This is a genomic window from Amycolatopsis regifaucium (assembly GCF_001613935.1).
GTDB lineage: Bacteria > Actinomycetota > Actinomycetes > Mycobacteriales > Pseudonocardiaceae > Amycolatopsis > Amycolatopsis regifaucium.
This window is the reverse complement of record NZ_LQCI01000034.1, coordinates 912,246-967,895: the sequence shown is the minus strand read 5'-3', so window position 1 is coordinate 967,895 and position 55,650 is coordinate 912,246. Positions and strand designations below refer to the sequence as shown.

Annotated in this window: 55 protein-coding genes and 1 pseudogene (2 of these 56 running past the window's edge); 14 read left to right on the top strand and 42 right to left on the bottom strand. The window is 69.1% G+C overall.

Features of this window, described 5'->3' with window-relative positions; genetic code table 11:
- From AVL48_RS28535 to AVL48_RS28520, 4 genes and pseudogenes are all read right to left on the bottom strand, one after another.
- On the bottom strand, positions 1-712 hold the start of the coding sequence (locus tag AVL48_RS28535) for an FAD-binding oxidoreductase (RefSeq protein WP_061983394.1). Its footprint begins 734 nt before the window's first position; only the first 712 of its 1,446 coding nucleotides appear in the window; its start codon is at positions 710-712; its stop codon lies beyond the left edge, outside the window.
- 37 nt (positions 713-749) lie between these two features.
- Positions 750-920 (bottom strand): annotated as a pseudogene (locus AVL48_RS38640) (ABC transporter ATP-binding protein); the annotation flags it as partial.
- A gap of 261 nt (positions 921-1,181) precedes the next feature.
- Positions 1,182-1,904, bottom strand: a complete 723-nt coding sequence (locus AVL48_RS28525; protein ID WP_061983392.1) for a maleylpyruvate isomerase N-terminal domain-containing protein — start codon at positions 1,902-1,904, stop codon at positions 1,182-1,184.
- 9 nt (positions 1,905-1,913) lie between these two features.
- On the bottom strand, positions 1,914-3,620 hold the full coding sequence (locus AVL48_RS28520; protein ID WP_061983391.1) for an FAD-dependent oxidoreductase: 1,707 nt from the start codon (positions 3,618-3,620) through the stop codon (positions 1,914-1,916).
- Between the two features lie 120 nt (positions 3,621-3,740).
- On the opposite strand from AVL48_RS28520, the gene AVL48_RS28515 reads away from it, so the two are divergent.
- Positions 3,741-4,118, top strand: a complete 378-nt coding sequence (locus AVL48_RS28515) for a hypothetical protein (RefSeq protein ID WP_061983390.1) — start codon at positions 3,741-3,743, stop codon at positions 4,116-4,118.
- Positions 4,119-4,238: 120 nt separating this feature from the next.
- Here the strand turns inward: AVL48_RS28515 and AVL48_RS28510 are convergent, their stop codons facing one another.
- The 3 genes from AVL48_RS28510 to guaB form a co-directional block, all read right to left on the bottom strand.
- A complete protein-coding gene (locus tag AVL48_RS28510; protein WP_061983389.1) occupies positions 4,239-5,372 on the bottom strand; it encodes a GuaB3 family IMP dehydrogenase-related protein in 1,134 nt (377 codons plus the stop codon).
- Positions 5,373-5,534: 162 nt separating this feature from the next.
- Complete coding sequence (locus AVL48_RS28505) at positions 5,535-6,005, bottom strand: DUF3574 domain-containing protein (protein WP_061983388.1); 471 nt, start codon at positions 6,003-6,005, stop codon at positions 5,535-5,537.
- 81 nt (positions 6,006-6,086) lie between these two features.
- Positions 6,087-7,598, bottom strand: a complete 1,512-nt coding sequence (gene guaB / locus AVL48_RS28500; protein ID WP_061983387.1) for an IMP dehydrogenase — start codon at positions 7,596-7,598, stop codon at positions 6,087-6,089.
- Between the two features lie 123 nt (positions 7,599-7,721).
- Here guaB and AVL48_RS28495 point away from each other — a divergent pair, with 123 nt between their 5' ends.
- Complete coding sequence (locus tag AVL48_RS28495) at positions 7,722-8,108, top strand: DUF5319 domain-containing protein (RefSeq protein WP_061983386.1); 387 nt, start codon at positions 7,722-7,724, stop codon at positions 8,106-8,108.
- A gap of 91 nt (positions 8,109-8,199) precedes the next feature.
- Here the strand turns inward: AVL48_RS28495 and AVL48_RS28490 are convergent, their stop codons facing one another.
- The 5 genes from AVL48_RS28490 to AVL48_RS28470 form a co-directional block, all read right to left on the bottom strand.
- Complete coding sequence (locus AVL48_RS28490; RefSeq protein WP_061983385.1) at positions 8,200-9,144, bottom strand: anti-sigma-D factor RsdA; 945 nt, start codon at positions 9,142-9,144, stop codon at positions 8,200-8,202.
- Complete coding sequence (locus tag AVL48_RS28485; protein ID WP_037314832.1) at positions 9,145-9,717, bottom strand: sigma-70 family RNA polymerase sigma factor; 573 nt, start codon at positions 9,715-9,717, stop codon at positions 9,145-9,147. It abuts the gene before it with no gap.
- A gap of 381 nt (positions 9,718-10,098) precedes the next feature.
- A complete protein-coding gene (locus AVL48_RS28480; RefSeq protein WP_082857781.1) occupies positions 10,099-10,731 on the bottom strand; it encodes a response regulator transcription factor in 633 nt (210 codons plus the stop codon).
- Positions 10,732-10,837: 106 nt separating this feature from the next.
- Positions 10,838-11,677: a hypothetical protein gene (locus tag AVL48_RS28475; protein WP_061983383.1), complete on the bottom strand. Its 840-nt coding sequence runs from the start codon at positions 11,675-11,677 to the stop codon at positions 10,838-10,840.
- Between the two features lie 9 nt (positions 11,678-11,686).
- On the bottom strand, positions 11,687-12,601 hold the full coding sequence (locus AVL48_RS28470) for a MerR family transcriptional regulator (protein ID WP_177242264.1): 915 nt from the start codon (positions 12,599-12,601) through the stop codon (positions 11,687-11,689).
- A 248-nt stretch (positions 12,602-12,849) separates the two neighbouring features.
- Here AVL48_RS28470 and AVL48_RS28465 point away from each other — a divergent pair, with 248 nt between their 5' ends.
- Complete coding sequence (locus tag AVL48_RS28465; protein ID WP_061983564.1) at positions 12,850-13,152, top strand: WhiB family transcriptional regulator; 303 nt, start codon at positions 12,850-12,852, stop codon at positions 13,150-13,152.
- Between the two features lie 247 nt (positions 13,153-13,399).
- On the opposite strand, the gene groL is transcribed toward AVL48_RS28465, so the two are convergent.
- The gene (gene groL / locus AVL48_RS28460; RefSeq protein ID WP_061983381.1) at positions 13,400-15,013 is read right to left on the bottom strand and encodes a chaperonin GroEL; all 1,614 of its coding nucleotides are present in this window, start codon (positions 15,011-15,013) and stop codon (positions 13,400-13,402) included.
- Positions 15,014-15,112: 99 nt separating this feature from the next.
- Positions 15,113-15,406 carry a co-chaperone GroES gene (gene groES / locus AVL48_RS28455; RefSeq protein ID WP_009072407.1) on the bottom strand — a complete coding sequence of 98 codons (294 nt, stop codon included), beginning with the start codon at positions 15,404-15,406 and terminating at the stop codon, positions 15,113-15,115.
- Between the two features lie 362 nt (positions 15,407-15,768).
- On the opposite strand from groES, the gene AVL48_RS28450 reads away from it, so the two are divergent.
- Positions 15,769-17,664: an N-acetylmuramoyl-L-alanine amidase gene (locus AVL48_RS28450; protein WP_061983380.1), complete on the top strand. Its 1,896-nt coding sequence runs from the start codon at positions 15,769-15,771 to the stop codon at positions 17,662-17,664.
- A gap of 64 nt (positions 17,665-17,728) precedes the next feature.
- On the opposite strand, the gene AVL48_RS28445 is transcribed toward AVL48_RS28450, so the two are convergent.
- Entirely contained in the window at positions 17,729-19,117 is a 1,389-nt protein-coding gene (locus AVL48_RS28445; protein WP_061983379.1) for an XrtP-associated glycosyltransferase, read from the bottom strand.
- Positions 19,117-19,620, bottom strand: coding sequence for an exosortase P (gene xrtP, locus AVL48_RS28440; RefSeq protein ID WP_061983378.1), 504 nt, complete (start codon positions 19,618-19,620; stop codon positions 19,117-19,119). The genes AVL48_RS28445 and xrtP overlap by 1 nt, the downstream gene beginning before the upstream one ends.
- A gap of 425 nt (positions 19,621-20,045) precedes the next feature.
- Between xrtP and AVL48_RS28435 the strand changes: the two genes are divergently transcribed.
- The 3 genes from AVL48_RS28435 to wecB all read left to right on the top strand — a co-directional run bounded on the left by AVL48_RS28435 (position 20,046) and on the right by wecB (position 22,279).
- The gene (locus tag AVL48_RS28435; RefSeq protein ID WP_143104641.1) at positions 20,046-20,822 is read left to right on the top strand and encodes a choice-of-anchor protein CoaP; all 777 of its coding nucleotides are present in this window, start codon (positions 20,046-20,048) and stop codon (positions 20,820-20,822) included.
- Positions 20,823-20,843: 21 nt separating this feature from the next.
- On the top strand, positions 20,844-21,023 hold the full coding sequence (locus AVL48_RS28430; protein WP_061983376.1) for an LPXTG cell wall anchor domain-containing protein: 180 nt from the start codon (positions 20,844-20,846) through the stop codon (positions 21,021-21,023).
- A 104-nt stretch (positions 21,024-21,127) separates the two neighbouring features.
- Positions 21,128-22,279 (top strand): non-hydrolyzing UDP-N-acetylglucosamine 2-epimerase, encoded by a 1,152-nt coding sequence (gene wecB, locus AVL48_RS28425; protein ID WP_061983563.1) that lies wholly within the window; start codon positions 21,128-21,130, stop codon positions 22,277-22,279.
- On the opposite strand, the gene tsaD is transcribed toward wecB, so the two are convergent.
- From tsaD to tsaB, 3 genes are read right to left on the bottom strand one after another with little or no spacing between them, the layout of a single operon-like run.
- Positions 22,276-23,322, bottom strand: coding sequence for a tRNA (adenosine(37)-N6)-threonylcarbamoyltransferase complex transferase subunit TsaD (tsaD, locus tag AVL48_RS28420; protein WP_061983375.1), 1,047 nt, complete (start codon positions 23,320-23,322; stop codon positions 22,276-22,278). The two genes, wecB and tsaD, sit on opposite strands and share 4 nt — an antisense overlap.
- A complete protein-coding gene (gene rimI / locus AVL48_RS28415) occupies positions 23,322-23,801 on the bottom strand; it encodes a ribosomal protein S18-alanine N-acetyltransferase (RefSeq protein ID WP_061983374.1) in 480 nt (159 codons plus the stop codon). The genes tsaD and rimI overlap by 1 nt, the downstream gene beginning before the upstream one ends.
- Positions 23,798-24,457: a tRNA (adenosine(37)-N6)-threonylcarbamoyltransferase complex dimerization subunit type 1 TsaB gene (tsaB, locus tag AVL48_RS28410; RefSeq protein WP_061983373.1), complete on the bottom strand. Its 660-nt coding sequence runs from the start codon at positions 24,455-24,457 to the stop codon at positions 23,798-23,800. Before tsaB ends, rimI begins: the two co-directional genes overlap by 4 nt.
- Positions 24,458-24,739: 282 nt before the next feature.
- Here tsaB and AVL48_RS28405 point away from each other — a divergent pair, with 282 nt between their 5' ends.
- The 3 genes from AVL48_RS28405 to AVL48_RS28395 all read left to right on the top strand — a co-directional run bounded on the left by AVL48_RS28405 (position 24,740) and on the right by AVL48_RS28395 (position 28,526).
- On the top strand, positions 24,740-26,161 hold the full coding sequence (locus AVL48_RS28405; protein ID WP_061983372.1) for an acyl-CoA synthetase: 1,422 nt from the start codon (positions 24,740-24,742) through the stop codon (positions 26,159-26,161).
- On the top strand, positions 26,158-27,489 hold the full coding sequence (locus AVL48_RS28400; protein ID WP_061983371.1) for a carboxyl transferase domain-containing protein: 1,332 nt from the start codon (positions 26,158-26,160) through the stop codon (positions 27,487-27,489). The genes AVL48_RS28405 and AVL48_RS28400 overlap by 4 nt, the downstream gene beginning before the upstream one ends.
- Before the next feature lie 686 nt (positions 27,490-28,175).
- Entirely contained in the window at positions 28,176-28,526 is a 351-nt protein-coding gene (locus AVL48_RS28395) for a hypothetical protein (protein ID WP_156515780.1), read from the top strand.
- Between the two features lie 170 nt (positions 28,527-28,696).
- Here the strand turns inward: AVL48_RS28395 and tsaE are convergent, their stop codons facing one another.
- The 8 genes from tsaE to glmS form a co-directional block, all read right to left on the bottom strand.
- Entirely contained in the window at positions 28,697-29,161 is a 465-nt protein-coding gene (gene tsaE, locus AVL48_RS28390) for a tRNA (adenosine(37)-N6)-threonylcarbamoyltransferase complex ATPase subunit type 1 TsaE (protein WP_061983562.1), read from the bottom strand.
- Positions 29,161-30,258 (bottom strand): alpha/beta fold hydrolase, encoded by a 1,098-nt coding sequence (locus AVL48_RS28385; protein ID WP_061983369.1) that lies wholly within the window; start codon positions 30,256-30,258, stop codon positions 29,161-29,163. The genes tsaE and AVL48_RS28385 overlap by 1 nt, the downstream gene beginning before the upstream one ends.
- Positions 30,255-31,394: an alanine racemase gene (alr, locus tag AVL48_RS28380; protein WP_061983368.1), complete on the bottom strand. Its 1,140-nt coding sequence runs from the start codon at positions 31,392-31,394 to the stop codon at positions 30,255-30,257. Before alr ends, AVL48_RS28385 begins: the two co-directional genes overlap by 4 nt.
- A 28-nt stretch (positions 31,395-31,422) precedes the next feature.
- Positions 31,423-32,514 (bottom strand): ABC transporter ATP-binding protein, encoded by a 1,092-nt coding sequence (locus tag AVL48_RS28375; RefSeq protein ID WP_044855699.1) that lies wholly within the window; start codon positions 32,512-32,514, stop codon positions 31,423-31,425.
- 4 nt (positions 32,515-32,518) lie between these two features.
- Positions 32,519-33,946, bottom strand: a complete 1,428-nt coding sequence (xylB, locus tag AVL48_RS28370; protein WP_061983367.1) for a xylulokinase — start codon at positions 33,944-33,946, stop codon at positions 32,519-32,521.
- Complete coding sequence (locus tag AVL48_RS28365) at positions 33,936-34,751, bottom strand: DeoR/GlpR family DNA-binding transcription regulator (RefSeq protein WP_061983366.1); 816 nt, start codon at positions 34,749-34,751, stop codon at positions 33,936-33,938. Before AVL48_RS28365 ends, xylB begins: the two co-directional genes overlap by 11 nt.
- A 234-nt stretch (positions 34,752-34,985) precedes the next feature.
- The gene (locus tag AVL48_RS28360; RefSeq protein ID WP_061983365.1) at positions 34,986-36,431 is read right to left on the bottom strand and encodes a bifunctional ADP-dependent NAD(P)H-hydrate dehydratase/NAD(P)H-hydrate epimerase; all 1,446 of its coding nucleotides are present in this window, start codon (positions 36,429-36,431) and stop codon (positions 34,986-34,988) included.
- A gap of 14 nt (positions 36,432-36,445) precedes the next feature.
- Positions 36,446-38,308 carry a glutamine--fructose-6-phosphate transaminase (isomerizing) gene (glmS, locus tag AVL48_RS28355; protein WP_061983561.1) on the bottom strand — a complete coding sequence of 621 codons (1,863 nt, stop codon included), beginning with the start codon at positions 38,306-38,308 and terminating at the stop codon, positions 36,446-36,448.
- 151 nt (positions 38,309-38,459) lie between these two features.
- On the opposite strand from glmS, the gene AVL48_RS28350 reads away from it, so the two are divergent.
- Complete coding sequence (locus AVL48_RS28350; protein ID WP_061983364.1) at positions 38,460-39,287, top strand: dienelactone hydrolase family protein; 828 nt, start codon at positions 38,460-38,462, stop codon at positions 39,285-39,287.
- Positions 39,288-39,530: 243 nt separating this feature from the next.
- Here the strand turns inward: AVL48_RS28350 and AVL48_RS28345 are convergent, their stop codons facing one another.
- The 5 genes from AVL48_RS28345 to AVL48_RS28325 all read right to left on the bottom strand — a co-directional run bounded on the left by AVL48_RS28345 (position 39,531) and on the right by AVL48_RS28325 (position 44,974).
- Entirely contained in the window at positions 39,531-40,070 is a 540-nt protein-coding gene (locus tag AVL48_RS28345; protein ID WP_061983363.1) for a hypothetical protein, read from the bottom strand.
- A gap of 28 nt (positions 40,071-40,098) precedes the next feature.
- Complete coding sequence (locus AVL48_RS28340; RefSeq protein ID WP_061983362.1) at positions 40,099-42,510, bottom strand: collagen-like domain-containing protein; 2,412 nt, start codon at positions 42,508-42,510, stop codon at positions 40,099-40,101.
- Complete coding sequence (locus AVL48_RS28335; protein WP_061983361.1) at positions 42,507-42,821, bottom strand: hypothetical protein; 315 nt, start codon at positions 42,819-42,821, stop codon at positions 42,507-42,509. Before AVL48_RS28335 ends, AVL48_RS28340 begins: the two co-directional genes overlap by 4 nt.
- A gap of 139 nt (positions 42,822-42,960) precedes the next feature.
- Positions 42,961-43,266 carry an acyl carrier protein gene (locus tag AVL48_RS28330; protein WP_244162502.1) on the bottom strand — a complete coding sequence of 102 codons (306 nt, stop codon included), beginning with the start codon at positions 43,264-43,266 and terminating at the stop codon, positions 42,961-42,963.
- Positions 43,256-44,974: a fatty acyl-AMP ligase gene (locus AVL48_RS28325; protein ID WP_061983560.1), complete on the bottom strand. Its 1,719-nt coding sequence runs from the start codon at positions 44,972-44,974 to the stop codon at positions 43,256-43,258. The genes AVL48_RS28330 and AVL48_RS28325 overlap by 11 nt, the downstream gene beginning before the upstream one ends.
- 15 nt (positions 44,975-44,989) lie before the next feature.
- Between AVL48_RS28325 and AVL48_RS28320 the strand changes: the two genes are divergently transcribed.
- Positions 44,990-45,922 carry a cytochrome P450 family protein gene (locus AVL48_RS28320; protein WP_061983359.1) on the top strand — a complete coding sequence of 311 codons (933 nt, stop codon included), beginning with the start codon at positions 44,990-44,992 and terminating at the stop codon, positions 45,920-45,922.
- A gap of 4 nt (positions 45,923-45,926) precedes the next feature.
- Here the strand turns inward: AVL48_RS28320 and AVL48_RS28315 are convergent, their stop codons facing one another.
- The 6 genes from AVL48_RS28315 to rplM form a co-directional block, all read right to left on the bottom strand.
- A complete protein-coding gene (locus AVL48_RS28315) occupies positions 45,927-46,406 on the bottom strand; it encodes a hypothetical protein (RefSeq protein ID WP_061983358.1) in 480 nt (159 codons plus the stop codon).
- A 30-nt stretch (positions 46,407-46,436) separates the two neighbouring features.
- Entirely contained in the window at positions 46,437-48,926 is a 2,490-nt protein-coding gene (locus AVL48_RS28310; protein ID WP_061983357.1) for a hypothetical protein, read from the bottom strand.
- Positions 48,923-49,234 carry a hypothetical protein gene (locus AVL48_RS28305; protein WP_061983356.1) on the bottom strand — a complete coding sequence of 104 codons (312 nt, stop codon included), beginning with the start codon at positions 49,232-49,234 and terminating at the stop codon, positions 48,923-48,925. The genes AVL48_RS28310 and AVL48_RS28305 overlap by 4 nt, the downstream gene beginning before the upstream one ends.
- Before the next feature lie 136 nt (positions 49,235-49,370).
- Complete coding sequence (gene glmM / locus AVL48_RS28300) at positions 49,371-50,705, bottom strand: phosphoglucosamine mutase (RefSeq protein ID WP_061983355.1); 1,335 nt, start codon at positions 50,703-50,705, stop codon at positions 49,371-49,373.
- Between the two features lie 257 nt (positions 50,706-50,962).
- The gene (gene rpsI / locus AVL48_RS28295) at positions 50,963-51,475 is read right to left on the bottom strand and encodes a 30S ribosomal protein S9 (RefSeq protein ID WP_074038207.1); all 513 of its coding nucleotides are present in this window, start codon (positions 51,473-51,475) and stop codon (positions 50,963-50,965) included.
- 14 nt (positions 51,476-51,489) lie between these two features.
- Positions 51,490-51,942: a 50S ribosomal protein L13 gene (rplM, locus tag AVL48_RS28290; RefSeq protein WP_037314750.1), complete on the bottom strand. Its 453-nt coding sequence runs from the start codon at positions 51,940-51,942 to the stop codon at positions 51,490-51,492.
- A 275-nt stretch (positions 51,943-52,217) separates the two neighbouring features.
- Between rplM and AVL48_RS28285 the strand changes: the two genes are divergently transcribed.
- Together AVL48_RS28285 and AVL48_RS28280 are read left to right on the top strand one after the other, a co-directional pair.
- Positions 52,218-53,108, top strand: a complete 891-nt coding sequence (locus tag AVL48_RS28285) for a hypothetical protein (protein ID WP_061983353.1) — start codon at positions 52,218-52,220, stop codon at positions 53,106-53,108.
- A gap of 62 nt (positions 53,109-53,170) precedes the next feature.
- A complete protein-coding gene (locus AVL48_RS28280) occupies positions 53,171-53,929 on the top strand; it encodes a DUF4333 domain-containing protein (protein ID WP_063054145.1) in 759 nt (252 codons plus the stop codon).
- A 127-nt stretch (positions 53,930-54,056) separates the two neighbouring features.
- Here AVL48_RS28280 and AVL48_RS28275 read toward each other — a convergent pair whose 3' ends face one another.
- The 4 genes from AVL48_RS28275 to AVL48_RS28260 form a co-directional block, all read right to left on the bottom strand.
- Positions 54,057-54,341 carry a WXG100 family type VII secretion target gene (locus tag AVL48_RS28275; protein WP_037314741.1) on the bottom strand — a complete coding sequence of 95 codons (285 nt, stop codon included), beginning with the start codon at positions 54,339-54,341 and terminating at the stop codon, positions 54,057-54,059.
- Positions 54,342-54,391: 50 nt separating this feature from the next.
- A complete protein-coding gene (locus tag AVL48_RS28270) occupies positions 54,392-54,712 on the bottom strand; it encodes a WXG100 family type VII secretion target (protein WP_037314738.1) in 321 nt (106 codons plus the stop codon).
- A 231-nt stretch (positions 54,713-54,943) separates the two neighbouring features.
- Entirely contained in the window at positions 54,944-55,306 is a 363-nt protein-coding gene (locus AVL48_RS28265) for a hypothetical protein (RefSeq protein WP_061979936.1), read from the bottom strand.
- A 12-nt stretch (positions 55,307-55,318) separates the two neighbouring features.
- Positions 55,319-55,650 carry the 3' end of a type VII secretion-associated protein gene (locus tag AVL48_RS28260; RefSeq protein ID WP_061979937.1) on the bottom strand. It continues 1,612 nt past the right edge of the window, so only the last 332 of its 1,944 coding nucleotides appear in the window; the start codon falls outside the window, past its right edge; the stop codon is at positions 55,319-55,321.

Genomic DNA, 55,650 nt, shown 5'->3' with positions numbered 1-55,650 from the left:
CGCCTCCCCCGCCACGCAACGCCCAGAACAATTCAGGCTCGGAGTCCGCCGACGCGGTCCGGAGTTTTCCGTCCGCCGTCACGACTCGCGCGGACACCAGGTGATCGCAGGTGAGTCCGTACTTCCGGGCGAGCACCCCGATTCCACCGCCGAGGGTCAGCCCGGCGATGCCGACGCTGGGACAGGTACCCGCTGGCAGGCAACGGCCCGCGCCGCCGAGGGTGGCGTAGACATCCTTGAGTTTCGCGCCCGCGCCGATCACGACCTGCTCGCCCTGAACGTCCACTGAGGACATTCCGCCGAGATCGAGCATCAGCCCGCCGTCGGGCACGGAGTATCCCGCGTAGCTGTGCCCGCCGCTCCGCGCGGCGATCGGAACCCGTCTCGCCGCGGCGGAAACAGCGGCCTGTACGTCTTCGGGCTTGGCACATTTCGCGATCGCGGCGGGCTTGAGCCCGTCGAAGGCCGGATTGAACACCCGTTTGGCGCTGTCGTAGCCCGAATCTCCCGGCAGCAACAGCGAAACCTGCTTCCGCAGAGCCGCCCAGTCCGGCGGCCCGGCGGGCGGTGTGACGCTGGTGCTCGGCGGCAACGACGTGCCAGGAGCCGAGGTGGGCGCTGGGGCGGGAGGTGCCGCGGAACACGCCGAGGCGGCTGCTCCGGCCACAGTCGCGCCTGCGAACTTGAGGAACGCCCTTCTCTCCAGCTTCATGCCCGTTAGACGCCCGGCGGACGAGCAGGTTGCGACGCTACCCCCGAAGGTGTGCGCTCACCGGCACCACCAGCGGCGTACCGGACACCGAATCCTCCATGATCTTCGCCGACAAGCCGAAGATCTCGTCGAGAAGCGGCTCGGTGAGGGCGTCGGCGGGCGGGCCCTGCGCGACGATCCGGCCTTCGCGCATCGCGACCGGCTTGTCTACGGGGAGCCCGGACAGGCCCGGGGCCACCCGGACGACGAAGTCCGCGCCCATGGTCAGCAGGGCGCCGAGGATCATCGATCCGGCGAGCGGCGGCTGCGGCGAACGAACGAGCCGCAATGCGATCCGGGGAGTGGCCAGCGCGACGTGGTTCACCTCGGTGAGCCTGCAGGGCGCGCACAAGCCATGCTGGACGACATCGCCAAACAGTTCGGCGTCGACTCGTTCCGGAGCTGATCGAATCCTCTTTGGACGGTGTCGTCACAGCCAATGCGGCAGCGGCGGCGCGACACCGTCCAAAGTAGAGCCATCGCTGCGGCCGGTGATCCACGCCAGCACCTCGCCAGGGGTTCCGGTGAGCTTCACCGGCATTCCGGTGCCCATCCGCCACTCGTGGCGGGTCCCGTCGGCTCCGGCCGCGACCAGCAGGACGGACGGAAGTTCCCCGCCGTACATGCCGATGGCGTTGCTGACGACGATCTCGAACTCGTCGGCGAGCAGCTCGGCGACGCGGGCGAAGTCGTAACCGAGGTCCAGGTCGGCGAGGTGGATGGCGGTTTCGGAGAGCCGGAGCCACAGCACGAACTCCGCCGGGATCTCCCGGCCCTGCCTGGCACGCACCCGTACCGCCCACGCCCCGTCCGGCAAGCCGGAGGCGACCTCGACGAACCGTGCCGCGGAGCCGACGACGTCCTCCGCGATCTCCGCCGCGGACCGGTACGCGCCCTGCTCGATGTCACTGTCCCGGGCCGACTCACCGGCGTACATCGGGGTTTCGACACCCGACTTCGCCCACGTGAGCAGGTTGACCAGGCCGTCGGCGTTGCGCGCGAGATGGGACAGCAGATGCGCCCTCGTCCAGCCCGGTAGCGCGCTGGGCGCCCGGACGGTCTCGTCGTCGAGCCCGCGAGCCACCCGCGCCCACTCGTCGTGCAGGGCGTGGACGCGGTTCAGCAGGGCGTGTGCGCGTTCAGTGGCTGTCACGACCCCAATTTAGCGCCGAAGTGCCGCCGGCGCGTCCGCCGGAACCGCCGGGTTCTTCGGCGAGATCGGCTCGAGTCGCACGTACGGCGAGTCCTGCGGCGGCCTGCTGTCCTGTTCGCCCTTGTTCGGCCACAGCGAGAACGCCCGCTCGGCCTGCGCGGTGATGGTCAGCGAGGGGTTCACGCCGAGGTTCGCCGTGATCGCCGATCCATCCACAATGGACAGGCCGGGGTAGTTGAAGACCCGGTGGTACGGGTCGATCACGCCGTTGTCCGGTGCCGTGCCGATCGGGGCGCCGCCGATGAAGTGCGCGGTGAGCGGGATGTCGAAGATCTCGCCCCAGGTGCCGCCCGCCATGCCGCCGATGCGTTCGGCGGTGCGGAGGTTGGCCTCGTGCCCGGTGGGGATGAAGCTGGGGTTCGGCTCACCGTGCCCCTGTTTCGAGGTGTACTTGCGGCGGCCGAAGAGACCACGCTTGGTGTAGGTGGTGATGGAGTTGTCGAGGCTCTGCATCACCAGCAGGATCACCGTGCGCTCGCTCCAGCGGTAGCCGTTGAGCAGCTTCACGGTCTGGACCGGGTGCTTGAGCATGAAGTTCACGGCCTGGCGCCAGCGCGGGACCGCCGAATCGCCTTCGGTGGCGATGGTCTGGAGCAGGCTCATCGCGTTGCTGCCCTTGCCGTAGCGGACGGGCTCGATGTGCGTGTTCTCGTCGGGGTGGATCGACGACGTGATCGCGACGCCGCGGCTGAAGTTCCGCTCCTCGTCCACCGACGTCCGGGCGGCGCCGATGATGGCCTCGGAGTTGGTACGGGTCAGTTCCCCGAGCCGCGGTGAGAGCTTCGGCAGCCTCGCGGTGTCGCGCATGCCGTGGAGCAGGTTCTGCGTGCCCCACGTCCCCGCGGCGAGCACCACCTGCGCCGCGGTGAGCTTGTGCCGGAACTTGCGCGAGGTGGTCCCGGTCTTCTTGATGCTCACCTCGTACCCACCCGCGTTCAGCGGGCTGATCGCGCTCACCGTGGTGAGGGGGATGACCTTCGCGCCGTCCTTCTCCGCGAGGTACAGGTAGTTCTTGACCAGCGTGTTCTTGGCGCCGACGCGGCAGCCGGTCATACAGGCGCCGCATTCGGTGCAGCCGGTGCGCGCCGGACCCGCGCCGCCGAAGTACGGGTCCTCGGCGCGCTCCCCCGGCTTGCCGAAGTACACGCCGACCGGCGTCGGGTGATACGAGTCGGCGACGCCCATGTCCTCGGCGACGCCCTTCATCACGACGTCCGACGGCGTGACGCTGGGGTTGGTGACGACGCCCAGCATGCGGCTGGCCTGGTCGTAGTGCGGGCCGAGTTCGGACTCCCAGTCGGTGATGTGGGACCACTGGGGGTCGACGTAGAACGGCTTCAGCGGGCGGTACAGCGTGTTCGCGTACACCAGCGAGCCGCCGCCGACGCCCGCGCCGGCGAGCACCATGACGTCCTTGAGCATGTGAATCCGCTGGATGCCGAAGCAGCCGACCTGAGGTGCCCAGACGTAGCGGCGAAGGTTCCAGGACGTCCTCGCGAACTCGTCGTCGGCGAAGCGCCGGCCCGCCTCGATGACGGCGACGCGGTAACCCTTCTCGGTCAGGCGGAGGGCAGCGACACTGCCGCCGAACCCGGAGCCGACGACGATCACGTCGTAGTCGAAATCGTCTTCAGTGGTGGTGTTACTGGCAGTCACACCTACGACTGTAACCCTGGCCACCTCTTCTGACCAGAGGTAAGTTACCGGCCAGTCACCTTCCACCCGGATGCGGGAACGCGGGTGGGGCATCATCGACCCGTGGATACGGATGCACCGGTGACGATCGACCTGACGCGTGACGAACGCACGGTACTGCGCTGTGGCCTGGCGGAATGGGGTGGACCCGCCGCCTGCACCGACGCCCTCGCCGTCGCGATGGGTTTCCAGGACGTGCCCGACCTCTTCGAACAGGCGAAAAGATTGCGCGCGACCCTGGCCGACGAGGAACCGCTACGCGCCTCGGAGTGGCGTAAGACCCTGATCGCCACGGAGATCGTGTTCGCCAGCGACGTCTTCGGCTCCGGGATGGACTGGTCGATCACCACGGGCTTCGCGGACGAGGAGACCCTCCCGATCCTGCGGGACCTCCAGCGGAAAATCGCCCGCGCGCTCGGCTCCGCCCACTACCGCCCTGGCCCCCCTGAGCGACTTTAGCGGGCTAATCGTGACACAGGAGGGACGCATGAGGCTGCCGTGACTCCTGGGGTCACCTGAACGCAAAGCGGCCCGAATCGCGTTTAGCGGGCTAAACGCGATCCGGGCCGGGAGCGAGCGTCAGCGGCGGACGGTCAGGCCGACCCGCTGGAACTCCTTCAGGTCCGAGTAGCCCGTCTTCGCCATGGCGCGACGAAGGGCGCCGAAGAGGTTTACGACGCCTTCAGCATCCGAGGACGGCCCGAAGAGTAGCGTCTTGAGGTCGACGGCGTAGTCGGGCCCCAGCGCCACGCGCGAACGCGGCAGCGACGGGTGCGCGGCGGCCGCCGTCCAGTAGAGCCCCTGCCCCGGCGCCTCGGAGGCGGCGGCCAGCGGCGCACCGAGCATGACCGCGTCGGCGCCGCAGGCGATGGCCTTCGCGATGTCGCCCGACACGCTCATCCCGCCGTCGGCGAGCACGTGCACGTACCGGCCGCCGGTCTCGTCGAGGTAGTCACGGCGCGCGGCCGCGGCGTCGACGATCGCGGTCGCCATCGGCGTCCCGATCCCGAGCACGCTGTCGGTGCTCGTGACGCCGCGAGTGGCGCCGTGGCCGACGATGACGCCCGCCGCGCCGGTGCGCATCAGGTGCATCGCGGTCCGGTAGTCGCTCACGCCGCCCGCGATCACCGGGACGTCGAGCCGCCCGATGAAGTCCTTCAGGTCCAGCGGCTCGGCGTCACGCTGGACGTGCTCGGCCGAGATGATCGTGCCCTGCACGACCAGGATCTCGACGCCCGCCGCCAGCAGATCCGGCGTGAGTTCGGCGGCGTGCTGCGGGCTGACGCGCGCGGCAACGGTGACCCCGGATTCGCGGACGGTCTTGATCGCCTCGGTCAGCAGGTCCAGCCGGATCGGAGCGGAGTGCAGTTCCTGCAGTTCCCGCACGATCGCGGTCGGGTCGTCGGTGTCCTCGGCCGCCCGGACGAGGCGGAAGATCGCGTCCTCGACGTTCGGATGCCGCGCCCAGAGCCCTTCGGCGTTGAGGACGCCCAGCCCGCCGAGCTCGCCGACGGCCACCGCGGTGCCCGGCGACACGATCGCGTCGGTGGGGTGCGTGACCAGCGGCAGCTCGAAGCGGTACGCGTCGATCTGCCAGGCGGTGGACACGACCGACGACGACCGGGTGCGCCGCGACGGCACGATCTCCACGTCATCGAGGTCATACGCCCGCCGCGCGGTGCGGCCCATGCCGATCTCGACCAGATCCCGCACGTCAAGTCCCTTCTCACCGACGACCGTTACACCCCATTGTCGCTAGGCCGCGTGGGTGACCTGCGCACGGGGCTCCCGAACCGGGCGAAGAGTCACACCAGCCCCGCCTGCCCCACCTGTTTCACGTTTAGCCCGCGAAAGTCGCTCCGATGGGGCGGGAGGTCAGAAGGAGACCTTTTCGACGGAGTCGGCCCGGAGGACGGATTCCTGCGAGAAGGCCTTTTTGTAGGCGGTCCGGATGTCCTCGATCTCGCGGTTCGCGTCGCGGTCGCTGAACGGGTACACGACCACGATCACCCTCGACTTCTCCCGCGTGATCACCCCGTCCGGCCCGCGCCACTGCCCACGGCCGGTCAGCTCGGTGAACCCGTCCGGGAAGGCCGGGGTGATGACCTTCTCGGAAAACGCCGTGAACTCCGCGTCACTCACCTCGCCGCCACCAGGCTTCGACGCGCCGAAGTACAGCTCGGTGCGCTTCCACGGCTCGCCGGGCGAAGCCTGAGTGCCGACAGCAGTGTCGGCAGCGCTCGAAACAGGCGCGGCCGAAGCCGCCACCCCACCGCCCAGCCCGAGGACCGCGGCGGCGAAGACGGCCACCACGGTGCGCCGCGAAAGGGTCAGCGAAGAAGACATCCGGTTCCTCCCAGGAGACTTGATCGGCGGATCAAGTCTCCCGAGAAGGGAACCGGCTGCGTAAGTGTCCGAAAGGGCGGACTACCGGGTGGTGTAGTTCGGGGCCTCGACGGTCATCGTGACGTCGTGCGGGTGGCTCTCCTTGAGCCCGGCCGCGGTGATCCGCACCAACTGCGCCTCCTGCAACTCGGAGATCGTCGACGCGCCCGCGTAGCCCATCCCCGACCGCAGCCCGCCGACCAGCTGGTGCACGACGTTCGCGAGCGGCCCCCGGAACGGAATGCGCCCTTCGATGCCTTCCGGGACCAGCTTGTCCTCGCTCAGCACGTCGTCCTGCGCGTAGCGGTCCTTGGAGTACGACTTCGCCTGACCGCGCGACTGCATCGCGCCCAGCGAGCCCATGCCGCGGTAGGTCTTGAACTGCTTGCCGTTGACCAGAATCAGGTCGCCGGGCGATTCGGCGGTGCCCGCGAGCAGGCTGCCGAGCATCACGGTGGACGCGCCCGCCGCGAGCGCCTTCGCGATGTCACCCGAGTACTGGATGCCGCCGTCACCGATCACCGGAATGCCCGCCGGACGAGCCGCCTGGTCGGCCTCGTAGATCGCCGAGATCTGCGGCACGCCGACCCCGGCGACGATGCGCGTGGTGCAGATGGAGCCCGGGCCGACGCCGACCTTGATCCCGTCCGCGCCCGCGTCCACCAGCGCCTGCGCACCGGCCCTGGTCGCGACGTTGCCGCCCACGATGTCGACGGTCTCGCCCAGTTCCTTCTTCAGCAGCGCGACCGTCTCGACGACGGCGCGAGAGTGCCCATGCGCGGTGTCGACCATCAGGACGTCGACCCCGGCGTCGGCCAGCGCCATCGCGCGCTTGTGCCCGTCCGGTCCGACGCCGACGGCCGCACCGACGATCAGGCGGCCGTTGGTGTCCTTGGTGGCGTTGGGGTACTGCTCGGTCTTGACGAAGTCCTTGACCGTGATCAGCCCGCGCAGCTTGCCCGCGCCGTCGACGATCGGCAGCTTCTCGATCTTGTGCCGACGCAGCAGGCCCAGCGCGGCCTCGGCGGTGACCCCGACCTGCGCGGTGACCAGCGGCAGCTTCGTCATCACCTCGTGCACCGCACGCGTGTGGTCGACCTCGAACCGCATGTCGCGGTTGGTGATGATGCCCACCAGCGTCCCGGCGGCGTCCGTCACTGGCACACCGGAGATCCGGAACCGCGCGCACAGGGCGTCGACCTCGGCGAGGGTGTCCTCCGGCGAACAGGTGACCGGGTCGGTCACCATGCCGGCTTCAGAACGCTTCACGACCTCGACGGCGGACGCCTGGTCGTCGATCGGGAGGTTGCGCTGCAGCACGCCCATCCCGCCCTGGCGCGCCATCGCGATCGCCATCCGGCCTTCGGTGACCGTGTCCATGGCGGCGGAGACCAGCGGGATGTTCAGGGTGACGTTGCGGGAGAGCCGGGTGCGGGTGCTGACCGCACTGGGCACCACGTCGGACTCGGCCGGCAGCAGCAGCACGTCGTCGAAGGTCAGCCCGAGCATGGCGAATTTGCTCGGGACGGGGGCGGTGACGCTGTCGCTGGTCATAGCAGGCGAAGGGCCTTCCTAGCGGTGATGAACGAGTCGCTGTGGCGACGCGAGGGCCTGCCCCTCATGATATCCGGGCCGGGCGGCCGCCCGGCCCGGGTGGGCGCCCGGTAGCGTGCAGGCGTGCCGCATGATGCGTTGCCCCCAGACCCGTTCGCGGATGACCCGGAGGACCCGGCCCGCGCGTTCATCGACGACGCCGACCGGCTGGACGAGCCGATCAGCGACGAGGAACGCACCGAGCTGCTGGCCGACCTCTCCGATCTCGCCGTCTACCAGGCGCTTCTCGAACCGCGCGGAGTACGCGGGATCGTGGTCGACTGCGGAGAATGCGACGAACCCCACTACCACGACTGGCAGCTGCTCCGCGCCAGTCTCGAGCAGCTGCTCGCCGACGGACGGATGCGGCCACACGAGCCCGCGTTCGATCCGAACCCGGGTGACTACGTGAGCTGGGACTACTGCCGCGGTTTCGCGGACGGGGTCACAGCCAACGAGAGCGCCTACTGATCGCGTTCAGCCCGCTAAAGGCGACTTGAGCCCGCAAAGCGAAAGGGCCTGGTGAGGGATCTCACCAGGCCCTTCGGCGTTCTGGGCAGTGCTACTGGTTCTCGGTCACGCCGGGCGTCTGCGCGCCGGCTCCCGGCGACGGCTCGTTGCGCGAGCCACCGGGGTCGTTGCCCGAGGCGGGCTGTGTCGTCGACGTCGTGGGCGGCGGCGGCTCGGTCGTCGAACTCGGCGGCGTCGGCGTGGGAGTCGTGGTGCCCGGCAGACTCGTGCCGGGGTTACCGCCTCCGGGCAGCGACGTCGGCGGAGGAGTCGGCTGCGGCGTGGGCTGCGGCGTAGTCGCCACCGGTGTCTGCGTGGGCAACTGCTGGTCAGGAGGCAGCGCCGGCTGGGTGGGGTTCTGCAATTGCGCGCTCAGCTGACGGTGCTGTTCGAGCAGCAGGTCGCGATTTTCTTCATCGGTCACCTGGCTCAGCGCGGCCTGTGCCTCGTCGAGCGCCTTGCGCGCGTCGTCGAGGCGCCCACCGGCGAGCGCGAGGTTGGCCTTCTCCAGATCGAGTTTGGCCGCGGCGGCGGCCTCGACCGACCGGGCGTGGTCGGCGTAAAGCACCTTGGTCAGGCCCCAGAGAGTGTCACCAGGCTGCGCGTCCTTCGCGGCGAGACCGGTACCGGCGAAGGCGATGGCCAGGACGGCCGCGGCGGCGGCCACCGGGACCAGCAGCCGGCGTCTTCCCCCGTGTTTGCGGGCGAGCGCGGCGGTCTTCACGGTGGTGACGGCGGTGTCGACGTCCACCAGTTCGGCGAGCGGTTCACTGTCGATGTCGCGCCGCCAAGCCAGCAACAGCGCGTTGAGTTCCTGATCGCCGAGGTCGTCGGCCATTTGCGGGTCCGAGCCACCGAGGGCGTCGAGCAGCGCGTCATCGGCCTGCACGGCCGATAGATCAGCGGCGAACTCAGCCTCGGAGGACGTCAGCCCTCTTTCGAAAGCCGTCAGTTCACGATCGGTCTCAGTGGAGAACCGATGGTCGCGATCGGTCACTCAGATCACCTCCTCAGCGGCCAGAACCTTACGTAGGCGCGCGAGGGCGCGATGCTGGGCCACCCGGACGGCGCCGGGGGTGGACCCCACGGCTTCGGCCGTCTCTTCGGCGGACAACCCCACGACGACACGCAGGACCACGATCTCACGCTGTTTGTCGGGAAGGACGCGAAGCAGTTGCGACATGCGCTCGTTCAGCTCGCCTTGGAGGGCGCGCTGCTCGGGGCCGACGCCACCCTCGATCTCGTCGGGGACTTCGGCGACCGGCTCGGCGCGGTTGCGGGCCGCTGCGCGATGCGCGTCGGCCACCTTGTGCTGGGCGATCCCGTAGACGAAGGCCAGGAACGGGCGGCCCTGATCACGGTACGAAGGCAATGCCGTGAGCACCGCGAGACACACCTCCTGAGCAACGTCGTCCGCAGAAGCGAACGAACGCTCCTGCCTGCCAACCCGAGCGCGGCAGTACCGCACTACCAAAGGACGGATGGCCGCCAGCAACCGCTCGACCGCTTGAGGATCACCCTCAACAGCAGCGGCGACCGGCTCATCCAGTCCGTCCCCCACATTGGCCATCGCAGACAACAGTCCCAGTGTTACGTATAGGCGTGCAAAGAGTCCGGCGTGTGACTTCGGGTGCCACTACCGGCGACAGCTACCGTACCGCCCGGACGCGCCGCCTTCGCTGACGGCCGTCACCGGCGCGCCGCCCATCCGGCGAGCGCGCTGAATCCCGGGTCTTCCTGCGTCCCCTCGCTCGTGGTCGAACTTTCAACGAGCCGGGACGCGGTGAGATACGACGGTCCACCCGGAGGCGGACGCGCTCGGGCAAGCGTGCCCGAGACGTACACGGAAAAGTGCGAAGCGTGACAGGGAACACAGGTACGGGCCAGGGATGTGCCCCCGGCCCGTTGTCACCCGTTGCGCAATCAAACCAGCGAGATCAAGAAAGCGGTGTCAGGAAACAAGCCCACGACGGAATCCGTGGGCGACCGCCTGTGCGCGGTCCCGAACGCCGAGCTTGCGGAACAAGCGGCGAGCGTGGGTCTTCACGGTGTCTTCGGACAGGTACAGCTCGCGGCCGATCTGCCCGTTGCTCTTGCCCTGGCTCATGCCGCGGAGCACCTGAAGCTCGCGCTCGGTGAGCTGGACACCGGGGTCGGACGGCTGGCGCGGCGCCGGCACCGAGGTGCTGGCGAGCGTATGCGCCAGTGCGGCGACCAGCTCGGGACGCGAGGCGTCCCAGCGCAGGTAGCCGCGCGCTCCGCCGGCGATCGCGGCGGCGATGCTTCCCGCATCGTCCGGGGCGCCGAACACGATCACGTTCGCTTGGGGGTTCGCCGAGACGAGCCGCCTGGTGGCTTCGACGCCAGTCGGGACAGCGCGCTGGGTACCGACCAGCACGACGTCGACCGGCTGACGGGAGTACCGGGCCAGCAGCTCGTCACCGTGCGCTACGCAGTCGATGCGACTGACCCCTGGGACCGCGGACATCACTCGAGTGAGCCCTTCGCGGACACTGCGTCGGTCGTCGCAGATCAAGACCGTCTCGTCACGGGGTTTCCTTCCTGCAGCCGGGTGACATTCCACTTCCCCTATCGGACGCTTTAGCCCGAACCTTGACACGATCCGGTGGCTTTTTTTGAAAGTTCTTAGCCCGGTTGCCGGAATGGGCCCTCCAACAGGCTAGACACCCTCAGCCCGGGACCCACGGAGATTCCCGTGCGAGCCACCTCCCGCAAGCATCTGCGTGCCGTAACACTGCGTGCAACAGTTCGGCACTTCTGAATCGATACTCATCGGCGTGTCCTGCCCCTAAGTCCGCCGCGACCAGGCAGGTCACCCACAAAAGTGAATTGAATTCGTATTTCTCGGCGGTCTCGCGAGCGTCCGCTACCAGCCTCTTCGCACGCTCCCGCTCAGCGGAACTTCCATTCGCGATCGCCACGGCGAGTACGAGTTGTGATTTGACGACATGTCGGCAGGCGCCCCGGGCCCGCGCCGATTCCAGCGCCATTTCCGCAGGTGCGATCGCCGCTTCGAAAATGTTACTCGCCAGTTCGATTTCCGCGCCCACCCAACCGGCCCTGGTCCGGCTCCGCCAGTTGCCGGTGTGCGCTCCCGCACGGGCCGCCAGCCGTCGGGCGGCGGCCAGCCTGCCGCGCCCGAGGTTGTCCGCCGCGAGGCCGAGGAAGGCGTCCGCCCGGGCCCCTTCCGCGTCCAGGCCGTCGGGGTCCGGTTCGCCTTGGGACTCCCCGATCACCAGCGCCAGCGCTTCCCCGTCGAGGACGAGCGCCGCCGCGTGCCCGCCCAGCTGCCGCCGATGCGAGGCCAGCGTGCTCGCGGCCAGCGACGCGAGCACCGGATCCTTGTCCGTCCGCAACCCGCTCAGCACGGTGGCCGCCGCCGCGTACCGGCCGCGGGCGCCGAGGCCGATCGCGGCCAGCAGCCGTCCGCGAGGCGAAGCGGGCACCGCGAAGGGCGACGGCGGCGGCACGCCGTCCCCGAACGCGGCGGACCGCAAGGACTCTTCCATCCGTCCTTTCTAGCGCCTCGCACCGACAAGAACATGCTCGATCCGGTCGGCGGCCGTCGTCAGTTCGCCGAGCAGTTCGATCTTGTCCGGGAGCGTCGCGGGATCCCAGCCGGGGCCGCAGGCGAACATCCTGCTGCGCTGACGGCCGCGGGACACCCTGGCGAACAGGCGCGGATCCGCGGTGGCGTTCCGGCCGGACCACAGCACCACCGCGGCCGGGACGCTGCGGCGGACGGTCACCGCCAGCACCTCGGCCGGCAGGGGGGCGCCGAACAGCTGGGCGCCGATCCGGCGACCCCCGAGCGCCGCGGCGAGCGCGTACATCGGGAGGTTGTCGCGTTCGTCCGGGACACAGGTCAGCAGGACCGGGCGCTGGTTGCGCGGCTCGCGGAGCACCGGTGTCGCGCGGATCAGGGCGGCGTACACGCATTCGGCGAGCAGATACTCGACCTCGGCGCCGGCACTGACCCCGCGCCAGCGGGCGCCGAGCGCGGTCAGGACCGGCGAGACTACGCCGGTCCAGGCGGGCAGGACGCCGAGTTCGCGGATCGTGTCGGCGAGCATCCGCTGGACCGCGCCGAAGTCCATCGCGAGCGCCGCCGTGCTCAAGCGTCTGGCGAGGCGGGAGGGAACGTCGTGATCCTCCGCGGGCGGCGGCGTGGCCTGGTTCTCCACTTGGATCACGGGCGTCGCCGGGTTCTCCGGAGCTGTCCGGGGCATCTGCTCGAGTGCGTACTTCGCCGCTTCGGCCGTCGAGGCGCCGCGGAGTAACGCGCGCTGCATCAGTTCGAGGCGGCCGATGTCGGAGCTGCCGTAGCGGCGGTGGCGGCCGTTGGTGTGGCGGCTCGGTCCGACGCCGTATCTGCGGTCCCAGGTTCGCAGGGTGGACGGTGCGACCCCGAGCCGGCGAGCGACCGAGGCCACCGGCAGGGTGGGTTCTTCACTGCTGATCCGAGATCCCACTCGACCCAATATCCAGGCAGGCCCGGGCGGGGGCAACCCGAACGGAAAGTACCGCTCACACATCCGGGGGATGCCTAACGGCTGAATCGTCTTGAATCGCTTGAACAAGTATTGGCGCGCTTCTAACGTTACCGCCGTTGCACCGAATGGAGTATCCGCAGCGCAGCAGAGCAGGTAAACGCTTCGACCGGATGACGGAGGCGGTCAGGATGGCGGACACACGCAGGCTCCCGGGGCCCAACGCCGATGTATGGGATTGGCAGCTCGAAGGCTCGTGCCGAGGCATGGACAGCGCGTCCTTCTTTCACCCTGACGGCGAGCGCGGGCCGGCGAGAGCCCGCCGCGAGGCGAGGGCCAAAGCCGTGTGCCTGGCTTGCCCGGTGCTGACCATGTGCCGGACCCACGCGCTCGCCGTGCACGAGCCGTACGGGATCTGGGGCGGGCTGTCGGAGTCGGAACGCGAGCACATCATCAAGGCGGACAAACGCACATTGAGCATGTCGAACGGCTGATCCGGCCGAGTCGACACCGCGGAAGGGCGGCATCCGGGTGGGGTGCCGCCCTTCCGCGTTTCCGGTCCCTCCGCTCCCTGCCCGGGATCGCGATTAGGGGGCGAAAGTCGCTTCCACCCGCCCCAAGGCACCCCGCCACCGGATCGCGTTCAGCCCGCTAAACGCAGGTCGGAGCGGGGGCCGGTACAAGAAAGCGGGGCGGCACTCCGGGTGGAGTACCGCCCCGCTTCGGGGTCGAGCGGTGAAGCTAGTGCGCGTGGCCGTGGCCACCCGCGGCGGGCTCCTCGTCGGCCGGCTTCTCGACGACGGAGCTCTCCGTCGTGAGCACGAGCCGGGCGATGGAGGCGGCGTTCGCCACCGCGGACCGGGTCACCTTGACCGGGTCGACGATGCCGGCGGCCAGCAGGTCGGTGAGCTCGCCGGTGGCGGCGTTGAAACCGTGCCCCCAGCTCTGCTCCTGGACCTTGTTCACGATGACCGCGCCCTCGTGGCCCGCGTTCGTCGCGATCCAGAACAGCGGGGCGGACAGCGCGTCGCGGACGATGCGCACACCGGTCGCTTCGTCACCTTCGAGGCCGAGTCCACCATCGAGTTCCTTGACGGCGTGCACCAGGGCCGAGCCACCGCCGGGCAGGATGCCCTCTTCGACGGCCGCCTTGGTCGAAGCCACGGCGTCCTCGATGCGGTGCTTGCGCTCGTTGAGCTCGGTCTCGGTGGCCGCGCCGACCTTGATCACCGCGACACCGCCGCCGAGCTTCGCCAGCCGCTCCTGCAGCTTCTCGCGGTCCCAGTCGGAGTCGGTGTTCTCGATCTCCTTGCGGATCTGCGCGACGCGCGCCGCGATGTCGTCCTTGGTGCCACCACCGTCGACGAGCGTGGTGTCGTCCTTGGTGACGACGATCCGGCGGGCATTGCCCAGCTGGGCCAGCGTGGTCTCGGACAGCTTGTGCCCGATCTCGGCCGAGATGACCTCGCCGCCGGTGACGACCGCGAGGTCGTCCAGGAACGCCTTGCGGCGGTCACCGAAGAACGGCGCCTTGACCGCGACCGCGGTGATCGTCTTGCGCAGCGAGTTCACCACGAGGGTGGACAGCGCTTCGCCGTCGACGTCCTCGGCGATGATCAGCAGCGGCTTCTTGGCCTCGACGACCTTCTCCAGCACCGGGAGCAGATCGGCCAGCGCCGAGATCTTCTCGCGGACCAGGAGGATGTAGGCGTCTTCGAGGATCGCCTTCTGCTCTTCCGGGTTGGTCGCGAAGTGCGCCGACAGGAAACCCTTGTCGAACTGCACACCCTCGGTGATCACGAGCTCGGTCGCCAGCGTGGACGACTCCTCGATCGTGATGACGCCGTCTTCGCCGACCCGCTCGACGGCCTCGCCGAGCAGGGCGCCGATGGCCGCGTCACGCGAGGTGACGGTGCCGACCTGGGCGATGTTGTCGCGACCCTTGACCGGGGTCGCCTTCTCATTGAGGACCGCGATGACCTTCTCCGCGGCGGCCTCGATGCCGCGGCCGATGGCCGTCGGGTTGGCACCGGCGGCGACGTTGCGCAGGCCGACCTTCACCAGCGACTGGGCGAGCACGGTCGCCGTCGTGGTGCCGTCACCGGCGACGTCGTTGGTCTTGGTGGCGACGCTCTTGGCGAGCTGGGCGCCGAGGTTCTCGAACGGGTCGTCGAGCTCGATCTCACGAGCGACGGTGACGCCGTCGAGGGTGATGGTGGGGCCACCGAACTTCTTGTCGAGCACGACGTGGCGACCGCGCGGGCCGAGGGTGACCTTGACCGCGTCGGCGAGCTTGTTCACCCCGCGCTCGAGCGCGCGACGAGCGTCCTCGTCGAAACTGATCTGCTTGGGCATGGCCTGTTCCGCTTACCTTCCAGTTTTTATGCTCGAAAACACGAACGCCCCGTTCCCCGGCAATGCGGGGCCCGGGGCGTCATGCGCTGAGAGCGGACGTCAGTTGATGACGGCCAGCACGTCGCGGGCGGAAAGGATCAAGTAGTCCTCACCGTTGTACTTCACTTCGGTGCCGCCGTACTTGGAGTAGATGACGACGTCGCCGACAGCCACGTCCAGCGGAACGCGGTTGCCCTTGTCGTCGATGCGGCCCGGGCCCACGGCCAGAACCTTGCCCTCCTGGGGCTTCTCCTTGGCGGTGTCGGGGATGACGAGGCCGGAAGCGGTCGTCTCCTCGGCCTCACTCGTCTGGACAACGATCTTGTCCTCGAGCGGCTTGATGTTCACGCTCACCGGGTTGACCTCCACGGTCGTCGAAAGCGTTGGCAGGATGTATTACGGCTCCTACCACCCCCGCCGTCGCGGGTGCCGGGGCGTGTTCGGGCCGTGCAATTAGCACTCTAGCCATGTGAGTGCCAGCTTCGCAAGGAGGGTCCGCTCACTCTCCGAAAACTTGGCGTCCGAGCCCCTGACCGGCCCTTTTGGACCGGCGGGATTCCGCGCTGCTCTCCCTTCGGGGGTGGAGCTCCCCGGATCGCGTTTAGCCCGCTAAACGCGACTCGGAGGGACCTTACGGAAGGCGCCCGTTTCTGGTTAGGTTCCGACCATTGGGGTCGGTCCTGTACAGCAGACCTAGTCACTGGGGGTTTACGCCCATGCCGCGTCCCTTCCATCCCGTTGCCCTCGCACCGCTCCGGCGCAGGTCCAGACGGACCGCCGGGCTCGCGGTCCTCGCTCTCGCCGCCGGACTCCTCGCCGCCGTCCCCGCCGAAGCCGCTCCGGCGGATCAGCGGCGTCAGCGGGACTTCGCGGCCGCCGCACAGGAGTTCGGCGTGCCCGAGAGCGTCCTGCTCGGCGTTTCCTACCTGGAGTCACGCTGGGACTTCAACGCCGGCACGCCGAGCACGTCCGCCGGCTACGGCCCGATGCACCTGACCGACCTGCGCGAAGCGGGCACCGGCACGCATCACGACGAAGGTGAGGAGGATCCGCGCGGCGACGACGCCCGCCGAGCGAAACTTCCGGCGACACCGGCACCGAAACCTCCCCCTCCCGGCCTGCAGACCATCGACGAGGCGTCCGCGCTGATCGGCCAGGACGTCGCGACGCTGCGCACCGACACCACGCAGAACATTCGCGGTGGCGCCGCCCTGCTGGCGAAGTACCAGCGAGAGACCGGCGACTGGAGGGCCGCCGTCGCGCGCTACAGCGGCGCGAAGGACGCGGAAGGAGCACAGTCCTTCGCCGACGAAGTCTTCGACACCATCTCCAAGGGCGTCAGCCGTAAGACCGACGACGGTCAGACCGTCACCCTCACGGCCACGCCGGTGAGCCCGGTCCGCGAACAAGCCGGCACCTCGAAGGCGGAGTGCCCGAAGAAGCTCTCGTGCCTTTCGGTACCGGCGCCGTACCAGGAGCTGCCGAACAACGACTACGGCAACCACGACAAGGCGGACCGGCCGAAGAGCCAGAAGGTCGAATACATCATCATCCACGACACCGAGGGCTACTGGGACACGGCGATGGACCTTGTCACCGACCCGACGTACGTGAGCTGGCACTACACGATCCGCTCGTCCGACGGCCAGATCGCGCAGCACGTCCCCACCAAGGACGTCGCGTGGCACGCGGGCAACTGGTACGTCAACGCGAAGTCCGTCGGCATCGAGCACGAGGGCTTCGCCGCGAAGGGCACTTGGTACACGGAGGCGATGTACCGCACCTCCGCGAAGCTCGTCGGCTACCTCGCGCGGAAGTACGACATCCCGCTCGACCGCGCGCACATCCTCGGTCACGACAACGTCCCGGGCACGATTCCCTCGACCATCAAGGGAATGCACTGGGATCCGGGCCCGTACTGGGACTGGGCGCACTACTTCGACCTGATGGGCGCGCCGCTGTCCGGCTTCGGCCGTCCCGGTTCGCCGCTGGTGACCATCACACCGGACTTCGCCACCAACCAGCCCGCGTTCACCGGTTGCGAGACCGCCGGAAAGCTCTGTCCGGCAAGGGGATCCGGCTCGGTCGTGTTGCGCAGTGAGCCGACCGATTCGGCCCCGCTGCTCAAGGACATCGGTCTGCGCCCGGACGGTTCGGCCGGCACGATGGCCGTCTCCGACATCGGCAGCCGCGCGGAGACCGGCCAGCGCTATGTGGTCGCCGAGCGGCGTGACGGCTGGACGGCGATCTGGTACCTCGGCCAGAAGGGCTGGTTCCGCGACGCGCGGACGACGAGCCCGGCGTTCGGGCTGGTCGTGACCCCGAAGCCCGGTCTGGCGACAGTGCCGGTGTTCGGGCGCGCGTACCCCGAGGCCGAGGCCTATCCGGCGAACGTGCCGGTGCAGCAGGTCGTCCCGCTGCCGTACACGTTCTCGGCCGGGCAGCGGTACTCCGTCGGCAACCTCCTCGGTTCCGAGTACTACTCGGCGACGACGTTCGACCCGGCGAACCATGTGGTCGTCAAGGGCAAGACCCGGTACGTCCAGATCCAGTTCGGACATCGGATCGCCTACGTGAAGGCGGACGACGTCCGGATCCTGCCCGCCGCCTGACCCCGCTCCCGGCCCCGCCCGGATCGCGTTCAGCCCGCTGAAGGCGATCCGTGGCGGGGCTGGGTCAGGAGTCCAGCGCGACCTTGACGCCGGGAGCGTGCTCGGTGTTGCGCCGCGTCTTCGACCAGCCGTTCCGGCCGCGCACCAGGCGGAACAAGGCCCGCCACGACGTGATGTAGAACGTGTAGATGTAGAGCGCGTAGGCGAAGCCCATCCCGAGTCCGCGCAGGAGATTGCGGCTCTTGAGGCATTTGAACTGATAGATCGGGCCCCACACGATGAACGGCAGCAGGCCGAACGAGCCGTAGATCGCGAACAGGATCCACGCGCCGTCGTCGGCGAACCAGGTCCAGACCCGCGCAGGATCCCCCGCGGTGGTGACCAGCAGCAGGATGAACGGGATCGGGTACAGCAGCGAGCCGAGCAGCTGCATCCACGGCTGCGCGAGGTAGTACATCATCTCCGCCGCGCCCAGCGTGCTCACGTGCGGCGAGTCCCAGATGCGCCGCAGATACCGCGAACACTGCATCGTGCCCTGGCCCCAGCGCGTGCGCTGCACCAGGAATCGCCGCAGGCTGTAGAGACCTTCCTGCTTCACGTGGGAGTCCGGCGTGTACCCGGTCCGCCAGCCCGCGGTCAGCAGGTGCACACCGAGTTCGAAATCCTCCAGCAGCGAACCGCGCCACGGTTGCTCGTCCTCACCCGCGATGGAGTCCAATGCGGACAGTCGGGTGAACTGACCGTTGCCGCCCATGGAGATCGTGCCGGTGAACCCGCGCGAGGTCTGGATCGCCGCGATAGCGGTGCGGAACTCGAGATCCTGCATCTGGGCCAGCTTCAGCCCGAAGGCCCGCGAGAACCAGTTCTTCCCCGGCGGACGGGTGCCCGCGTTGCCCATCCAGACGTCGAGCTGCACCGCGCCGATCGTCTCGTCGCCGAACAGGTGGTCCGCCGCGCACACTTCGAGGCAGTTCTCCGCCGGGCGGCCGTCCGCGTCGACGACCACGACGACCACGTCGTCACGGCTCGCGTCCGGGCCCATCCAGTCGTTGAGCGCCTGGTAAGCGGCGTTGAGCGCGTCACCCTTGCCCGTCCGCGCCTCCGGACGGCGGCGGGGAACGAGGTGCAGGTACGGGTCGAAACCGCCGTTACGCCGCCAGATCGACCGCACCACCCTGGCGGTGCGGTCCTCGGAGTCGTCATCGACGACCCAGACGTGCGCGTGCCGGAAGCTCGAACGCAGGTACCGCACCGTTTCGCGGATGACGGTCTGCTCGTCGCGGCACGGAACGAAGAAGTGCCAGGTGAAGTCGTCGGCGTCACCGACGGGCGCGGGTTTGCGCCGCAGGTACGGCACGACGATCACGACCACGTACACGATGAACGCGACGCTCATGGTGAGCGCGAACGCCTGGGTGATCGCGAGCAGGATCTTGATCGACCCGGCGCCCATCAGGCGGCCCCCCGCTCGGCCCGAGGCTTCCGGGTGCTCAACCAGACGAACAGCACGAGGGCGACCGCGCCGCCGAGGACGCTGACCATCGAACCGAGCAGGGTATGACCCCAGTAATAACCTTCGTCCACCCCGAGCCAGTTCACGAGCCCGACGATCGCCAAAACCCTCATCTGATTGACAAGGACGACCACTATCGCGGAAATCGTCAACGAAAAGAACAGCCTCTTCGCATTTTTCGGACGGAAATACAACATGACGGCCGTCACCAACAAAAGCGGCAGCAACATGAATGCCGAAGAGCATTCCGGCGTCATTCTTAACCCGAGTGGAGTATCGCCGGACAACCCAAAGTAGACAGTCTCGCGTTCACTGGCGACGAAGACACCCGATGTGGTGATAACCCTCAGTAGCAGCCCGGAAAGCTGCACTTCGAACACCCGGTACAGGCGTTCGGCCAGCACGAGGCCGACCGCGACGGCGAGCACCGCCAGCACCGCCACACGCGGCGGAAACCGGCTGGAACTCGGCAAAGGAGCGCTCGCAACGGCCACGGTGACCTCTCAGGAAAGACGCAGCGGACGACAGGGAGTCGGCGAAGCGGACAGGGACCTCGCCGACGAGAGTAAGTCAGCGAGAAGCGGCCCTTTCGACCGGGGTTCGCGATTCCGACCTGATCGTGGACGCTTTCGGCACGATCGTGGAGAAACTGACTAGGCCGAACGAGTGACCCTATCCATGAGGTGCGGTAAATCTACCCAAGGTCACCCGATCAGGTGATCCTCTACCCTTTTCTGTGCCATTTCGGAAACACTCGCCGATAGACGATCCGCTAGCCGAATCAGGCCAGCTGAGGATTCGTCCGACGGTTGTGCCCATGGGCCGGCCGCAGTCGAGAGAACCCCCACGAATCAATTCGGAGGACCAGTTGAAGAACACGCACCTCTTGCGACGAGGCGGAGTGCTCGCCGCTGTGGTGGCGAGCGTGGCTCTCGCCGGTGCGGCGCCTGCCTCGGCGGCCCCCGGTGACGGCTCCGCGTATGGCGTCAAGGTCGATGTGAAGCTCCTCGGCCTCGACGCGGTGCAGGCCGGGCCGCTCGCCGAAGCGAAGACCTCCGGGCCGACCACCAACAGCCTCGCGAAGGTCAACCTCACCGGTGTGCTCACCGCGGGCGCGATCAACACCGAAGCCAAACGCGACGACAACTCCGGTGCCGTGACGGCCAAGGCCAGCACCGCCGACGTCGGCTTGCCGCTGCTCAAGGGCGCGCTCGGCGACGTCGGCATCAAGGTCGTCGAAGCCACCTGCACCGCGACCCAGAAAGGTGTGCAGGGCGCGACGAACCTGGTCGGCGCGAACCTCGGCAGCGCGGGCGCGGTCGACTCCACGCCGGCGCCGAACACGCAGGTGAAGGTGGGTCTCGGCAACGTCAACGTCGCGACGATCATCCTGAACGAACAGATCAAGAACAACGACGGCAGCCTGACCGTCAACGCGGTCCACGTGAAGCTGCTCGGCGGGGCGCTCAACCCGCTCGGCTCCGGTGACGTGATCATCTCCTCGGCCACCTGCGGTCCGGCCGGCCTGCCCGTGCCGCTCGCTTCGGGCGCCGGACTGTGGATCGGTCTCGGTCTGCTCGGTGCCGTCGCCGTTCCGGTCGGCATCCGCGTCGTCCGCGGCCGTCGTTCCGCGACCACCGCCTGACCTGGGTGAAGTGAGGCCGAAATGTACAAGGTGCCTGGCGCCGGAGTCGGCGTCGCCGGTGGTGGGGTCGGTGCCCTCGCCGCCACCGGGGCCGATGTCGGCTGGTGGCTCGCGGTCGGCGTGATCCTGCTGGTTCTCGGAACCATCGCGGTCATCGCCGGCTACCGCCGTACGAAACGGCTCGGCAAGGCGGGGAGCTGACGCTCCCCGGGGAGAACGGCCGCCGGCGTGGGCCCCTCGCACGCCGGCGGCCGTCACCGGGTTTCTCCGGGACACTCGAAATCGTGGATGAGGAGCGCGAACGCGTGGATGTGATGTTGCTGGCCGGGACCCGGCCGGAAGCGGTCAAGCTCGCGCCGCTGGCACTGGCACTGGCGGAACACCCGCGCCTACGACCCCTCGTCGTCCACAGTGGACAGCATCAGGGCATGGTCGAGCAGGCGCTGGCCCCGTTCGGTCTGCCGGTCGACGCCTGGCTCGACACCCCGCCCCGGGACACGGGCTCGCAGGCGGAGCTGGTCTCCGGGCTGCTGCCCGCACTCGATCGGTTGCTGCGTCAGGTCGCACCGGCGGCGGTCGTCGTGCAAGGCGACACCACCACCGGGCTGGCGGGCGCGCTCGCCGCGTTCTGGCTGGGCATCCCGGTCGTGCACCTGGAAGCGGGACTGCGCACGCACGATCTCGCGGCGCCGTTCCCCGAAGAGGGCACCCGGCAGATGATCTCGCGGATCGCCGCCCTGCATCTCGCTCCGACGCCGGGTGCCGCGGCCGCGCTGCGCGCGGAAGGTGTTCCGCGGCAACGGATCGCGGTCACCGGCAACACCGTCGTCGACGCCGTCATCGCGATCGCCGAGCGCGATCTGCCCGCCAGGGACACCGCGCTCGCGTTGCTGGAGATGGAAATCGCCGAGGCGAACGAACGTCTCGTCCTCGTCACGTCGCACCGGCGCGAGTCCTGGGGCGAGCCGCTGAGCCGCACGCTCGCGGCCATCGAACTGATCGTCGCGGAGCACAGCGACGTCCAGGTGCTGTTCCCGGTGCATCCCAATCCGGCCGTGCGGGAGCAGGTCCTGACCGCGCTCGGCGGGACGCCGCGGGTGACGATCACCGAGCCGCTCGAGTATCCCGATCTCGTGCGCGCGCTACGGCTCGCCGAGCTGGTCCTGACCGATTCCGGCGGTATCCAGGAAGAAGCGCCGACGTTCGGCACGCCCGTCCTCGTGCTTCGCGACGTCACCGAACGGCGCGAGGCCATCGAGGCCGGCTGCGCGTGGCTGGTCGGGACGGACACCGGGCTCATCGCCGACACCGCGGCCAAGATCCTGCGCGGCGATCTCCACCCGACGCACGCCGGAAACCCTTACGGTGACGGCAATGCGGCCGCGTTGACGGTGGCGGCGCTGGAAGAGCTGCTCGATCTCGCGCCCGCGCCGCGCACCGCCGCCGAAACGCGTTAGATCGAGACGATCTGGACCGGAAGCGCCGGGTTGGCGGAGAAGTCGAGCGATGCCGGCGGCCGTCCGGCGGCGACCACATGCGCGCCGAGCGCGGCGATCATCGCGCCGTTGTCCGTGCACAGCCGGGGTCGCGGGACGCGCAGGTGGAGACCAGCCTCGGCGCAGCGCTCGGCGGCGAGTTCGGACAGGCGCGAATTCGCCGCCACACCACCGGAAATCACCAGCGTGTCCACGCCGTGTTCCTTGGCAGCGCGGATCGCCTTCATGGTGAGAACGTCGGCGACGGCCTCCTGGAACGAAGCGGCGACGTCGTCGACAGGGATCTCCTCGCCGCGGCGTTCGGCGTCTTCCACCCAGCGAGCGACGGCGGTTTTCAGGCCGGAGAAGGAGAAGTCGAACTTGGCGTCGCGCGGCCCGGTCATCCCGCGAGGGAACGCGATGGCCGCGCCGTCACCGTTCTTGGCGGCCTTGTCGATGGGCGGGCCGCCCGGGTAAGGCAGGCCGAGAACGCGGGCGACCTTGTCGTAGGCCTCACCCGCCGCGTCGTCCACAGTGGACCCGAGTTCGGTGATCTCAGCCGCGATGTCGTCCACCAGCAGCAATTGCGTATGCCCGCCGGAGACGAGCAGCGCGAGGCAGCGTTCGGGCAACGGTCCGTGCTGGAGCGTGTCGACCGCGATGTGCCCGGCCAGATGGTTGACGCCGTAGAGCGGGATGTCGAGCGCGGCGGCGTACGCCTTGGCCGCGGCGACACCCACCAGCAGCGCCCCGGCGAGACCGGGTCCGGCGGTGACCGCGATCGCGTCCACATCGGACAGTTTCAGTCCGGCCGTGGCGAAGGCGCGTTCGACGGTCGGGACCATCGCTTCCAGATGCGCGCGGCTGGCGACCTCGGGGACGACGCCGCCGAAGCGGGCGTGCTGGTCCACGCTGGAGGCGACCTCGTCGGCGAGGAGTTCGACCGTGTTGTCGTCGTGCAGGCGGACGAGCCCGACACCGGTCTCGTCGCACGAACTTTCGATGCCCATGATGATGCGCGGCATCAGCCGGCCACCTCGTCTCGGACCTGGGCCCGCGGACGGGCCATCGTGTAGGCGTCGGCGCCGGAGGGCTGGTAGTAGCGCTTCCGGAGACCGATGCGTTCGAAACCGTGCCGCTCGTAGAGCGCGATCGCCGCCTCGTTGTCGGTACGGACTTCGAGGAACACCGGCGCGACGAGTTCGTCGGCGCGGTCGAGGAGCGCCTTCAGCAGCGCGGTGCCGATCCCGGTGCGCTGCCATGCCGGGTCGACGCCGATCGTGTGGATGCTCGTCTCGTAGTCGCCGCGGCGGCCGACGATGGCGAGACCGGCGTAACCGATGACCTCGTCGCTTTCGTCCGGGCGTGCCACGAGATAGTGACCGCCCGCGTCGAGTTCCGCGTGGAAGGCGTAGGCGCTCCACGGCGAATCCCCGGGAAAGAGGATCTTCTCGATCTCGACACAGCGACGGATATCCTTGCGGTGCAAGGGTTCCAGCCTCACGGCGAGGTCACCTTCTTGCGCGCGGCCGGCTCGACGGCGTCGGGGCGGCGGAGGTAGAGAGGTGTGAGCGGGGCGGGCTCGCTTCCGAAGTCCTTGCGAGCCGCCTTGACCAGTCCGAGAGGTGACGGGAAGCGCGGCTCGATCGGCTGGACGCCGAGGGCGTCCGCGTAGAGAAGCGCGCCGTCGCCCGCCGCGACCTTGACGGTGGTTTCGAGTTCGGCTGGGCGCTGAACGTGCGGGCCGTCGGTGCGAGAGCCGTCGGCGGCGTACGCGGCCCAGTAGACCTCGCGGCGCCTCGCGTCGGTGAGGACGAGGAACGGCGCTTCGCCGGGGGCGACGTCGGCGGCGATCGCGTCGAGGCTGCAAACCGGGTGGGCCGGGATGCCGAGCGCGTGGGCGAGCGAGGCGGCGGTCGCCATGCCGGCGCGGAGGCCGGTGAAGGGGCCGGGGCCGACGCCGCAGACGATGGCGTCGAGGTCGCGGAGCGTGACGCCCGCGGCCTTGACCGCTTCGAGGGCGTGGGGCGTGATCAGCTCGCCGTGCGCGCGGGGGTCGACCGTGACGCGGTCGCCGCGGGATTCGAGCGCGTCGCCGTCCAGGGCGACGAGGCCTGCGGTGACCGCCGGGGTCGAGGTGTCGATGGCCAGTACCAGCACGGTTACCAAGCCTACGACCAGACCCCCGCGTCGCGTTTAGCGGGCTGAACGCGCTCCGCTGCCGTGCCGCTTCCCCCGCCCGCTCCCCCGCCACCGGATCGCGATCAGGGGGCGAAAGTCGCTCCCGCGGTCCCGGCGCCAGAGCGACTTTCGCCCCCTAATCGCGATCCGGGGCGGGTGTGAAGCGGGTCGCAGAGGTGGGGGCGGATAGCGCGGTACGGTCCAGCGAGGGGCCCTCGATCCACGCGCCCCGGCCGGTGGAGTCGAGCAGGAGGTCACACGGTGCCCGATCGGTTGTTCCCCACGCTCGCGAGCGGCGGCGACAAGGAGGCCCTCCGCTTCGGCGGCACCTCCCTGACCTACGCCGACCTCGCCGCCGTCGCCGGCACGCTCGCCCGTGACCTGCCGAGCGGCCGTGTCGCCGTCTGGGCCACCCCGACTGTGCACACCAGCGTCGCCGTGATCGCCGCCCTGCTCGCCGGCGTCCCCGCCATCCCGCTCAACCCGAAGATCGGCGAGCGCGAACTCGCCCACATCCTCGCCGACAGCGAACCCGTCCTCGTACTCGCCGAACCGGGCGCCGACCTGCCCTCCGGTCTCGACGGCCTGCCACGACGCGACATCACCCTCGAAGGCGCAGCCGTCGATCTCCCCGCGGAACCGGACGTCGAAGCGCCGGCGCTGATCGTCTACACCTCCGGCACCACCGGCCCGCCGAAGGGCGTCGTCCTCCCCCGCCGCGCGATCTCGACCACCCTCGACGCGCTCGAAGACGCCTGGGAATGGACAGCCGACGACGTCCTCGTGCACGGTCTCCCGCTGTTCCACGTGCACGGCCTGATCCTCGGCATCCTCGGACCGCTCCGGCGTGGCGGCTCGGTCCGGCATCTCGGCCGGTTCTCCACGGAAGGCGCCGCCCGCGAACTCGCGACCGGGGCGACGATGATGTTCGGCGTCCCGACCATGTATCACCGCATCGCCGCCGAAGTCGCCGACAACCCGTCGCTCGCCGAGGCGCTGAGCGGCGCCCGGCTGCTCGTCTCCGGGTCGGCCGCGCTCCCGGTCCACGACCACCAGCGCATCACCGCGGCGACCGGCCAGCACGTGATCGAGCGCTACGGGATGACCGAGACGCTGATGAACACCAGCGTCCGCGCCGACGGCGAGCGTGTCCCCGGCACCGTCGGCGTCCCGCTGAGCGGCGTCAACCTGCGTCTCGTGGACGAAGCCGGGAATCCCGTCGAGGAGATCGAGACCGTCGGAGAGATCCAGGTCCGCGGGCCGAACCTGTTCACCGAATACCTCAATCGCCCCGACGCGACCGAAGCCGCCTTCGACGACGGCTGGTTCCGGACCGGCGACATGGCGACCCGCGACGCGGCCGGCTACGTGAAGATCGTCGGCCGGAAGGCGACGGATCTGATCAAGAGCGGCGGCTACAAGATCGGCGCGGGCGAGATCGAGAACGCGCTCATGGAGCATCCCGGTGTCGCGGAGGTCGCGGTCACCGGCGAGCCCGACGACGATCTCGGCGAGCGCATCGTGGCCTGGGTGGTGCCCGACGGGGACCGCCCCACGGAGTCGGAACTCGCCGACCACGTCTCACGCCTGCTGTCGCCGCACAAGCGACCTCGGGTGGTCCGTTATCTGGAGGCCCTGCCGCGCAACGACATGGGCAAGGTCATGAAGCGGGCGCTCGGGTGAGCAGGCCTTCCGCGCGGACCGTCATCAAGGAGATCGCGACCGGTTTCGAGGACCTGGACCTCCCACGATCCGACGAGCCGGACGACGGGCCGATCGGCTGGCCGGGCTACCGCGCGGCGCGTGAAGCCGCCGCCGAGCGGTCCGGTGAAGAGGAGTCCGTCCTCTGCGGGACCGCCAAGATCGGTGACGTCGAGGCGGTCGTGATCGCCTTCGAGTTCGGCTTCCTCGGCGGATCGATCGGTCAGCGGACCGGTGATCGCGTGGAGGCGGCGTTCGCGCGGGCGGTGGAAGCCGGGCTGCCGGTGGTTTCGCTGATCGCGACCGGCGGCAGCCGCATGCAGCAAGGGATGCGCGCGCTTTCGCAGTTGCAGCGCATCGCGCGGGCGGCGGCCGGTGCCCGATCGGTACCGCAGATCTCGGTGCTGCGCGATCCGACCACGGGTGGCGGCTGGGCGACGCTCGGGGCGAGCGCCGACGTCATCCTCGCGTTGCCCGAGGCACAGGTTGGTTTCGCCGGCTCCCGGGTGCGGCCGGCCGACGCGCCCGCGGAGGCCTACACGGCCGAAGCGAAACTCGCGTGGGGCCAGGTCGATCAGATCGTGCCGCCCGCCGACCTGCCCGCTGTGCTGGAACGGTGGTTGCGCTTGCTGACTTCGCGGACGCCAGGGGCCGCTGAGCCTCCCGGCGCGCTGGGGTCGCTGGAGTTGCCCGAGAGGGGATGGGACGCGGTTCAGGCGGCGCGCGCCGCTGATCGACCGAGGGCGGCTGAGTACCTCGATGCGTACTTCGATTGGCGTGAGGAGGTCTGGGGCGACAGGTGCGGAGGAGTCGACGCCGGTGTCCTCTGCGGCTTCGGCTGGCGAGACGGCCGGGCGATCGCGTACGCGGCACAATGCGGAACGCCGACGCTGCCCGCGGGCTTCCGGACGGCGGCGCGTCTGGTGCGGCTCGCGTCCAGGCTCGGGATCCCGGTGCTCACCCTCGTCGACACCCCTGGCGCGGCCAACGACGCGGCGGCCGAGCGAGACGGCGCCGGAGCCGCGATCGCGGAACTGTTCGAGGCGGTCGCGAGCGCGGCCGTGCCGATGACGACGCTGGTGATCGGGGAAGGCGGGTCCGGTGGCGCGCTCGCGTTCGCGGCGCCGGGGTCGACCTGGGTGACGCCCGACGCGTACTTCTCGGTCACCGCGCCGGAGGCGGCCGCGGCGATCCTGAAGCTGCCCGCCGACGAAGTCCCCGCCCTCGCGGACCACCTGCGGCTACGCCCCCAAGACCTGGTCGACCTGGGAATCGCGCGCTCCGTCGTCGGCCGCCCGGATCGCGTTTAGCCCCCTAAACGCGATCCGGGCCGCCACGACGCTCCCTGCTTCGCCTGCCTACGCGTCGCGATTAGGGGGCGAAAGTCGACTTGACGCAGGCGGAGCGGGCGAAGGTGATTGAAAAATCATCGATACCTTCCGTGGCGTCGGGGCCCATGACCATTCACCGCGGAATGGGAAGCGGCAAACGGTCGAAGGTCGGCGTTGAGTGGGCACGATATGCCGATCACGGTCATCTGCATGTGCGAATGCCCCGGCCGAATGTCCGCTACCGAACAATTCTTCCCCGACCGATAACGAGACATCACTCGATAGCGTGAAGGCGAACCACCCTGAGTGGACTCCGCTCTCGCTCTCTGCGCAATAAGATGGCGCCCCGCGCCCGCAACCACTCTTTCGAGTTATAGCGGCACAATCCGATGACCCGGGGTGAATTACGCCGACCGCTCACCGCAGAATTCAGCAACCTTTCACTTACCGCCCCGTAGGTCCGGAAAGTTCGTCCACAATGGCTGGTGTTGCGGCTCGGCAACCACCGAAACACCGCACATAAGGAAGCGGCTCCCCATGCCCGGGGAGCCGCTTGAAGTTCAACAGCTCCATCAACCCGGAAAAGTTCTATGGAGGCGTCAAACATGCCCAGCGTAGCGCCGTGTTCCGGCGGTATGCCAGAGGAGCCACCCCAGCCGCACGCGATGACCCCGGATACGAACCAGGATCACCACGGCGGGTGTCACCCGGCAGAAGTCAGTCTCGACGAATTACTCGATTTGGCAGGCGAACCGGCCGGCATGGTCACCGACCCCGCCTGCCGACGCGTCCATCTGCGTCCAGCGGATCAGTGGCCCGATTTCTGGCGAAGCACGTTCTTCGGCAGCCGGGAAAACACCAGGCGCGTCCTGCTCTACTGGTTCGCTTTGATCACCGCACTCCTCGCACTGGCCATCGTCGCGACGCCAGCCGCGCAAACCGGGGTGATCGGCCTGTGCGGGCTGTGGTGGCTTCACCATCGGCGCGGCCGAAGTGGCCCGGCCCCGGCCGTCTAGGCGCGGCCTGACCGGACAGGGTGCGCATGCCGCTGTAGGAGTCAGCGGCATGCGCGCCCTCAAACCCCGCTTGGGGCGCGAAGGGGACGCTCTGCCGGCTCCGCCCTGACGCGGCATCCGGGTGAGATCGCGTTTAGCCCGCTAAACGCGCTCCGGCCCGCAGATCGCGATTAGCCCGCGAAACGCAGGTCGGGGGTACGGGACGCCCAGGTACCGTGCGGTTCCAAGGTGACCATGCGGACATCGTCGTCGCGACGCTCCAGGCGTACGACGAGGTAGTCGTCCGAAAGCCGCTCCGCGGCACCCTCACCCCACTCGACCACCAGCGCGGACCTCTCCAGTTCGGTGTCGAGGTCCAGGTCGTCGAGCTGCGAGAGGTCCCCGCCCAGGCGGTACGCGTCGACGTGCACCAAAGCGACCCCGGCTTCACCCGCCGGATGGACCCGGGCCAGCACGAACGTCGGCGAGCTGACCCGCCCGCCGACGCCGAGACCGTCCGCGATCCCGCGGGTCAGCGTCGTCTTGCCCGCCCCGAGCGGCCCGGCGAGCAACACCAGATCGCCCGCGCGCAGGGAACGCCCGAGCGCACGCCCGAAGTCCATGGTCGACTCGGGAGTCGGGAATGCGAAGTTCATCAGCGCTGCCACCACCAGGTCCGCCGGTCGGAAGGTTCACCATCGGTGCCCGTGCACCGTTGCATCAGGTCGATCAGGTGGCTGTTCACCAGTTCAGGTTGTTCCAGCTGCACCATGTGTCCCGCGCCGCGCACGCGCACCAGCTCCGCGTCCGGCAGTTCGGCCGCGATCCGCTCGGCGTGCGCGATCGGCGTGAAGCGGTCGGAATCCCCGCCGATGACCAGCACATGCGCGTGCTTCAACCCGGCGAGCGCGGCATACCGATTGTGGCTGCCCAGCGTGTCGACGAAGTTCACGAGCCCGCGCACCGGCGTCACTTCGAGCATTTCCAGCATGAAGTCGACGAGGCGCGGCGACACCTCCCGGCTGCCGAACGCCAGCCTCCGGACAGCCTGCCTGGTCAGCTGCCCGCCCGCCGCCCGCACGAACTCGACCAGGCCCGGCTGCCAGCCCGCCAGGCCGCCGACACCCCGGGTGAGCGGGTTGTACTTCGAAAGCAGCGACCTTGGCAGCCCTCGCGCGCCGACCTCACCCGCGGCCGTCGCGATGAACGCGACGCCGCACACGCGGTCGTCGAACAGTTCAGGGTGCTCCGCGGCGAGCTCCATGATCACCATGCCGCCCATCGAGTGCCCCATGAGCACGATGGGTCCCTCCGGCGCCACCGAACGCACGACCATGTCGAGGTCGCGCGCGAGCTGTTCGATGGTGCTGGTTTCGGCGTTCGCGGCGCCGGAAAGCCCGTGCCCGCGATGGTCGTAGTAAACCTGCCTCACCCGCGGCAACCTCAGTGACGCGAGGTCTCGCCGCTGGAAATGCCAGCAGCGCTTCGACAGCGCGAACCCGTGCACGCCGACGACGGTCAGCTCCGGTTCGCCCCCATCGGCCGGATCGATCTCCTCGACCGTGAGCGGCGTGCCGTCCTCCGCCGCCACGGTCGATGTCCGATCCGGTTCAAGATCCCCCAACGGCTCGTCCACGAACGGATCCTCACTCTGCCGCCGCTGCTGTGCGGCGACGGCGATCGCGGCGGCGGTGCCGGTGGCCACCGCCCCGACCCCGCCGACGATGGCCAGCAGTCGTCGTGAAGGTGTCACGAGCCTGCCTCCAGATACGTCCGGTGGATTCGCGGGCGGTACATCGAGGTCACGATCTCGTAGTCGATCGTCCCCAGCTTGTCCGCCCATTCCCGGGCGGTCGGCTCGCCAAACGTCCCCTGGCCGAAGAGGATCACTTCGCTTCCGACGGCGGGCTCGTCATCTCCGCAATCGACGATCAGTTGGTCCATGCAGACGCGTCCGACCACTGGACGGCGACGTCCGCCGAGCCAGACGTCCATCCGGCCCGACAGCGACCGAGGCACGCCATCGGCGTAACCGACCGGCACGAGGGCGAGGGTGGTGTCGCGCTCGGCGGTCCAGGTGTGCCCGTAAGACACGGACTCGCCTGCCGCGATGCGTTTCGTGAGCACGACCGAGGACTTGAAGGTCATCGCCGGGCGCAGCTCCTCGGCGGCGGGTATCGGGTTCAGCCCGTAGATCGCGATCCCGGGGCGCACGAGGTCGAAGTGGAGATCCGGCCTGGTCAGCACGGCGGCGGAGTTCGCGAGGTGACGCATCGGGTTCAGACCGGCCGCGCGGGCGACGTCGTAGGCCTCGTCGAACCGCTTGGCCTGCGCGTCGATGGAAGGGTGGCCCGGCTCGTCGGCACAGGCGAGGTGCGACCAGATCGCGACGACCTCGACGAGCGGCTCAGCGGCGGCCGCCGCCTGCACAAGCGCCTGCCATTCCGCGGGTGGGCAGCCGTTTCGGGAGAGGCCGGTGTCGATCTTGAGGTGCACTCGCGAGGTCGCGTTTAGCCCGCTGAAGTCGCGCGCCCGGCGCGCGCCGTCGGCCACGCGAGCGAGTTCGTCGAGGGAGCTGACAGCGACGTCGATGTCTTCGGCGACAGCGGTCGCGAAGTCGGCTTCGGGAGTGTCGAGCCAGCTGAAGAGCCGGACCCCGATCCCCGCGCGGCGCAGCGCGATCGCTTCGTCAAGGGAGCAGGTACCCAGCCAGGTCGCCCCGCCTTCGACGGCGGCCCGCCCGACCTCGAGCGCGCCGTGCCCGTAGCCGTCGGCCTTGACCACGGCCATCGTCTGGGCACCGGGGGCGCGGGAAGCGAGCAGGGCGACGTTGTGCCGGATGGCGGAGAGGTCGATCACGACTTCGGCACGCGGGAAACTGGCGGTCATAACGACCACCAGTTTCCCACGACCGGGCTCAGGACAGGCGCGCCCCGTCAGTGGCGGAGAACACGTGCAGCTCGTCGGGACGGATCCGCAGGTGCAGGGTGTCCCCCATGACCGGCGGCTTGCGCGGGTCGACCCGGGTGACGACGTTCGACTTCGTGCCTTCGGCGTCGGTCTCGGCGAGCTTGCCGTAGACGTACGCGTCCGAGCCGAGCTCCTCGACGAGGTCGACCTTGACCGGCACGGTGCCGTCCTCGCTGGTGGTCACTTCGAGGGACTCGGGCCGGAAGCCGAGGGTGACCGTGTCACCGTCGGCCTTGGCGAGGATCTCGCGGGACAGCGGCACCCGCGCGCCGCCGAGCTCGGCACCGTCCGCGGTGAGCTTCGCGGTGACGAGGTTCATCGCGGGCGAGCCGATGAAACCGGCGACGAAAGCGTTCGCGGGCCGGTCGTACAGCGCGCGCGGGGTGTCGCACTGCTGGAGGAGACCGTCGGAGAGGACCGCGACCCGGTCGCCCATCGTCATGGCCTCGACCTGGTCGTGCGTGACGTACACGGTGGTGACGCCGAGGCGGCGCTGCAAGGCGGCGATCTGTGTACGCGTCGAAACACGCAGCTTGGCGTCGAGGTTCGACAGCGGCTCGTCCATCAGGAAGACCTGCGGCTCACGCACGATCGCGCGGCCCATCGCGACACGCTGGCGCTGACCACCGGAGAGCGCCTTCGGCTTGCGGTCGAGGTACTGCTCGATGTCGAGCAGCTTGGCCGCGTCGAGCACCTTCTGCTTGATCTCCGAAGCCGGCCGGCCGGCGATCTTCAGCGCGAAGCCCATGTTCTGGCCGACGGTCATGTGCGGGTACAGCGCGTAGTTCTGGAACACCATCGCGATGTCGCGGGCACGCGGCGGCAGCTGCGTGACGTCGCGGTCGCCGATCCAGACGGCGCCTTCGTCGATGTCCTCGAGGCCGGCGAGCATCCGCAGGCTGGTGGACTTGCCGCAGCCGGAAGGCCCGACCAGCACGAGGAATTCGCCGTCGGCGATCTCGAGTTCGAGTGCGTCCACGGCGGGCCGCTCGGAACCGGCGTAGCGCCGGGTCGCCTTGTCGTAGGTGATCGTGGCCATCGGTTCAGTCCTCTTTCGGTTTCGCGGAAATGCCGTGCCCGAGTTCGCGGGCCTCGAGATGCCGTTGCCGGATCCGGCGCCCCTCGGCGCTGTCCGCCTCGGTCGGCTCGAGTGGGGTGTAGCCGTGCTGTTCCTGCCAGCGGGGAGGTTCCGTGCTGGAAGCGAGGGCCCAGGCCGCCTGCCGTGCGGCACCGACCGCGACGTACTCGGCGACCTCGGGGATGACGACGGGCACGCCGAACACGATCGGCGCGACCGCGCGGACGGCGGCCGACTGCGCGCCGCCACCGATCAGGAGCACGCGGCGGACCTCCAGCCCCTGTTCGCGCAGGGCGTCGAGGCCGGCGGCGAGTCCGCACAACATGCCTTCGACGGCGGCGCGGGCGAGGTTGTCCGGCGTCATGTTCGCGCGGGTCAGGCCGAAGAGCGTGCCCTTGGCGTCCGGGAGGTTCGGTGTCCGCTCGCCGTCGAGGTAGGGCAGGAAGGTGAGGCCGCCGGAGCCGGGACTGGCGGCGAGCGCCAGTTCGTCGAAGTCCGCGAGCTCGACGCCGAGCATCGCGGACGTGGCGGTGAGCACGCGGGCGGCGTTGAGGGTGCAGGCGAGCGGCAGGAACCGGCCGGTGGCGTCGGCGAAGCCGGCGACGATGCCGGTGGGATCGGCGCTCGCGGTCTCGGAGACACCGAAGACGGTGCCGCTGGTGCCCAGCGAGACCACGACGTCGCCGGGGACGAGTTCGAGCCCCAGCGCGGCGGCCATGTTGTCGCCGGTTCCGGCCGAGACCAGGATCCCGTCCGGCGTGTGCCCCACGGCCTCGGCGGGACCGACGACCCTGGGCAGTTCCGGGGTCCGGCCACCGAAGGCGTGCGCGAGGAGGTCTTGGCGGTAAGTGCCGGTGGCGGGCGAGAAGTAGCCGGTGCCGGAAGCGTCGCCCCGGTCGGTGACCGGCTCGGCGCCGTCACCCAGCAGCCGCCAGGTCAGCCAGTCGTGCGGGAGCAGGACACGGGCGACGCGATCGGCCAGCTCGGGCTCGTGCTCCGCCATCCAGCGCAGTTTCGTGACGGTGAAGCTGGCGACCGGGACCGAGCCGACGGACTTCGCCCAGTTCTCCGCGCCGAGTTCACTTCCGAGGTCTTCGGCCGCCTTCGCGGACCGGGTGTCGTTCCACAGCAGCGCGGGGCGGACGACCTCGCCCGCTTCGTCCAGGGTGACCATGCCGTGCTGCTGACCGCCGACGCCGATCGCTCCGACGCCGTCCAGCAGGCCGTCCGTGGCCTCGCGCAGCGCGTCCCACCACGCCGAGGGGGCGACCTCGGTGCCGTCGGGGTGCGAAGCGCGGCCGGTGCGGACGATCTCGCCGGTGTTCGCGTCGCAGACGACGACCTTCGTCGACTGGGTGGACGAGTCGATTCCGGCGACCAGGTCAGATTTCATATTCCGGCCCCTCTGGGTCGCACTCGACCTGCTCGATGGCCGTGCCCGCGTTCAGCGCGGCCTCGATCTCCTCGGTCGGTGTCAGGTCGTCGGTGATCAGGAGGTCGTAGTCGCCGATGTCGCCGTGCGCGAACGTGGCGGTGCGGCCGAACTTGGAGTTGTCGACGACCAGGACGTTGTGGCTGGCGATGCGCAGCGCGGCCTGCTTGAGCGCGGCGTAATCCTGGACGGGGTGGAACAGGCGGCCGACGGCGACCGCGGCGACCGAGACGAACGCGATGTCGGCGTGGGTGCGTTCGAGGAAGGCGAGGACATCCGGCCCGGCGCACGAATCGAACTCGTGGTGATAGCGGCCGCCGGCGAGAACGACCTCGACGCTCTTCGCCGGGCCGAGGATGCGGGCGGCTTCGAGCGAATTGGTGATGACGGTCAGGTCTTCGATCGCGCCGAGGCGGCGGACGAGCGGGAAGAGCGTCGTCGAGTCGTCGACGAAGACGGTCTGGCCGGACTGGACGTGGGCCGCGGCGGCCTCGCCCAGCGCGTCCTTCGCGGCCTGGTTGAAGGTGTCGCGGAAGCGGGCGGCCGACTCCATGGTCGTCGCCGGGTAGGCCTCGACCTTGCCGCGGAGTTTGCGGAGGAGACGGCGCTCGGCGAGGTCGTCGAGGTCGCGGTGCATCGTCATCAGGCTGACGCCGAAGCGCGTGGTGAGGTCGTCGATGCGGACCTCGCCGGCGGCGATGACGTGGTCGAGGATCTCCTGGCGCCGATGCTCGACGGCGGCGTCCGATGGCCTGGTCTTAGACATGGGCGACACCGTTCACGACCCGGACCATCGCGGTCCCGGCGGGGTGGGTGTCGGCGCTCACACCTGCTTCTTACCAGATTATTCGCCCGGAGTTAACACATAACTCGATAACTCTCCCATTTCCCCTCACCTCCCCCTCCGGCGGCCCAGGTCGACTTTCGCCCCCTAATCGTGCTCTGCGGGCGGGTGCCGTCAGAGCACGGTTAGGGGGCGAAAGTCGACACGCGGCCCTGGTCAGAGGGGGTGAGAGCGAATGGCCCGGATGGCGTCGGGGACGGCGTCGAGGATGCCGGACGCCGAGGTGGGAGCGCCGTCGGCGGCCATCGATCCGGCGAGCGAGTGCACGTGGGCGGCGGCCCCGGCGGCGAGCCAGGGATCGAGCCCGGCGGCGAGCAGCGCGCCGACCAGACCGGACAGAACGTCCCCCGAACCGGCCGTCGCGAGCCACGAGCCCTGCGGCGTGTTCACCAGCGCGCGCCCGTCCGGCGCCGCGACCACCGTGCAGTGCCCCTTGAGGAGCACGACGGCGTCGTACTTCCGCGCGGCCGACCGGGCCGCCGCGACCCGGTCCGCCCCTGGCGGCGAACCCATCAGCCGCTCGTACTCGCCCGCGTGCGGGGTCAGCACGAGCGGCGTGTCCGGATCACGCGCGTCGAGCACGTCGGGCGAGTGCGCGATGATCGTCGTCGCGTCGGCGTCCGCGCACACCGGCACACCCCGCCCGAGCACGAACCGCAGCACGTCCCGTCCCTCGTGGCCGGTGCCGATCCCCGGCCCGACGACCCACGCCTGCACCCGGCCCGCGTCCGTCACCGACCCTGTCGCGATGGTCTCGGGCCACCGTCCGCGCACCACGTCCGCGGCGTGTCCGGCGTACCGCACCAGCCCCGACGTCGCCCGCACGGCGGCACCGGCCGCGAGCACGGCCGCGCCCGGGTACGTCGCGGATCCCGCGGCCACCCCGACCACGCCTTGGCTGTACTTGTCGTCCCCCGGACCGGGGACGGGCCACGCCGCGGCGACGTCGGCCGTGTCGAGCCGTTGCAGGTCGGGATCGCCGAGTTCCGGTCGCAGCCCGATGTCCACCAGGGCGACCTCGCCGCACGACGCGGGCGCGAGCGCGTGCACGGGTTTGAGCGCGCCGAAGGTGACCGTCCGGTCGGCGACGACGGCGGGACCGTCGACGGCGCCGGTGTCCGGATCCACTCCACTCGGCAGATCGACGGCCAGCACCGGCGAACTCACGTGCTCCCACAACGCCGCGGCGTCCGCCCGCAGTGGTCCTCGCGCCGAGATACCGACGATCCCGTCGATGACCAGGTCCGCCCGGCCGATCCACTGTGGACCATCCTCAACGGACACCACCTTGCCGCCGGATCGCTTCAAGGCGGCCAAACCCTGAGCATGAGCGCGTTCGGATTTCAGCAGGATCGCCGAGACGGCCACATTGCGACGACGCAGGAACGCACCCGCCCACAAGGCGTCGCCACCGTTGTTGCCCGAGCCGACAAGCAAGGTCACTCGCCGCCCGGACACCGAACCCGTGTGCTCGGCGAGCATCTCGGCGGCGTGCACCGACAGGCCGAAGGCCGCGCGGCGCATGAGTTCGCCGTCGGGAGTGACGGCGAGCAGCCGGTCCTCCGCCGCGCGAATCCGTTCCGTGGTCCAGATTCCCTGCACGACGCCTCCGGTCCTTACTCGACGGTGACCGACTTCGCCAGGTTACGCGGCTTGTCGACGTCGTACCCGCGCGTGCGGGCGATCTCCGCGGCCAGCACCTGCAGCGGCACCGTCGACACCAGCGGCTGCAGCAGGGTCGGCACGGCCGGGATCTCGATCAGCTCGTCGGCGAACGGGCGGACGGTCTCGTCGCCCTCTTCCGCGATCACGATCGTGCGGGCGCCGCGCGCCTGGATCTCGCTGATGTTCGACACGAGCTTCGAATGCAGCACCGCGCGCCCCTTCGGCGACGGCATCACCACGACGACGGGCAGGCCTTCTTCGATCAACGCGATCGGACCGTGCTTGAGCTCCCCGGCGGCGAAGCCCTCGGCGTGCATGTACGCCAGTTCCTTGAGCTTGAGCGCGCCTTCGAGGGCGACTGGGAAACCGACGTGACGGCCGAGGAACAGCACGGCCTTCGAGTCGGCTATCCGGCGGCCGAGGTCACGGACCTGATCCACAGTGGACAGAACCTTCTGCACCGCGGCGGGCATGGACTCGAGCTCGGCGAACTCGCGGGCGACCTCGTCCGGGTACTTGGTGCCCCGGGCCTGGGCCAGCGCCAAGCCGACCAGGTAGTTGGCCGCGATCTGGGCGAGGAACGCCTTGGTCGAGGCGACACCGATCTCCGGACCGGCGTGCGTGTAGAGGACGGCGTCGGACTCACGGGGAATCTGCGCGCCGTTGGTGTTGCAGACGGCCAGGACGCGGGCCTTCTGCTCGCGCGCGTGACGGACGGCTTCGAGGGTGTCCGCGGTCTCGCCCGACTGCGAGACGGCGACGACCAGGGTCGCGCGGTCCAGTACGGGGTCGCGGTAGCGGAACTCGCTGGCCAGCTCGACCTCGACCGGGAGACGGCACCAGTGCTCGATGGCGTACTTGGCGACCAGGCCGGAGTGGTACGCGGAACCACAGGCGACGACGAAGACCTTGTCGACGTCGCGCAGGTCCTGGTCGGAGATGCGCTGCTCGTCGAGGATGATCCGGCCGCCGTCGAAGTGGCCGCGCAGCGTGTTCGCCAGCGCCTCCGGCTGCTCCTCGATCTCCTTGAGCATGAAGTACTCGTGGCCGCCCTTTTCCGCGGCGGAGAGGTCCCAGTCGACGGTGAACGGCTTGGCCTGGGCGGCGTCGCCGTGGAAGTCGGTGACCTCGTAACCGTCGCGGGTGATCACGACGAGCTGGTCCTGGCCGAGCTCGACCGCCTCGCGGGTGTGCTCGATGAACGCGGCGACGTCGGAAGCGACGAAGTGCTCGCCCTCGCCGACGCCGACCACCAGCGGCGAGGAGCGGCGGGCGGCGACGATGGTGTCCGGCTGGTCGGCGATGGTCACGACCAGGGTGAACGCACCTTCGAGCCGACGGCAGACCGCGGCGACGCTGGCCGGGAAGTCGCCCTTCGTGTCGCCTTCGGTGTAGGCGCGGGAGATCAGGTGTGCGGCGGTCTCGGAGTCGGTGTCGCTCGCCATCTCGACGCCGACGGCCTCAAGCTCGGCGCGCAGCGCGGCGAAGTTCTCGATGATGCCGTTGTGCACGACGGCGACCTGCTGTGAGGCGTCGCGGTGCGGGTGCGAGTTGCGGTCGACGGGGGCGCCGTGGGTGGCCCAGCGGGTGTGACCCATCCCGGCGGTGCCGGTGAAGGCGTCCCTGCCGACGGTGTCGAGCTGGGTCTCCAGGTTGGCCAGGCGGCCTGCCTTGCGCTCGACGTTCAGCGCACCGGCGCCGTCGAGGACGGCGACGCCTGCCGAGTCATAGCCGCGGTACTCCATCCGCCGGAGGCCGCCGATGACGACGTCCAGGGCCGGGCGGTGTCCGACGTATCCCACGATTCCACACACGGCCACCAGCCTAACGAGGGAAATTCCGCCCCTTCGCCCGGGCGCCCGCCATCGCCTTCAGCGGGCTGAACGCGTCGCGTTTAGCCCGCTGAAGGCGAACGCCGGGGCGGCGCGCGGGCTGGACGGGGGTACGGGCAGTAAGGTCACGAGCATGGCCAGCAAGCCCAAGCAGCTGCTCACGGAGCTGTCCCACCCAGGTCCGCACGAGGTTCTGCGCGGCAACCTCGCCCTGGTCGGGCTCCCCGGTGTCGTGTTCACGCCCCGCTCGGGGCTCGGTCTGCCCGCGATCGCGTTCGGGCACGGATGGCTGCAGCCCACCGGGAGCTACCGGCACCTGCTCCGGCACCTCGCGAGCTGGGGCATCGTCGCGGCGGCCCCGGCCACCCAGCGCGGGCCGCTGCCGTCGCACCGGCTGCTGGCCGGCGACCTCCTCACCACGCTCGACCTGATCACGACGGTCCGCCTCGGACCGGACGGCATCAGCGTCGACCCGGCGAAGCTCGGCCTCGCGGGACACTCGACCGGCGGCGGTTCGGCCGTCCTCGCCGCTGCGCAGGCGGCGGACGAGGACTCTGATCGGCCGCGGGTCCAGGCTGTCGCGACCATCACTCCCGCGCAGACACTGCCGCCCGCGACGGTGTCCGCCCGGTCGGTGACCGTGCCCGGTCTGCACCTCGCGGCGGGCAAGGATCTCGTCGCGCCGTCGGCGGGGCACGCCGAGGCCATCGCGGACGCGTGGGGCGGGCCGGTGCAGCTGCGGACGCTCGGGAAGTCGTCGCATCTCGGCGTCACCGAGGGCAGGCACTGGAGCCAGCTCCTGCTGCACGGGAAGCCGCACCGCGGGACCCAGCAGCTGACGAGGGCGCTGTTCACAGCGTTCTTCCTCACGCACCTGACGGGGACGACGAAGTACCAGTCGCTGTTGGACTCCGACGTCAAACGCGCCCCCATCGAGCTCCAGGACGAACCCGCCGCCTGACCCACTCCCCCGCACCGACCTGCGTTTAGCGGGCTAATCGCGATCCGGACCGCGCCCCGCCCCCTGCTTACTTAGCATGCCTACGCGTCACGGTTAGCCCGCGAAAGTCGACATGGGCCGGGGCGAGCGGCCAGGGCGCCGGATCGCGATTAGCCCGCGAAAGTCGACCTGGGCCGGGCAGGCGAAGTGGGCAAAGAGAAGGGCCCGGCTCTGGTGAGCCGGGCCCTTAGGGCGTGAAGCGGGTCAGTCGACCATCCACGAGTTGTTCGAGAAGTCGTCGTCGTCGAAACCCTTGTCGTCGCGGGCGTGACGACCTCGGCGACGCGCCGGCGCCGCAGGTTCCTCAGGGGCCGCGCCGCTCGGAGCGGGCGTAGGCACCGCGGGCGGGACGTCCACCGTCGCAGGCAGGCCGGGTACCCCCGGGGCGACCGGAAGCGGGGGCGGAGCGACCGGCCGCGAAGAGTCGAGGCCAGGTCGAGCACCGAACTCGGCGAACCGGGCGTCCGGTTTGTCGTCGTCCTCGATGCCGAAGCCCATCGTGTGGCTGCGGTCGGCGGTCGTCTTGCCGGTCAGCCAGCCGCCGGCCTCCTTGCTCCGCTTCCCCAGTTCCTGCATGTGGGCGGCGTACTTGTCGTGGACGGCCGCGTCCTTCTGCATGGTCTCCATCGCCTGAGCCTTGGCGTCGGCGAGGCGCCGCTCTCGCAGCCCCCGCTGCTCCAACTGCTCGGTGATGGCCGCGTCCTGCCTGGACATGGCGGCCGCCAGCCGGTCAACAGCGCTCATCGGTCCTCCCTCGTTCCCCGGCTACCGATCATCGCTCGTAGCTGATCGAACGGTCGCCGCCCTCGTCGTCGAGCGAACCGCTGATCCGGCCACCCGCGCCACTGGTCTCGAAAATGCCACCCTCGACGCGGTACTGGCTCGACCCGCGTTGCGTGTCACCCCCGCCACCACCGGCCGCGCCGCCCATGGCACCCATTCCGCCCATCATGCCGCCCATTCCAGCGGACGCCGCGCCCGCGCCGGCACCGGCGCCCGCGGGTGCCGGGTCCATGCCGCCGGGCGCCATCCCGAGTCCGCCGTCAGTCCCGGCCGGCTGTGCGCCGCCCCCGGTCTGCATGCCTGGCTCCAGTGCACCGGCTTCGTTCAGCGACCCCGCCGAACCAGCCTCGCCGACACCGCCGAGCGCGCCTTCGAAGCTGCCTCCGCCGCCGCTCGCTGTCGGCACGGTGCCTTCGCCACTCGCTCCCGACGCTGCGCCACCGGAGGCCTCGGCCCCCACGGACACCCCAGCGGTCCCTTCGCCACCACCGGCACCACCAGCGACACTGGCACCGACCTCGACACCGCCCGGAGCACTGAAGCCGGCGCCGCCGGCATCGGCCGGTGCGGGCATCGTGCGCACGTCGTCCATCCGGCCCGGTTGCGGATTGCCGGGATTCCGGTCGTCGAGGCCGTTCTTGAGGTCGTCGACCGGGACGACGTCACCGGGCTTGAGTTCCTTCTTCTCACCCTTTTCGTCGAGGGTGTAAGTCGTGGGTTCGCCCTTGCCGTCGTCGACGGTCACCACGGTCGGGCCGTTCGGGCCCTGCGGCTGCTCGGCCGTGATCTTGAGGTTGCCGTCCTGGATGTGGATCTTGCCGTCCGGACCGGGCCGGTAGACGCCGTCGGCGCCGGGCTGGCCTTCCTTCACCGCGCCCTGCGGACCGAACTCGCCGTCCTTCTTACCGTCCTTACCCTCTTCGCCGGGCTTGCCGTCTTCGCCCTTCGGGTCGTCGAAGTCGAGCTTGTAGTCCTTCTCGTGGCCCTTGCCGTCGTCGACCTTGATGTCCATCTTGCCGTCTTTGTCCGGCTCGGACATTTCGATCTTGTTGTCGCCCTTCTGGACGGTCATGGTGTCCTGACCGTCGAGGCCGTCCTTGATCGCTTCGCCCGTCGCCGGGTCGATCGGGTACGGCTTGCCGGTTTCGGGGTCCAGCTCGAGCGGCTTCCCGGTGATCGGGTTCGTGCCGTCAGCGGGCTTGTCCTCCGGCTTGGGCGTCTCGGGAATCGTCGCCGCCGGCGGCGTGCCGCCACCTCCACCGGGCGGGGTGCCACCCCCGCCGCCGGGTGGAGTCCCGCTGCCGCTGTCATTCCCGTTTCCGTTCCCATTCCCGTTGCCGTTTCCGTTGCCATTTCCCTTGCCGTCATCGGCGGGCGGCTTCGCGGCTCCGGGCGCGGGGAACGGATTGGTGTAGTCCTCCATGAATCGCGAAAGCTCGTGATATTGCGTGTTGATCGTGTCGGTCGCGTTCTTGCAGAGCTTTTTGAAGTTCTCGAACCGCTCACCGAACTCTTTGGCGAACGAACCCTTCAGCCACTGCTTCGCGGCCCCGATCGCATAATCCTTGTTCTCGTCGTTCAGCTTGCAGTCGTCGTGACGCAGCCGCTCGGCGAGATTGTTGCCCGGACACGCGGAGTCGAGCCAGTACGCGACGTCCAAGAGCTTTTCTTTGGAACCGACGTTGCCGTTCGCGATCTCGACGACCTGTTTCGCCGTGAACAGCGGCGCCGTGGCGACCTTGTCGACGCGCAGCTTCAGCGTTTCGTCGACCTTCAGCTTGAGCGCGCTGTAGATCTTGTCGATGGTCGAAGGCACCAGTTTGATGGCGCCGTCCATCTGCGCGATGAGTTCTTTCGCGTCAGGCTGGATTCGCTGCTCGTATTTGACCTTCGCGGCCGTCGCGCCCTCCCCCTTCCAATCGTGGAAGAGCGTGGTCAGCGCCGTTGTCGCGTCGGTCCTGGTCTGCTCGACGGCTTTCTTTGCATCGCCTAGATCCTCGACCTCGTCGAACATCTTCTGGAAATTGATCTCGCGGTTCTCGTGGAACCGGTCCCAGACATCGGTTTTGTAATTGATCTCGTACGGCCGGTCCGGCATCTTGTTCCAGACCTGCTCGGCCCAGTCGGAAAAGAAGTCGAGCGCCGGGTTCCCCAGATCGAGTACCTGATCGGACTTGGTCGTGGAACCACCCGCGGCCGGCCTGGCCATGGCGTCGAGATCCTTGTCCGCCTTCTCCACGGCGGTCTTCTGTTTCTTGTCCGCGGCCGCGTTCGAGTCACGTTCGGCGATGGCCTTCTCGTAGGCCGCGTCCCCGCCGAAGAGCAGCTTGTCCTTCGTGCCCTGGGTGATGTACGGGTCGTCGAGGAGAGCTTTCTTCTGCTCCCACGTGTACTTGCTCATTGCGTCCCCGCCTTGTTGGCAGCCGCGGCGTTCGACTGGTCGGATGAGGTGTAGCGGGTCGACGCGGTACTCACGCCACCGGCGAGCTGCGTAAGCTGGCCCGCGTAGCCCTTCATCGCGTCGGAGATGGCGAGGATCCCGGTGGCGTAGCCCTTCTGGTAGTCCTTGTGCACTCGGCCGAAGTCCGCGGGTTGCACCTGGGTGGGTCCCACCTTCCCCGCCTCGGACGTCGTGTTCTCAGCCGCGCGCTCCAACGACGTCGACGCCGTGAGCATCGCCTCTGAATCGGCTTTGTAGCCCCCGTCCGGCATGACCGGTGCCCCCTTCGTCCCGCTGTATCCGCCTCGTTGTCCTACCTACGACGCACGCCGGCGGCATCAGGTGCCATCGCATATGCACACAAGAATGTACCCACCGGTCATCGAAGCCGCAGGAACATTCATACCTTTGCTAACTCAAACGGTTTCGGCGCAAGAAGCCTGGTAGACCGCGTTTTCGCGGTTGCCCGCCCGCTTCGACGGCCTCGGCGAGCACGGTGGCCGCGCCCCGGATGTCGACCAGCCGATCCAGCTCGTCGAGGTCGATGTCGATCCCGAATTCCACCTCGACCGTCGCCAGGAGCCGGACCCGGCGCCGGGAGTCGACGCCCATTTCGGCGAAGGGCGTGTTCTCGTCGATGGTGTCCGGATCGACGTCGAAGGTCTTGCAGACGAGGGCCTTGATCTCGTCGACGTACTCGCTCCCGTCAGCTGCCATGAGGGGATTCTGTCCCATCCGTCGTCCAGTATCGCGTTCTGGCCGCGGAACGCGCGACCTTGCCGCTGGAGGTTCGCGGCAGCCCGCCGGGTTTCACCAGGAGGAAAGCCTTGAGCCGCACGTCGTGGCGTTCGGCGACGGCGCGGGTGGCCGCCCGCGCGACCTCGTCCTCGACGAAGTCGGAGGCCTTCCGCGCACGCTCGGCGACCACGACGACACCCTCGCCGTCGTCCAGATCGACCGAGAACGCGGCGACCCGCTCGGGTCCGAGAAGGGGGTGAGCGGCGGCGACGGTCTCTTCGATGTCGTGGGGGCTGTGGTTGCGGCCGTCGATGATGATCAGATCCTTCAGGCGTCCGGTCACGGAGAGCCTGCCGTCCCGGATCCATCCCAGGTCACCGGTGCGGAGCCAGCCTCGCTCCCCGTCGAGTTCGGCGTCGAACACCTCGGCGGTCAGCTCCGGACGTCGCCAGTACCCGGCCCCCACGTTGGGCCCCTTGACCCAGATCTCCCCCGTCCCGCCCACGTCGCCTTTAGCGGGCGAAACGCGATCCGCTGGGGCGACGACGCGGACCCGCTGGCCCCGTGGCCAGCCGATCTCGACGACCTCGCGGCCGTCCACCTCGGTCACCACCGGCCCGCCGGAGTCGCCGCTGGCGACGTAGACCGTCGCCTCGGCCAGGCCGTAAGACGGCCGGAACGCGCCCCGCGGGAAGCCGTGCGGCTCGTAGGCGGCGAGGAAATCCCGGACGGTCGCCGCCCGCACCGGTTCGCTGCCGCTGAGCGCGATCGACACCGTCGACAGGTCGTACTCGGCGCGCTTCGACTCGGGCACGGCCTCGGTCACCAGGTCGTACGCGAAATTCGGGGCCGCCGTGAGCGTGTTCGGATATCTCGACATCAGCAGCAGCCAGCGCTCCGGGCGCCGGATGAACTCCAGCGGCGCGATGAACACCGTCCGGCCGCCGGAGTGCATCGTTCCCGCGATCAGTTGCGCCAGCCCCATGTCGTGGAAGAACGGGATCCAGCCGACGCACGTGGTGTGCTCGTCGACGTCGTAGGCCTCGCAGATCTGCCAGCACGAGGCCGAGAGCGCCCGATGCGTGATGATCACGCCGGCGGGTGATCGCGTCGTGCCGGACGTGTACTGCAGATAAGCGGGATCTTCGGGAGAGACCTGCGACGGCGACGAGCGGTCCGCCGGGTCCGACGGCAGGGTGTCGACGGCGACGATCTCGCGCGGCGCCGGAACCGGCTCGGCCTCGGCGAACTCCGTGAGTCGCTCGACCAGGGCGTCCGAGGTGAGCCAGATGTCGGCGTCGCAATCATTGAGGACCCCGACGAGCCGCTCGCGGTGCGCACGGACGTCCGGCGCGGACAACGGCACCGCGACGGCTCCGGCGTACAGCGCGCCGAAGAACGCGACGATGTACTTGAGGTCCTGTCGCGCCGTGATCGCGACGCGGTCTCCAGGCTGGATCAGCTCGCGCAATCTCGCCGCGACCGCACGAACGTGGCTGAGGAGCTCAGCCCAGGTCAACGTGTCTTCGACAGGTTCGTGCCGGTTCGAGCAGTCGAGATGCGTGTACGCCGGGCGCTCGACGTCGGCGCGCCCGAGCAAGCGGTGCACGAGCGGGGTCCGCAACACTTCCTCGGGCACTTCTGATGGCTGTTTTGCAGGCACTGGCACCTCCTCCGGCCGCGGCATGGGCATCATACGAACGTGGACGACTTCTTCGTGCTGGACGATCCGGCGGACCGCGTCAAGGCCCTGCGCGACCGCGAGCTCAGCTCGAATCCGGGCGGTGCCGCCGCCGAGACCCCGAACCTCCTGCTGATGGACGGGGCCGACCACCGGCGGCTGCGCGCGGTCGTCAAGGAGGTCATCGCCCTGGTGGAGCCCCTGCCGGAGGAGGTGCTCGCCGACCTCCGCGTCACGATTAGGGGGCTAAAGTCGCGTGCCCGGTTCGACCTGGTGGCCGACTTCGCCAGGCCAGTGGCGGCCAGGGTGACCGAGGCGGTGCTCGGCACGGTCGAGCCGCTTGACGAGAAGCTGCTGACGAACCTGTCCGAGACGGCCGCGAATCTGGACGTCTGGTCGGGCGGACCGGCCGGAGCGGACACCGCCGCGCTCAGGGTGGCGATGTTCTTCCTCAAGGCGACGGCCGTCGAAGGCGGCGGACTGGCGCTGCTTCGCGAAGCGCACGAAGTAGGCCGGATCACCGAAGACGAACTGATGATCACGCCGGTGATGCTCGCCCACGCCGCGTACGAGAACTCCATGAACTTCCTCGCCCTCGGCGCCCTTGAAACTTTACGCCGCCCAGACGTCCTCGACGACGTACGCGGACTGATCCACGAAATCGCCCCGACCCGCTTCGCCGCCCGCCGCGTGATCGCGCCGTTCTCCTTGTCCGGCAAGGACTTCACGTCAGGAGACAAACTGGCCATCCCGCTCGGCCCCGACGCCGAACTCGCGTTCGGCCTCGGCAGGCACACCTGCCCCGGCTCGCGCGTCGCGGTCGCGGAGGGCGAAGTGGCACTCCGCGCCCTCGCCGAGGTCCTGACCGCCGACCACGTCGCCGAGGATGTGCGGTACAAGACGCACGCCGTCTTCCACGGCGTCGAGCGGGCCATCGTGACACTGCGAACCTGACGACTCAGGTCGCCAGCCAGTCGGTGTTGGCGAAATCGTCGTCGTCGCCCCGCGCGGCCGCCGCCCGCCGGTGCCGTCCGGCCGGACGCTCTTCCGGGACCGGCGCCGGAGGCGGCGGCGAGGCTGGCGGCGCCGACGGGGCAGGCGGCCGGTACGCGATCGGTGGCTCCTCGGCCGTCCGGTACCCGGCACGGCGCTCGTTCTCGGCCTCGTCCTCCTCGAACCCGAAATCGCCGTCGTCTTCGACCTTCTCGGCCAGCGTCGACTCGGTCGCCCAGCCGCCCGCGGCCTTGGCCTTGCGGTTGCGCTCCTGCAACCGGACGATGACGCCGCCTTGGATCTTCGCCTGCTTGTCGAACTTCTCCTTGCTCTCGGCGAGCGCCTCTTCACGGCGCTTGTCGAGCAGCGCCATCCTGGCGGAATTCTCGCTTTCCAGAGCCGCCAATCTGCTCTTCATCGCGGCAAGCGCGTCCTCGGAACTCACGGTCAGTCCTCCCCTCGCCGATGCCGGCCGCTAGCGGAACCCGATGACGCCGTCGTCGTCGAGAGAGCCGCTGATCCGGCTGGTCGACGTCGCGGTGTCGAAGAGGCCGCCGTCGACGCGGTAGCCGCTCGAGGTGCGCTGCTGGTCCTCGCCGCTGCCGCCCGCTCCGGCACCGCCCATCATGCCGCCGCCCAGCATCCCCATTCCACCGCCCATGGCGGCGGACTGATCGCCGCCCCCACCCGGCGCCGAGCCGAGGCCCGAGGTCGAAGAAGTGGGTACGCCGCCACCGGTGCCCGCCGGATCGGAGGCCTCGTCAAGTCCATCGTCACTCAGTGGGTTGCTCCACGACTGCGGTGACGTCGAATCCGAAGCCGCCGCCGAGGTGGTCTGCTCGGTTGCGGCGGCCGGGACTTCAACCGCGCCGGAAACCGGAACCTCGTGCGTGCGCACACCCTGGTCCCCACCCTGTGACACCGGCGCCGGAGCGCTCTGCGCCGTCGCGTGTTCCCTCGCCGCCGCTTCCACCGGCTGACCGGGAACGTGCTCGGCGGCGTGCCTGCCACCCGGGACAGCGGCGTCCGGACGGACGTCGGGGGCGCCACCACCGGCTCCGGCGGCCGTCCTGGCGGCGGGCCCCTCTTCGCCGAGGGTGTACGTCGTCGGCTTGCCGCTGCCGTCGTCGACCGTCACCCGCGTGGGTCCGTCGGCTCCGTCCGGCCGCTCGGCGGTGATCTTGAGCCCACCGTCCTCGATGTGGATCTTGCCGTCCGGGCCGGGCTTGAACGCCTGGTCGTCGGCGCGCGGAGCGTCCGGCCGTTGTGCGGTGTCGCGATGGATCGCCCCGCCCGCCGCCGCGTCACCACCGGGTCCGCGGTTGGGAGTGTCGTCCGGCAACGGCCGCGAATCACCGAAGTCGAGCTTGTAGTCCTTCGGGTGCCCTGTGCCGTCGTCGACCGAGATATCCATTTTGCCGTCCTTGCCAGGCTCGGCCATGGAGATCTTGTGATCGCCCTGCTCTACGGTGACGGTTTCCGGACCATCGGGCTTGACTGCCTCGCCGGTGCGCGGATCGATCGGGTAAGCCTCGCCGGTCTCCGGGTCGACTTCGAGCGGCTTGTCCGTGACAGGGTTGATGTTCGGGTCCGGAGGGCTCGGTGGCGCCGGAGGCTTCGTGTCGCCGATCGGCGTGGTGTCACCGCCCCCGCCACTACCGGGCCCGGGCCCCGGGCCACCGGTACGACCGCCGCCGCTGTCCTGCCCTCCCTCGGTCTTGAATCCACCGTCCGAGGTGCCTGCCGCCGCGTCGAGATTGACGAACGGGTTCTCCTCGAGCTGGCTGAAGAAGTCGGTGAGACCTTGCCACGCCCCGGCGACCGCGGTGTGGGTGTTGGCGCACATGGTCCTGAAATCGTTCAGGTACTGCGAATAGAAGGGGTTGAAGGTCCCCGACAAATAGGCTTGGACCTGTTTGATGATGTGATCGATCGTCTCGTCGTCGAGGTCGCAGTCGTCGTCGTTGATCATGTCGCGCGACTGCTGGTCGAGGAACTTCGAGCAGTGCTTGAAGTCATCCTGGCTGGCGTTGTTGCCGAGCTCCGCGATGCGGATGATCCGGTCCAGATCCTGCGCGGTCACCTCACCGAGACGGTCGCATGAGGCCTTGACCATCCAGTCGGCCTTGTCCCGGCAGAACTTCGCGACCGAGGCGGCCGCCGTCATCATCGCGACGGCCGCGTGCTCCGCGCCGTCCGCGACGACCTTCGTCTTGGCCTCGTAGTTCTGCTGATAGGTCCGCGCCTGGTCGGCGGCGGCACCCTCCCAGCCGCCGAGGTTCTTCTTCATCTCCCCGGAAACATCACCGGAGGAAGTGACGACCGCCTCTTTCAGCTTCGTGAATTCGTCGGCACCCGCGGCGAACTTGCCGAACGGGATCTTCCGCTGCTGGTCGTACAGTTCACGCAGCTGGTTGATATCGGCCGGAGCACCGGAACGCACCGCCGCGACGGAACGGTTGTAGAGCGGGACGAAGATCTCGATGTTGCGGAACGACGGCTTGCCGAAGTCCAGGATTTGATCCGAGGTTTCCGCCGCCGGGTTGGTCGCGGTCGCTTTGGAGGCCATCTGGTCGAGACCGGCCCTGGCGTCGGCGTTCGCCTTCTGATTCGCCTGACGGCCTTCCTCGGCGAACTTGTCCACGTAGCCCTTGGCGTTGCCGTAGGCGACTTGGACGCTGTCTTCGAGACTGTTGATCAACTGGGTGTCGGACAGCATGCCGCCCCAGAGGTTGTTCCCGTTGAGATCGCCTTCGCTGATCTTCATTTGCGCCTTTACGGCGTCACGGAAACCGTTCTTGTCCTCGTCGCTGGCGAAGCCGACCTCGTCGGGGTCTTCGTCCTCGATGTAGTCGAGATACTGCAGGGCGAGATCACGCCGGACGTCCCACGGGATCCGCTCGTCGTTGATGATCTGCTCGACCTCGGCGCGGGTCGGGAGGTCGTCTTCTTCCTGGGCGGTCACCGGCCGCTCTCTTTCACGGACTGAGTCGTGTCCGCCTCGCTGGCCTCGTACTTGCCGCCCGAGGCGTTCAGCTTCTGCGCGAACAGGTCAGCGGCCTTGAGGTAGCTGCCGGCCATGTTGGCCAGCCGGGTGACGGCGGGCCGGTACGGGCCGTAGCTCTCCTGGTGCCCTTGCCCGAAATCCATCGCGACCAGCTGGATGTCCTTGACCGCCGCCAACGGCTGTGCCAAAGCGTGCTTCGGAATGTCGCTCAATGCCTTGGCCGCCTGCGTCAGCGCTTGCGGATCGACCTTGTGGCCGCCGGCCATGTCTCCCCCTCATCCTGGGCAACGATCTGCGTCGGAGATCAGACGTGGCCCAAGCCCTCCCGGTGCCGTTCCTTGCACACGGAATGTACCGGGCCGGTAACCCGGGCGCAGCGACTTGGGAAGAACGTGAGAGGGACTACGAGGCCGACGAGACGACGCCGGCGAGCCTGTCGGCGGCCGCCTGTGCGGTGTCGTGCGCGGTGGCTTCGACCATGACGCGGACCAGTTGTTCAGTGCCCGACGGGCGCAGCAGCACGCGGCCCTCTTCGCCGAGTTCGGCCTCGACGGCGTCGACGGCGTCGCGGACGGCGGGCGAGACGGCGACCGCCGCCTTGTCCGCCACGGGGACGTTCACCAGCACCTGCGGCAGGCGGTTCATGACGGCGGCGAGTTCGGCGAGCGACTTGCCGGTGGACGCCATGCGGCTCATCACCCGCAGCGCGGTGAGCAGGCCGTCGCCGGTGGTCGCGTACGCGGGAAGAACGACGTGGCCCGACTGCTCGCCACCGAGCGCGCACCCGCTCGCGCGGAGTTCCTCCAGGACGTAGCGGTCGCCGACGGCGGTGGTGACGAGGTTGATGTCGTGCGCGCGCATCGCCAGGTGCAGGCCCAGGTTGCTCATGACCGTGGCGACCAGGGTGTTTTTGGTCAGCTCGCCGGTCTCGGCGAGGGCGAGCGCGAGGACGGCCATGATCTGGTCGCCGTCGACGAGCTCACCCGTGGCGTCGACCGCGACACAGCGGTCGGCGTCACCGTCGTGAGCGATCCCGAGGTCGGCGTTGTGCTCGACGACGGCCGCGCGCAACGCGTCCGGGTGATTAGACCCACAGCGTTCGTTGATGTTCACGCCGTCCGGCTCGGCGTGGATCGCGATGACCTCCGCGCCGGCCTTGCGGTAGACCTCGGGGGCCGCGAACGACGACGCGCCGTTGGCGCAGTCGACGACGACGCGGAGGCCCGCGAGCGGATGCGGGGTGGCCGACAGCAGGTGCTGGATGTAGCGGTCACCCGCGTCGGGGACGTCCTGGACGCGACCGACGCCGATGCCGGTCGGCCGGGTGACAGGAGCGTCGAGACCGGCCTCGATCTCGTCCTCGATCCCGTCGGGAAGCTTGTGGCCACCTGCCGCGAACAGCTTGATGCCGTTGTCGGGCATGGGGTTGTGGGAGGCGGAGATCATCACGCCGAGGTCCGCTTCGAGCGCGCCGACCAGGTAGGCGACGGCGGGCGTGGGGAGGACGCCGAGGCGGAGCACGTCGGCACCGGCGGACGTGAGACCTGCCACAACGGCGGCCTCGAGCATCTCGCCACTGGCCCGCGGGTCGCGGCCGACGACGGCGACCGGGCGGTGCGAGCGGTCGTGGGCGGCGAGCACGCGCGCCGCGCTGGCGGCGAGAGCGAGCGCCAGCTCCGGGGTCAGCTCCTCGTTGGCGAGGCCACGTACGCCGTCGGTACCGAATAGACGAGCCATCTGTCGACCTCCTTGAAAAACCACCACGACAACCTAGCCAGTGCCCACTCCTGTCTCCCCGCACCCCTGCTTCGCGTTTAGCTGGCTAAACGCGAAGGCAGCGACTTTAGCGGGCTAATCGTGAAACGGGTGGGGCGCATGGGGCACGGGGGACTGCTGTGACAACGGGCCCGTTGGGGAAGGAAGGACCCGGGAAACACGGAAGCGCCCATCCGAGAGACGGATGGGCGCTTCCGTGGGTTGCGCCAGAGGCGCGATCAGCGCTTGCTGTACTGCGGAGCCTTACGGGCCTTCTTGAGGCCGTACTTCTTCCGCTCCGTGGCGCGGGCGTCACGGGTCAGGAAGCCGGCCTTCTTCAGGGCCGGGCGGTCGTCGGCGTCGACCTCGACGAGCGCGCGAGCGATCGCGAGGCGGAGCGCACCGGCCTGGCCCGAGATCCCGCCACCGTGCAGGTTGGCGAAGATGTCGAACGAGTCGGGCTTGTCGACCGTCACCAGCGGCTCACGGATGAGCTGCTGGTGCACCTTGTTCGGGAAGTACTCTTCGAGCGTGCGGCCGTTGAGCTTGAACTCACCGGTGCCGGGAACGACGCGCACCCGGACGACGGCCTCCTTGCGGCGGCCGACGGTCTGGGCGTTGCCACCCGCGGCACGCGAGGGGCGCGCACCGGCCGGGGTCTCGCTGGTCGCGACGGCGTCGCCGACCGCGGGGGTCTCCGTGGTCGCGACGGCCTCAACGGCCTCCGTCGCGGTCTCCTCGGTGCTGGTCACAGACTGTTCCTCACTCACTGCGCGACCTGCGCGATCTTGGTGATCTCGCGCGCCTGCGGCTGCTGCGCGGCGTGCGGGTGCCCGGGGCCGGCGTAGACCTTGAGCTTCTTCGCCTGGGCGCGGCCGAGCTTGTTCTTCGGGAGCATGCCCTTGACGACCTTCTCGAGCAGGTGCTCGGGCTTGGTGTCGAGCAGTTCGCCGAAGGAGCGCTTACGCAGACCACCGGGGTAACCGCTGTGCCGGTACGCGAACTTCTGCTCGCGCTTGTTACCGGTGAGCGCCACCTTCTCGGCGTTGACGATGATGACGAAGTCACCGGTGTCCACGTGCGGGGCGTAGGTCGGCTTGTGCTTGCCGCGCAGCAGCGTGGCGACCTCGGTCGCGAGCCGGCCGAGCACGACATCCTCGGCGTCGATCACGTGCCAGGCACGAGTGACGTCGCCGGGCTTGGGGCTGTACGTGGGCAAGGGTCTACCTCGTCGTCAACATTGCGTGTGGGTTCTGTGCGGGCCTAGCGCTTACGCGCCGCAGCGCACAACGACATATGAAGATACCCCCACGCCCGACCCTACTGCGAAGCGGGGGTCGGTCCGGGGTCCCATACTAGGACCGGCGCCCGGCGGGCGCCCCGCAATCGTACCCGCCGGTGTGGCGGAACCGCCCACGGCATCACCTTCGGCGGGGGAGGATGAGACGATCCGGACGCGCACCGCGCGCGGGGACTCGATTCAGGGGAACGGCGATGAACAAACGGCCAACGATCATCTTGTGCGTGCTGGGCGCCGTGCTGGCACTCACCACCGCCTGCGGCCAGGCCCGGGCGGGCAACGCCGTGCCGAAGGGCGACGACGCCGCGGCGTACGTCGGCACGAAGTTCGAAGCGGCGATGAACAAGCTGCAGGACACGATCGGCGACCAGCGGGACGTCACCAGCGAATCGGGCGCGTACTTCCGGTTCGACGAGCAGTACATCCGCAGCACGATCTCTTCCGCCCGCGCCGGTTCGCCGGAGAGCCGCGTCAGCCGTCATCGGTCGCAGAAGAACCCGGACGACAGCATCGACTGGTACACCCCGGGCGACGGAACCGTCGAATACGCCTACCTCGGGCCCGTCTACAAGAGTCTCGCGCCGACGCCGTGGGTCTCGATGCCCAAATCGGAAGCCGGGCTGACCATCCCCTGCGCGTGGAGCGGCATCATCACCGCCTGCAAGATGGCCGACGCCATCGCCGTCTCCTACAACGCGGACAAGAAGATCGTGAAGGGCGCCAAAAGCCTGCCTGAGAACCGGATCGAGCTGACCGCCGCCGTCCCGTTCGGCAAGTTCATCGAGCGCCGCGTGGAGGTCCTGCCCCCGAAGATCACCGGGGCGATCACGGACGAGATGAAGAAGGCGCCGGTACTGACGACCGTCTCCCTCAACGCGGACGGGACGCTGAACCAGATCGTGATGGACGCCAAGATCGAGGGCGGCGGACACAAGATCGAACTGCGCTACGACTTCCGCTTCACCGGCAAGGCGACCGCGCAGGACATGCCGAAGCTGCCGGACGCCTCGCAGATCACCGTGCTGCCGGACAAGGCGGCGAAGGACGACTTCAATCGCCGGTTCGCCGAGCTGAAAGGCGTCTGAAGCATGGCCGAGCGCCTTCGTCCCGATGCTGCGAAATTCTCGACGCCCCGGAGTGACCACCGATGAGCCAGCCGCCCGAACAACAGCCCCAACACCCCCAAGAGCCGCAGCAGTGGTGGCAGCCACCGGCGAATCCCGCCAACCAGCCGCAAGGCTGGCAGCAGGAGGGGCAGGCCACCGGACCGCATTCCGGGCAGTGGCAGCAAAGCGACCCGAACGCGGCGACCACCGGCTCCTACACCGGGCCGTGGCAGCAGCCCGGCCAGCCCGGCGTCACCGGCTCGTTTTCCGGGCCATGGCAGCAAAGCAGCACTCCCGCACCGGGAGCGGCGTGGCAGCAGCAACCGCCGCAGCAGCCCGCGCCGCAGCAGAATTGGCAGGCGCCGCACCAGACTCCACCGGGTAGTCCCCCACCGGCCCAGTACGGCGGAGGGTTCCAGCCCGCGCAGTCGTCGTCCCAATACGGCGGACTCGGCGCTTTCGGGACCGAGCCCGCGAAAAAGCCGAAGGTCTCGAAGAAAACGCTGCTGATCGGTGGAATCGCCGCGGCCGTCGTGGTCGCGGGAGGGGTCGGCGCTTGGCTGCTCGGGGCGTTCGCGGGTGACAGTCTCGATCAGAAGTCGGTCCAAGACGGTGTCGTCCGCGTGCTCAACGAACATTACGGGGAACCGGACGTGAAGAACGTGGCCTGTCCTTCCGGCCAACCAGTGGAAAACGGCACCACGTTCGACTGCTCGATCGACCTTTCGGGACAGCAGAAGAAGGTCACCGTCCGAGTACTGAACACCACGCCGGAATTCGAGGTCGGCGCGCCGCACTGATCTTCGCCCGATACACCGAAAGCCGCGATGGAGTTCCTCCGTCGCGGCTTTTTCTTTCGCACAAACGAAACGGCGGGCTCGGCATCCGAAGATGCCTGCCCGCCGTTGCTCGTTCCGAGCGTGAGACTCAGAACAGGCCGGTGACGCCCTGCTCCGTGGCCTGGTAGCCGTCGGCCAGCTGCGGCAGCACGCCGGCGACCTGCGCGAGGAGCTGCTTGAGCTCCTCGAACTTGTTGTCCCACTCCTGCTGCGCGGCCAGGTAAGCGGTCTGCGCGTCACCCTGCCAGGTGTTGACCAGCGGAGCGAGGTCGCTCTTCAGCTGACCGAACAGCGACTCGAGCTCCCCACCGGTCTTCTTGCAGTCTTCGGCCGCCGTGTGGATCGTGGCGTAATCGACCTTCATCTCGGACATGGTTTCCTCCAGTGGTTAAGAAAGTCTGTGGATGGTGCGGGGAGCCGAGATCAGCCGAGGACGCCGAAGCCGGCGTTGACCGACTTGATGAGTTCCTGCTGCTGCTGCTCGGAAGCGTTGTACTTCGAACCGGCCTGCTCGAGCAGTTCGCCGATGTTCTGGAGGGCCTGGTTCAGCCCCCGGCCCGCTTCGTCGAAGCGCTTCATCACGTTGTTGAACGCGATCGCCGCGTCGCCGGTCCAGCCGGCCTGGGTGGCTTCGATGTTGCTGCGAAGCGTGCCCAAGTTCTGGTCCATCGAGACGCGAACCTCAGTCACCCGCTTCTCAGCCTGGGTGAACTGCTCGACATTCCCCTGAAAACCGCCAGCCATGGGAGCTACCCCCTTCGTTCGTGGTTATCCGTACTCGGTGTGTTCGTTTCGTACGGACCTACGACGGAGACCCTGCCATGTCTGGTTCCCCCTTGTCGCGGTTTGATTTCAAGTAGTTGCTTGCGTGAACGCTCGCCGGGGGAACCAGTCGGCGGCACGGCGACCACCTGGCGCGAATCGCGGGAAGAAATGGCCTTTCACCACGGGATTTCGCAAGTGCACAGCGGTCGATCATTCACCGCGGATCATGATTCGCGACTGCGAAAAGTCCTCGTCCTCGTCACCCGCTCGTGGCCGACGGGGCGCGGGTTCTGGCCGAACGGGAACCAGGTCTGCCGCTGAGGGCAAAGCGGGGACCGGAAGACCGACGCCGGCACGGAACCGTTTCGCGGCGTTCCGGACGACGCTGGGGGTCGGCGCGGTCTCGCCGCCGACGAGCCGTCCCTTGCCGAATTGCTTCGCCAGTTCGGCGTTTTCTCCGCGGCGGCGTTCGTAACGCGCTTTGGCCGTGCGGGCGACCTGCCGGGCGTAAGTGACCGCGTCGCGCCCTGTGCGCGCGAAATGCTCAGCGGCGGTCTCGGCTTCGGGTGCCATCTGGCTCCCCCTTCAGTGGACGACCACCATCGTTTTGACGACCTGCTCGCAGGCCGCGCTCACGCGTTGTTCGAACGGTGAGCCGGTGCCGTACTGGCAACCGATGTGGACGCGGATCTTCCCCTGTGCGACGACGTACCAGTCGACGCGCGCCCTCGGCTTGGTCTCGCGGTAGTAGATGACGGTCTTGCCGCCGTAACTCACGGAGGCGTTGAAACCACTGTATTGCTCCGGCTTACTCTCCGCCTCGCCGCCGAGTTGGTCGACAAGCTTCTGTCTGTCCGCCGTCGCGTCGTAGTCCATCACGTACTCCTGGGCGACCACGAGGTCGTCCCCGGTGAGGG

What these genes read in the sequence shown, in the direction of transcription:
- AVL48_RS28505 (WP_061983388.1), bottom strand. Translation starts at nt 6,005, where the DNA reads ATGTCTTCTTCGCTGACCCTTTCGCGGCGCACCGTGGTGGCCGTCTTC.
- guaB (WP_061983387.1), bottom strand. Translation starts at nt 7,598, where the DNA reads ATGACCAGCGACAGCGTCACCGCCCCCGTCCCGAGCAAATTCGCCATG.
- AVL48_RS28485 (WP_037314832.1), bottom strand. Translation starts at nt 9,717, where the DNA reads ATGGCCAATGTGGGGGACGGACTGGATGAGCCGGTCGCCGCTGCTGTT.
- AVL48_RS28475 (WP_061983383.1), bottom strand. Translation starts at nt 11,677, where the DNA reads ATGGAAGAGTCCTTGCGGTCCGCCGCGTTCGGGGACGGCGTGCCGCCG.
- AVL48_RS28465 (WP_061983564.1), top strand. Translation starts at nt 12,850, where the DNA reads ATGGCGGACACACGCAGGCTCCCGGGGCCCAACGCCGATGTATGGGAT.
- groL (WP_061983381.1), bottom strand. Translation starts at nt 15,013, where the DNA reads ATGCCCAAGCAGATCAGTTTCGACGAGGACGCTCGTCGCGCGCTCGAG.
- AVL48_RS28450 (WP_061983380.1), top strand. Translation starts at nt 15,769, where the DNA reads ATGCCGCGTCCCTTCCATCCCGTTGCCCTCGCACCGCTCCGGCGCAGG.
- AVL48_RS28445 (WP_061983379.1), bottom strand. Translation starts at nt 19,117, where the DNA reads ATGGGCGCCGGGTCGATCAAGATCCTGCTCGCGATCACCCAGGCGTTC.
- AVL48_RS28430 (WP_061983376.1), top strand. Translation starts at nt 20,844, where the DNA reads ATGTACAAGGTGCCTGGCGCCGGAGTCGGCGTCGCCGGTGGTGGGGTC.
- tsaD (WP_061983375.1), bottom strand. Translation starts at nt 23,322, where the DNA reads ATGCCGCGCATCATCATGGGCATCGAAAGTTCGTGCGACGAGACCGGT.
- AVL48_RS28395 (WP_156515780.1), top strand. Translation starts at nt 28,176, where the DNA reads ATGACCCCGGATACGAACCAGGATCACCACGGCGGGTGTCACCCGGCA.
- tsaE (WP_061983562.1), bottom strand. Translation starts at nt 29,161, where the DNA reads ATGAACTTCGCATTCCCGACTCCCGAGTCGACCATGGACTTCGGGCGT.
- alr (WP_061983368.1), bottom strand. Translation starts at nt 31,394, where the DNA reads ATGACCGCCAGTTTCCCGCGTGCCGAAGTCGTGATCGACCTCTCCGCC.
- AVL48_RS28375 (WP_044855699.1), bottom strand. Translation starts at nt 32,514, where the DNA reads ATGGCCACGATCACCTACGACAAGGCGACCCGGCGCTACGCCGGTTCC.
- xylB (WP_061983367.1), bottom strand. Translation starts at nt 33,946, where the DNA reads ATGAAATCTGACCTGGTCGCCGGAATCGACTCGTCCACCCAGTCGACG.
- AVL48_RS28365 (WP_061983366.1), bottom strand. Translation starts at nt 34,751, where the DNA reads ATGTCTAAGACCAGGCCATCGGACGCCGCCGTCGAGCATCGGCGCCAG.
- AVL48_RS28350 (WP_061983364.1), top strand. Translation starts at nt 38,460, where the DNA reads ATGGCCAGCAAGCCCAAGCAGCTGCTCACGGAGCTGTCCCACCCAGGT.
- AVL48_RS28345 (WP_061983363.1), bottom strand. Translation starts at nt 40,070, where the DNA reads ATGAGCGCTGTTGACCGGCTGGCGGCCGCCATGTCCAGGCAGGACGCG.
- AVL48_RS28340 (WP_061983362.1), bottom strand. Translation starts at nt 42,510, where the DNA reads ATGAGCAAGTACACGTGGGAGCAGAAGAAAGCTCTCCTCGACGACCCG.
- AVL48_RS28335 (WP_061983361.1), bottom strand. Translation starts at nt 42,821, where the DNA reads ATGCCGGACGGGGGCTACAAAGCCGATTCAGAGGCGATGCTCACGGCG.
- AVL48_RS28330 (WP_244162502.1), bottom strand. Translation starts at nt 43,266, where the DNA reads ATGGCAGCTGACGGGAGCGAGTACGTCGACGAGATCAAGGCCCTCGTC.
- AVL48_RS28325 (WP_061983560.1), bottom strand. Translation starts at nt 44,974, where the DNA reads ATGCCGCGGCCGGAGGAGGTGCCAGTGCCTGCAAAACAGCCATCAGAA.
- AVL48_RS28305 (WP_061983356.1), bottom strand. Translation starts at nt 49,234, where the DNA reads ATGGCCGGCGGCCACAAGGTCGATCCGCAAGCGCTGACGCAGGCGGCC.
- glmM (WP_061983355.1), bottom strand. Translation starts at nt 50,705, where the DNA reads ATGGCTCGTCTATTCGGTACCGACGGCGTACGTGGCCTCGCCAACGAG.
- AVL48_RS28285 (WP_061983353.1), top strand. Translation starts at nt 52,218, where the DNA reads ATGAACAAACGGCCAACGATCATCTTGTGCGTGCTGGGCGCCGTGCTG.
- AVL48_RS28280 (WP_063054145.1), top strand. Translation starts at nt 53,171, where the DNA reads ATGAGCCAGCCGCCCGAACAACAGCCCCAACACCCCCAAGAGCCGCAG.
- AVL48_RS28275 (WP_037314741.1), bottom strand. Translation starts at nt 54,341, where the DNA reads ATGTCCGAGATGAAGGTCGATTACGCCACGATCCACACGGCGGCCGAA.
- AVL48_RS28270 (WP_037314738.1), bottom strand. Translation starts at nt 54,712, where the DNA reads ATGGCTGGCGGTTTTCAGGGGAATGTCGAGCAGTTCACCCAGGCTGAG.
- AVL48_RS28265 (WP_061979936.1), bottom strand. Translation starts at nt 55,306, where the DNA reads ATGGCACCCGAAGCCGAGACCGCCGCTGAGCATTTCGCGCGCACAGGG.